This is a genomic window from Rhodothermales bacterium (genome assembly GCA_039944855.1).
GTDB lineage: Bacteria > Bacteroidota > Rhodothermia > Rhodothermales > JANQRZ01 > JBBSMX01.
Map to the genome: position 1 here is coordinate 1 of JBDUXZ010000041.1, position 44379 is coordinate 44379.

General features: G+C 69.0%; 40 protein-coding genes. 12 read left to right on the forward strand and 28 right to left on the reverse strand.

Going from position 1 to position 44379, the window contains the following annotated elements; genetic code table 11:
* The coding region (locus tag ABJF88_19520) for a HAMP domain-containing protein (protein MEP0549130.1) at positions 1–738 on the reverse strand (738 nt) is incomplete at its 3' end.
* A gap of 279 nt (positions 739–1017) precedes the next feature.
* Here ABJF88_19520 and ABJF88_19525 point away from each other — a divergent pair.
* Both ABJF88_19525 and ABJF88_19530 read left to right on the forward strand, forming a co-directional pair.
* Positions 1018–1476 (forward strand): hypothetical protein, encoded by a 459-nt coding sequence (locus ABJF88_19525; protein ID MEP0549131.1) that lies wholly within the window; start codon positions 1018–1020, stop codon positions 1474–1476.
* Positions 1477–1481: 5 nt separating this feature from the next.
* Complete coding sequence (locus ABJF88_19530) at positions 1482–1808, forward strand: hypothetical protein (GenBank protein ID MEP0549132.1); 327 nt, start codon at positions 1482–1484, stop codon at positions 1806–1808.
* A 4-nt stretch (positions 1809–1812) separates the two neighbouring features.
* Here the strand turns inward: ABJF88_19530 and ABJF88_19535 are convergent, their stop codons facing one another.
* Complete coding sequence (locus ABJF88_19535; GenBank protein MEP0549133.1) at positions 1813–2022, reverse strand: hypothetical protein; 210 nt, start codon at positions 2020–2022, stop codon at positions 1813–1815.
* 113 nt (positions 2023–2135) lie between these two features.
* Between ABJF88_19535 and gluQRS the strand changes: the two genes are divergently transcribed.
* Positions 2136–3125: a tRNA glutamyl-Q(34) synthetase GluQRS gene (gene gluQRS / locus ABJF88_19540; protein MEP0549134.1), complete on the forward strand. Its 990-nt coding sequence runs from the start codon at positions 2136–2138 to the stop codon at positions 3123–3125.
* An 87-nt stretch (positions 3126–3212) separates the two neighbouring features.
* Here the strand turns inward: gluQRS and ABJF88_19545 are convergent, their stop codons facing one another.
* From ABJF88_19545 to ABJF88_19560, 4 genes are all read right to left on the reverse strand, one after another.
* Positions 3213–4526 (reverse strand): hypothetical protein, encoded by a 1314-nt coding sequence (locus ABJF88_19545; GenBank protein MEP0549135.1) that lies wholly within the window; start codon positions 4524–4526, stop codon positions 3213–3215.
* A gap of 42 nt (positions 4527–4568) precedes the next feature.
* Positions 4569–5177, reverse strand: a complete 609-nt coding sequence (locus ABJF88_19550) for a YceI family protein (protein ID MEP0549136.1) — start codon at positions 5175–5177, stop codon at positions 4569–4571.
* A 252-nt stretch (positions 5178–5429) separates the two neighbouring features.
* Positions 5430–6002, reverse strand: coding sequence for a YceI family protein (locus ABJF88_19555; protein ID MEP0549137.1), 573 nt, complete (start codon positions 6000–6002; stop codon positions 5430–5432).
* Between the two features lie 230 nt (positions 6003–6232).
* The gene (locus ABJF88_19560) at positions 6233–8023 is read right to left on the reverse strand and encodes a DEAD/DEAH box helicase family protein (GenBank protein MEP0549138.1); all 1791 of its coding nucleotides are present in this window, start codon (positions 8021–8023) and stop codon (positions 6233–6235) included.
* Positions 8024–8255: 232 nt separating this feature from the next.
* Here ABJF88_19560 and ABJF88_19565 point away from each other — a divergent pair, with 232 nt between their 5' ends.
* The 3 genes from ABJF88_19565 to ABJF88_19575 are packed head-to-tail and all read left to right on the forward strand — an operon-like array spanning position 8256 to position 9405.
* Positions 8256–8441 (forward strand): hypothetical protein, encoded by a 186-nt coding sequence (locus ABJF88_19565; GenBank protein ID MEP0549139.1) that lies wholly within the window; start codon positions 8256–8258, stop codon positions 8439–8441.
* A 59-nt stretch (positions 8442–8500) separates the two neighbouring features.
* Positions 8501–8686 (forward strand): hypothetical protein, encoded by a 186-nt coding sequence (locus tag ABJF88_19570; GenBank protein ID MEP0549140.1) that lies wholly within the window; start codon positions 8501–8503, stop codon positions 8684–8686.
* 56 nt (positions 8687–8742) lie between these two features.
* Positions 8743–9405: an NAD(P)H-binding protein gene (locus ABJF88_19575; GenBank protein ID MEP0549141.1), complete on the forward strand. Its 663-nt coding sequence runs from the start codon at positions 8743–8745 to the stop codon at positions 9403–9405.
* A 2-nt stretch (positions 9406–9407) separates the two neighbouring features.
* Here the strand turns inward: ABJF88_19575 and ABJF88_19580 are convergent, their stop codons facing one another.
* Positions 9408–10331, reverse strand: a complete 924-nt coding sequence (locus ABJF88_19580) for a LysR substrate-binding domain-containing protein (GenBank protein ID MEP0549142.1) — start codon at positions 10329–10331, stop codon at positions 9408–9410.
* Between the two features lie 142 nt (positions 10332–10473).
* On the opposite strand from ABJF88_19580, the gene ABJF88_19585 reads away from it, so the two are divergent.
* Positions 10474–12024, forward strand: a complete 1551-nt coding sequence (locus tag ABJF88_19585; GenBank protein ID MEP0549143.1) for a catalase — start codon at positions 10474–10476, stop codon at positions 12022–12024.
* Between the two features lie 67 nt (positions 12025–12091).
* Entirely contained in the window at positions 12092–12586 is a 495-nt protein-coding gene (locus ABJF88_19590; GenBank protein MEP0549144.1) for an ankyrin repeat domain-containing protein, read from the forward strand.
* Between the two features lie 9 nt (positions 12587–12595).
* On the opposite strand, the gene ABJF88_19595 is transcribed toward ABJF88_19590, so the two are convergent.
* A complete protein-coding gene (locus ABJF88_19595; protein MEP0549145.1) occupies positions 12596–14353 on the reverse strand; it encodes an aldehyde dehydrogenase family protein in 1758 nt (585 codons plus the stop codon).
* Between the two features lie 802 nt (positions 14354–15155).
* Between ABJF88_19595 and ABJF88_19600 the strand changes: the two genes are divergently transcribed.
* Positions 15156–15977 (forward strand): hypothetical protein, encoded by an 822-nt coding sequence (locus ABJF88_19600; protein ID MEP0549146.1) that lies wholly within the window; start codon positions 15156–15158, stop codon positions 15975–15977.
* A gap of 209 nt (positions 15978–16186) precedes the next feature.
* Here the strand turns inward: ABJF88_19600 and bshB1 are convergent, their stop codons facing one another.
* From bshB1 to ABJF88_19635, 7 genes are all read right to left on the reverse strand, one after another.
* Positions 16187–16954 (reverse strand): bacillithiol biosynthesis deacetylase BshB1, encoded by a 768-nt coding sequence (gene bshB1 / locus ABJF88_19605; GenBank protein ID MEP0549147.1) that lies wholly within the window; start codon positions 16952–16954, stop codon positions 16187–16189.
* A 34-nt stretch (positions 16955–16988) separates the two neighbouring features.
* Positions 16989–18362, reverse strand: a complete 1374-nt coding sequence (locus ABJF88_19610; protein MEP0549148.1) for a cation:proton antiporter — start codon at positions 18360–18362, stop codon at positions 16989–16991.
* Between the two features lie 209 nt (positions 18363–18571).
* Positions 18572–19159 carry a TIGR00730 family Rossman fold protein gene (locus ABJF88_19615; GenBank protein ID MEP0549149.1) on the reverse strand — a complete coding sequence of 196 codons (588 nt, stop codon included), beginning with the start codon at positions 19157–19159 and terminating at the stop codon, positions 18572–18574.
* Positions 19160–19173: 14 nt separating this feature from the next.
* The gene (locus tag ABJF88_19620) at positions 19174–20019 is read right to left on the reverse strand and encodes an SDR family oxidoreductase (GenBank protein ID MEP0549150.1); all 846 of its coding nucleotides are present in this window, start codon (positions 20017–20019) and stop codon (positions 19174–19176) included.
* Positions 20020–20027: 8 nt separating this feature from the next.
* Positions 20028–22598 (reverse strand): leucine--tRNA ligase, encoded by a 2571-nt coding sequence (gene leuS / locus ABJF88_19625; GenBank protein MEP0549151.1) that lies wholly within the window; start codon positions 22596–22598, stop codon positions 20028–20030.
* Positions 22599–22862: 264 nt separating this feature from the next.
* Positions 22863–23738, reverse strand: a complete 876-nt coding sequence (locus tag ABJF88_19630) for a hypothetical protein (protein ID MEP0549152.1) — start codon at positions 23736–23738, stop codon at positions 22863–22865.
* A 70-nt stretch (positions 23739–23808) separates the two neighbouring features.
* Positions 23809–24417, reverse strand: a complete 609-nt coding sequence (locus ABJF88_19635) for a hypothetical protein (GenBank protein MEP0549153.1) — start codon at positions 24415–24417, stop codon at positions 23809–23811.
* Between the two features lie 114 nt (positions 24418–24531).
* Between ABJF88_19635 and ABJF88_19640 the strand changes: the two genes are divergently transcribed.
* The gene (locus tag ABJF88_19640; protein MEP0549154.1) at positions 24532–24942 is read left to right on the forward strand and encodes a CoA-binding protein; all 411 of its coding nucleotides are present in this window, start codon (positions 24532–24534) and stop codon (positions 24940–24942) included.
* A 23-nt stretch (positions 24943–24965) separates the two neighbouring features.
* Here ABJF88_19640 and ABJF88_19645 read toward each other — a convergent pair whose 3' ends face one another.
* The 10 genes from ABJF88_19645 to ABJF88_19690 all read right to left on the reverse strand — a co-directional run bounded on the left by ABJF88_19645 (position 24966) and on the right by ABJF88_19690 (position 37937).
* The gene (locus ABJF88_19645) at positions 24966–26081 is read right to left on the reverse strand and encodes an adenylate/guanylate cyclase domain-containing protein (protein ID MEP0549155.1); all 1116 of its coding nucleotides are present in this window, start codon (positions 26079–26081) and stop codon (positions 24966–24968) included.
* 94 nt (positions 26082–26175) lie between these two features.
* Entirely contained in the window at positions 26176–26799 is a 624-nt protein-coding gene (locus ABJF88_19650) for a hypothetical protein (GenBank protein MEP0549156.1), read from the reverse strand.
* A 94-nt stretch (positions 26800–26893) separates the two neighbouring features.
* Positions 26894–29659 carry a protein kinase gene (locus tag ABJF88_19655; protein ID MEP0549157.1) on the reverse strand — a complete coding sequence of 922 codons (2766 nt, stop codon included), beginning with the start codon at positions 29657–29659 and terminating at the stop codon, positions 26894–26896.
* 160 nt (positions 29660–29819) lie between these two features.
* Positions 29820–30485, reverse strand: coding sequence for an HD domain-containing protein (locus ABJF88_19660; GenBank protein ID MEP0549158.1), 666 nt, complete (start codon positions 30483–30485; stop codon positions 29820–29822).
* Positions 30482–32122 carry a bacillithiol biosynthesis cysteine-adding enzyme BshC gene (gene bshC, locus ABJF88_19665; protein MEP0549159.1) on the reverse strand — a complete coding sequence of 547 codons (1641 nt, stop codon included), beginning with the start codon at positions 32120–32122 and terminating at the stop codon, positions 30482–30484. Before bshC ends, ABJF88_19660 begins: the two co-directional genes overlap by 4 nt.
* A gap of 136 nt (positions 32123–32258) precedes the next feature.
* On the reverse strand, positions 32259–32846 hold the full coding sequence (locus ABJF88_19670; GenBank protein ID MEP0549160.1) for a bifunctional nuclease family protein: 588 nt from the start codon (positions 32844–32846) through the stop codon (positions 32259–32261).
* A gap of 38 nt (positions 32847–32884) precedes the next feature.
* Complete coding sequence (gene hisC, locus ABJF88_19675) at positions 32885–33991, reverse strand: histidinol-phosphate transaminase (GenBank protein MEP0549161.1); 1107 nt, start codon at positions 33989–33991, stop codon at positions 32885–32887.
* A gap of 56 nt (positions 33992–34047) precedes the next feature.
* A complete protein-coding gene (gene hisD, locus ABJF88_19680) occupies positions 34048–35367 on the reverse strand; it encodes a histidinol dehydrogenase (protein MEP0549162.1) in 1320 nt (439 codons plus the stop codon).
* A 449-nt stretch (positions 35368–35816) separates the two neighbouring features.
* Entirely contained in the window at positions 35817–36137 is a 321-nt protein-coding gene (locus tag ABJF88_19685; protein ID MEP0549163.1) for a DUF3276 family protein, read from the reverse strand.
* Between the two features lie 153 nt (positions 36138–36290).
* On the reverse strand, positions 36291–37937 hold the full coding sequence (locus ABJF88_19690) for a trypsin-like peptidase domain-containing protein (protein MEP0549164.1): 1647 nt from the start codon (positions 37935–37937) through the stop codon (positions 36291–36293).
* Positions 37938–38167: 230 nt separating this feature from the next.
* On the opposite strand from ABJF88_19690, the gene ABJF88_19695 reads away from it, so the two are divergent.
* Both ABJF88_19695 and ABJF88_19700 read left to right on the forward strand, forming a co-directional pair.
* Positions 38168–39115 (forward strand): mechanosensitive ion channel family protein, encoded by a 948-nt coding sequence (locus ABJF88_19695; GenBank protein MEP0549165.1) that lies wholly within the window; start codon positions 38168–38170, stop codon positions 39113–39115.
* Between the two features lie 190 nt (positions 39116–39305).
* On the forward strand, positions 39306–39731 hold the full coding sequence (locus ABJF88_19700; protein ID MEP0549166.1) for a hypothetical protein: 426 nt from the start codon (positions 39306–39308) through the stop codon (positions 39729–39731).
* A gap of 35 nt (positions 39732–39766) precedes the next feature.
* On the opposite strand, the gene ABJF88_19705 is transcribed toward ABJF88_19700, so the two are convergent.
* The 3 genes from ABJF88_19705 to ABJF88_19715 all read right to left on the reverse strand — a co-directional run bounded on the left by ABJF88_19705 (position 39767) and on the right by ABJF88_19715 (position 44117).
* Entirely contained in the window at positions 39767–40594 is an 828-nt protein-coding gene (locus tag ABJF88_19705; protein ID MEP0549167.1) for a purine-nucleoside phosphorylase, read from the reverse strand.
* Positions 40587–43328 (reverse strand): PP2C family protein-serine/threonine phosphatase, encoded by a 2742-nt coding sequence (locus tag ABJF88_19710; protein ID MEP0549168.1) that lies wholly within the window; start codon positions 43326–43328, stop codon positions 40587–40589. The genes ABJF88_19705 and ABJF88_19710 overlap by 8 nt, the downstream gene beginning before the upstream one ends.
* Positions 43329–43427: 99 nt before the next feature.
* The gene (locus tag ABJF88_19715) at positions 43428–44117 is read right to left on the reverse strand and encodes a RecX family transcriptional regulator (protein ID MEP0549169.1); all 690 of its coding nucleotides are present in this window, start codon (positions 44115–44117) and stop codon (positions 43428–43430) included.
* Positions 44118–44379 lie beyond the last annotated feature (262 nt).

Below are 44379 nucleotides of genomic sequence, written 5' to 3' on the forward strand. Positions count from 1 at the left end.
CAAGTCGCCGTTCGCCACGGCCGTCGTGACCTCGGCGATGTTGCGAACTTGGGCCGTGAGGTTCGACGCCATCGAGTTCACGTTGTCGGTGAGGTTCTTCCACGTCCCCGAGACGCCGGGCACCTCGGCCTGCCCGCCGAGCTTGCCCTCGGCGCCGACTTCGCGCGCCACGCGCGTCACTTCGCTCGCGAAAGCGGACAGCTGGTCCACCATCGTGTTCACGATTTTGCCGGTGCGCAGGAACTCCCCGCGCATCGCCCGGCCGTCGATCTCGAGGTCCATCTTCTGTGACAGGTCGCCTTTGGCGACGGCGCCGATCACGCGCTCGACCTCGTGGACGGGCTGCCCGAGGTCGAAGATGAGCTCGTTGACGGAGTCGACGATGGAGCGCCACCCGCCGGTTGCGCCGGAAATCGAGGCCCGCTCCGCGAGCCGTCCCTTTTTGCCGACGGCGTCGGCGACGCGGCCGAGCTCGGCCGTCATCTCCTCGTTCTGCGCAATCACGGTGTTGAGCGCGTCGGCAACGCGCGCCGCCGTCCCGTTTTCGTCCACGACGAGGCGGACTGAGAAGTCGCCCTTCTGAACGGCGGTGAGCACGTCGAGGAGGGCGCGCGGGGTGATGCCCCGGAGGCCGTCGACCTCGGCGGCAGGCGCCTCGGTGGAGCGGGGCGCTTTCGCACTGGACGCGGCCGGAGCGTTCGCGGGGGGAGTCGTCGTCGAGCTCTTTTTCGTAGCCATCGGAGAAGGTCTTGCGAGAAGAGAGAAGAGGGAGCGGACGTGCGTAACCGTCGCGGGGCTATCACGCCGAGCGCAGCAAAGCAATGACCACGCCAGCTACGGACGAGACGGAGCCGCAGCGGAACGCATGCTTTCGTAGGTGCCCGAACGAAGCGGAACGCCCGGTGCGAGTCCCTCGTCGCGGGGGAAGGATGTGTTAGCGCGGGGCGAGTTGGCTCTGTGCTGTTCCCTCCCTATCATTAAAAAGTTCCCCGTCCTCGCCCGTCGGCCCGGTTCGTCATGCGTCGTCTCCCGTCCCCTCTCCGGCACACCAGCGTGCTCGTCGTCGTGCTCGCCGCGACGCTCGCGATGGCCGCGGGATGCGCCCCTACGATCGCGCCGTTCAGCGAGCGGGCGTACGAGCAGGCCGTCTCGCTCAAGGTGGAGGCGCTCGCGCTGATGGGCGACGCCACGGAGCCGTTCGAGGTCCACCGCGCTGAGGTCGAGGCGCTGCGCCTCGACCTCGCCAAAGCCTACGAGTTCGCGCACGGCCGCCCGAAGAACGGCCTCTCGGCCCGGCAGTGGGCCGTCCTCGCCGACCCTGAGCGCAACCTCCTCGGCGGCTTCCTCGCGCGATGGGAATCCGCGGGTTCGCTCTCGCCCGTCTTCACGGCGGAAGCGCAGCGGCTCGTCGCCGACGCCTTCGACACCATCATTGGGCTGGAGAGCGGCAAGCTCCGCCCCACCGATGTGGAGTGACCGACATGCCTGACTTCGCCCTTTTTCGCGACACCCTCCTCGACCGCCTCCGCATGCTCGTCGAAGAGGAATGGGACGAGGTCGCGGCCGCCGCGCTCGACGACGGCCGCGCGTTCGTCGCCACGGCCGAGGCGGACCTCGCGCGGTGGACGGCCCTGCTCGAAGCGGGCGACCTCACGCCGGAGGACTTCACGTGGCTCGTGCAGGGCAAGCGCGACCTCGCCGAGTTGGAGGCGCTGAAGCAGGCCGGCCTCGGCCTCGCCCGGCTCGACCGCTTCCGCTCGTCGCTGCTCGACACCGTCGTCGGGACCGCGTTCGACGTGTTTCTCTAGCGGCTCAGCCCGGCTTCTTTCCACCGCCGCCGCCGGTGCTGCCGCCGCCGCCGCCCTGCACGGTCCGCTTCTGCTTGAGGCGGCCCTCCTTGAGGTTGTCGTCGCCGGTCTGGTCGCGGTCGGAATTGTCGGCGCTCGTGCCGGTCACAGAGTTCTCAGCCACGTCGTCGGCGGAGCGGGTCTGGAGATTGCGTTCGGGGGATTGGTCGGCCATGAGAGGAGAGAAGTGAAGTTGGAGAAGGGAGCGAGTGATACGGTCCCGCCTCGCCGGGGTTCGGCCGGGCGTCTGCTGGAACCGGGCGGCGTCCCGTTCGGTAGCGCGGTCCCATGACGGATTCCTCCCTCCCCCGTGGCCGCTTCGCCCCGAGCCCGACCGGGCTGCTCCACGTCGGCAGTGCGCGGACGGCGCTCGCGGCGTGGCTCTCCGTGCGGAGCCGGGGCGGCGCGTTCCTGTGGCGGATCGAAGACCTCGACCCGCCGCGCGCCATCGCCGGAACCGCCGAGGCAGCGCTGGAGGACTTGGGCTGGCTCGGGCTCGACTGGGACGAGGGGCCGGACGCGGGCGGGCCGCACGCGCCCTACGTGCAGTCCGAGCGCTACGCTCTGTACGAAGCGGCGCTCGACCGGCTCGCCGAGGCAGGGCGACTGTTCCCCTGCCGCGTCTCCCGCAGCGACCTCCGCGAGATCGCCTCCGCGCCCCACGGAGTGAGTGGGTTGCCGCCGTATCCGCCGTCGCTCCGCCCCGCATCGCTCCCCCTGGACTGGCTCGCCCGGCTCCGCGCGAAAGAGGACGCCGACGCCGCGCTCCGCTTCCGCGTTCATGACGCCGTCGTCCGGTTCGAGGATCGCGTGCAGGGTGTCGTCGAGGAGCGCGTGAGCGCGTCGACGGGCGACTTCGTCCTCAAGCGCCGCGACGAGCTCTTCGCGTACCAACTCGCCGTCGTCGTGGACGACCTCGCGATGGGCGTCACCGAGGTCGTGCGCGGCGCCGACCTGCTCGACTCGACGGCGCGGCAGGTCCAGCTGATCGAAGCGCTCGGCGGCACGCCGCCGGCCTACGCCCACCTCCCGCTCGTCGTGAACGCCGAGGGCGAGAAGCTCTCGAAGCGCGACGAGGGGCTGACGCTCCGCAGCCTTCGCGCCGCCGGGGTCGTGCCCGATTCCGTCGTCGGCGCGCTCGCCCACTCACTCGCACTCGCCGACGCGCCGACGCCGGTCTCGGCGCGGGCGCTCGTCCCCCGCTTCCGCTGGGGCGCCGTCCCGCGCGATCCGTGGCGGCTGCCCGACGACTTCGCGGAGCGGCTTCGACGCGGGTGAACGCAAGGCGGCCCCGACTCACTGGGAGCCGGGGCCGCGATCGCTCGGGCGGTCGGAGGAGGAGAGCCGCCCGAAGGGGCTGCGCGGTTAGAAGCTGATGGCCGCTTCGACGACGACGCCGTTGAACTCGGCCCCTTCGTATTTGGCGTTGCCAATGAAGCCGTCACCGCTGTAGGACTGGTTCACGTACTCCACCTTCGTGAGGACGTTCTCCGTGAGGAACCAGCCGCCGCCGACGTTGAAGCGCGAGATCTCCTGGTCGGGGCCGCCGTCCATGGTGCTTCCGTTGACGGCATTGTATCGGCCGCCGAGGTAGAAATCACGCTCCGAGCCGAACCGGAGGAGCAGTTCGCCGCCGAGCTGCGTGAAGGCGCCGCGGTTGGTCATGACGCCCGCCACCTCGGCCTCGCCGCCGCCCATGCTCCGCTCGAACACGCCGAAGAACTCGACGCCCAGGTTCTCGGCCACATCGTACTGCACGAACGGGTTGATCTGGACGGCCGTCTGGTGCGGGAAGCCGGGATTGAAGCGGGGCAGGAAGTCGCTGGGCCGCGCCTCGTCGATGACTTCGAGGACGTTGTAGTAGCGGGCACCGGCGCGGTCGCCGCCGTAGAGGTAGTCGCGCGTGCCGTCTTCCGTGCTGTGGTAGACGGACCCCGTGAGGCGGGCGCGGAGCGTTTCGTTGATCTGACTGTCGTAGCCCAGCTTGCCGTACACCGCGACGCCGTTGTCACCCGAGACCGGGCTCTGGTTGAGGCGGCCGTTCGTGATGCCGGCGACACCGATGAGCCCGTTGCTCAGCACGGTCGCTTCCGCGAACGGCTCCGTGGTGAAGGAGTCCATGAGGTAGTTGCCGACGAACGGGTTGAACATCACGTCGGCGTTGTCGGAGCGGCGGAAGTGGACGTCGCCGTAGTTGGGCTGGTCCATGCCGAAGCGGAGCCGCGCGACGTCCATCACGCCCGCGAGGAAGTCCTCCTGGATGAAGTTCAGGTTGTCCACCTGGAAGTAGCCACCCTTGACGTAGGCCTCGGTGTGGTGGCGCGACGAGAGGTAGGTGCGGAGGTGCATCCGCATCCCGTTCGCGATCTGGACGTCGACGTTGAGGTTCGCCGTCGGCAGCGCGAAGTTCGGCGCGAGGTCGACGAGGTTCGTGGAGTCGTTCGACTGGCTCAGGCCCTGGAACTGGATGGCGAAGTCGCCACCGACGTGGACTTTCAATCCGTCAAACGGCGTGATCTGGATGCCCTGTTGCTGCATGTGGGCTTGCTTGGGGATCTCGAACATGTTGACGCCCGCCTGGCCCGCAGGCCGGTAGTACTCCAGGCTGGTGGCTTGCTGCGCGAAGGCACTCCCGGTGAGGAGGAAAAGCGCGATGAGGAGGGTGAGATGGCGTTGCATGGTAGGAAGGGTTGAGGGTGGGTTGGTGCGGGGGTAAAGGGGCTAGTTGGCCCCTGCCGTCGAGGCCAGGAGGTCGAACCGCACCACGATGTCGTCGTGGGCGCGGACGAGTCCGAGGAGGCCGCTCGGGGGGTCGATGTCGAAGTCGGTCATGCGGAGGGCGTGGCGGCCCTGGATGCGGACGCGGCCGTCGGCGAGCCGCTGCCCGCGCGCCGTCACGACGACGGGGCGCTGCGCGCCGGCGAGCGTGAGCGTGCCCCACACCTTCACCGGCGTCCACTCCGAGGCGGCGGCCGAGGAAAGGACTTCGGCGTGGCGGAGCGCGAAGCGGACGGCGGGGTACGCCTGGCCCTTGAGGGCTTCGTAGAAGTCGCGGTTCATCTGGCGGACGCCGCAGTCGAAGGCGCGCACGGGGATGACGACTTCGGCGCGGAGGTCGGCCTGCCGCGCCGCGTTCATCGCCACCTCGTCGACGGACCCGGACCCGGCGACTTCAGAGGCGGCGCACGTGAACGCGCTCACCGTCGAGGTCCCGTCGATCCAGAACCGGCTGGCGTCGCGGACGGTGTACTGCGCCTGCGCCGTCGCCGCCGCGCCGAGGAGGGCGAGGGCGAGGAGGAGCAGGAAGGCGGTGGCGATGCGGGGAGTCATGGTGCGGTCCGCCGAGGCGGGGTAGAGCGCGGTGAGCAATCGCGAGCGAGGGGGTCGTCATCGCTCGTACCCAAGAAACGGAGCCTGGAGCGCACCCTTTGCCGGTCCATCCCTACCCGGCGGTGCATCCCTTCGCTACCCCCCGCGTCGGCCCTTTCCCCAGGTCCGTGTGGGGCGTTCCCCCGCAACGCAGCAGGGCCCCCGGTCGAAACCGGGGGCCCTGCCACGGGCAAGCCAGAGGATGGCGACGTGTTAGCGGCTGACGGTGGCGTCGAAGTGGACGGTCACCTGGTCGCCGGTCTTGAGCGTGCCGAGGAGCGCGGTCGGCGGGTCGACGCCGAAGTCGGTCATCTTGAGCGCGTGCTGGCCGGTGAAGCGGAAGCGGTTGCCGTCGATCGCCTTGCCCTTCACCTCCATCTGCGCGGGCCGCGTGGTCCCGGCGATCGTGAGCTGGCCCGTCGTGCGGATCGTGATCCAGCCCTCGGCGGCGGGCGCGCCGAGCGTGGCGCTCGTGAGGGTGTAGCGGATGGGCGTCGAGCCGAGCGCGTCGCGGAGCTTCCCGTTCATCGTGCCGTTGTCGCAGTCGATGCCGCGGACGGGGACGGCGAGGGTCGTGCCGCTGAGTTTGGCCAAGCCGTTCTCGCCCGCCTCCGCATCGACGGCACCGGCGAACTGCGCGACCTGGCATTCCCAGTCGTGGACGCTGGAGGTGCCCTCGACCCAGATCTTGCTGCTGGACTCGAAGGTGTACGATTGGACGGCCCAGCCGGCCACGCCGAGGGCGAGGAAGGCGAGGGCGACGGTCAGGAGGAGGGAGCGTTTCATGGCAGTGCGGTGGAGATGGAAGGAAGTCGGCGGACGCCGGAGTCCATCGCAGCGTCCGATCCAAAGCAACGAATCCCCAGGGCCGCCCACTGCCGGTGCATCCCTAAGCCACGGTGCAGCACTTCACCACGCCCTGCGCGGGACCGATCCTCAGGGCCCCGTAGGGGAAATCCTCGCACGGGCCTACCCCGACCGGCGCCCGGCCCTTACGGCATGCCCCCGCCCTTCGCTCAGAGCAGCCGCCCCGACCGCAGGCAGCGCTCCAGCCACTCCTGTTTCTTCTCGAGTTCGCCGAGGCTGAGATCGCCCTGCGACTTCGCGAGGCGGAGCTTGGCGCGGGCGTGGATCTCCCGGACGTCCACGCTGAGGCCGCGCCCCTGCAGGAAGAACGACAGCTCCGACGCGAGCCGGGCGCACTCCTGCCGCAGCTCCCGCTCCCGCTTGTTCACGTCGATCACCTGCTCCGCCTCCGGCTCCGGCGCGGGGATCTCGCGGTGAAAGGTGCTCGACGAGCGGACGTAGCCGGGGAAGAGCTCGAGGGAGTGCGTGCGGATGTCGCGGTGCTGCACGCTCGTGAGTTCCCACGGGGACTGCTCGCTCGGCGCGGCGGCCGGGGCCTCGCGCGCGGCCTGCTGCTTCCGCATCTTCACGCCGATCTGCTCCTCGGCCGTGATCCACTCCAGCGTGTGCACCACGTCGGAGTCGTTCGCGGCGTAGATGTCGCAGCGGTTCTGATCGTCGGAGAACCCGTCGAAGTAGCGCATGCCGCGGAAGACCTGCTGCATCGTCTTCGAGTAGGCGCGGACGAGGTCGGCTTTGACGATGACGGAGATCGGCTTGATGTCGGTGCCCTCACCGATCATGTCCACCTGCACCATCACGTCGAGCCGGCCGTCGCGGTACTGCTGCAGCAGGTCCTCGCGCTCGGGCGCCGGCACGTCCTGCCCGATGCGGGCGCTCGCGAACGCGGGGAAGCGGGCGCGGACGAAGTCGAGGATCGCGGCGGCGTGGCGGTTGCTCATCCCGATGACGAGCATCTGGTGGTTGCGGAACGGGCCCTTCGCCGCGTGCCCGGAGCGGACCATCTCCTGCTGCAGCGTCTTCCGCTTCTCGGCGAAGCGCTCGAACGCCGGCCCGAGGAGCGTCTCGAGGTAGACGTCGTGAAAGCGGAGCTTGCGCCGGGCGAGGTAGACGTCGACCTCCTTGCTCGTCCGCCCGAGTTCCGCCATCGCCGAGAGCGACATCTCGACCTCCTCGCCGGTGTCGCCGCGCACGAGCTTCAGCCGGTAGTCGACGACGTGGGCGTCGACGCGCTTGAGGATCTTTCCCTCCTCGTGCGCATCGCGCATCGTGACTTCGTGGAGCGCCTCGTAATACTGGTCGCCGTCGTCGCCGACGTGGAAGGGGACGCCGAAGAGGGTCTTGTTGTCGCTCCGCATCGGCGTGCCGGAGAGGGCGACACTCGCCGTGTGGGGGAACTGCTCGATCTTCTGCGCCCACAGCCCGTCCTCGGAGAGGTGGTGGACTTCGTCGAACACGAAGAGGCAGCGCCCGCGCCGCGTGTATTCGAGGAGGGCCCGGTGCCCGCCCTCGCCACTCGCGTACTGGTACGTCGTGATGATGATGTCCGTGCTCAGGTTCTTGAGGAAGACGCGCTCGGAGTCGGCGATGCAGAACGAGAGGGGCGGCGCGCCGAGGTGGCGGAAGACCTCGGCGAGTTCGTCGGGGTCGGCGTACTGGTCGCGGAGGTTGCCACGGGGGACGAAGACGACGAGCTTGTCCGCCACGCCGAGCGCGCGTGCGACGAGAAACGAGGCGAGCGCGGTGATCGTTTTCCCGTAGCCGGGGACGAATACGCCGAGGTGGTTCGTCTCGCCGCGCTCGAACGCCTCGGCGAGCTTCGTCAGGAATGCGGCCTGCCCGCGCCGGAAGCGGAATCCGTGGGAGAGCGTGATGCCGGGGAGGCCGTCGGTCGGGGCGTGCGCGGGGGGGACGGGCGGGAGGCGACGGGCAGTGGACATGCAGGCGGGAACGCAGGGCGGGGCGGGCGGGGACGCAACATACCACACCGCGACGGGGTGCGGAAGCGGGGCGACGGCGAAGCTTTTCGCAACACGAAACCGGACCGGAAGCGGTCCCGGAAGCGCTTCAAGATTAACTCTGTGTTCAGGAAGCGCTTCGATTGCCGCCGTGCGGCAACACCCGTCGATACCCCTCGTTGATGCGCTTCCCCACTACGAAACTCCCGTTGTTATGAACATCATCCGCTATATCGACCGCGTCCTCTGGGCGACCCGCATGGGCTCGATCACGACCCCGACCCACTGGGGCCGCTGCTCGCACTGCGACGAGACCCTGCCCTGGGTCACCCCCACGCAGAACGGCGACCTCTGCTGCACCCGCTGCGGCCACGACCAGTCCCACCCCTCGAACGGCTGACAGCGAGACGGGCGCTCCTCTCTCCCCGTTCTTGCCGCCCTTCACGAACCCGCACCGAGATGAACCTGCTCCGCGACTTCCGCCGCGCGCTCCGCGCCGGCCGTGCCACCGCCTTCCACGCCCATGCCTACTGGGGCCGCTGCTCGCACTGCGAGACGACCGCGCCGTGGGTCACGAACGTGTGGACGGGCGAGTACCGCTGCACCCAGTGCGGCCACGACCAACTCAGCTCGAACGACGCCTGAACCGCTGAACTTCCCGAGCGTTGGCGCGTGTCCACGGCCCACCCACGCCGCCGCCTATGTCCGCTCGCATCGCCCTCGTCGCCGGAGCCACGGGGCTCGTCGGTAGCCACCTCGTCCGCCGCCTGCTCGACGCCGAGACGTGGGGCCGCGTCGTCACCGTCGGCCGCCGCCCGCTCGACCTCGCGCACCCGAAGCTGGAGCAGCGGACGCTCGACTTCGACCGGCTCCCGCACGTCGAGGACTTCCCGGCGTCGCACACCGCGTTCTGCTGCCTCGGGACGACGATCAACGACGCCGGCTCGCAAGAGGCCTTCTGGCGCGTCGACCACGACTACGTCGTCGCCTTCGCGCGCGCGGCGGTGGCACACGGAGCCGGGCAGTTCCTCGTCGTCAGCGCGATGGGCGCGGACGCGGGCTCGCGGATCTTCTACAACCGGACGAAGGGCGCGATGGAAGAGGCCATCGCCCGGCTGCCGTTCGAGGCCGTGCAGATCCTCCGCCCTGCCCTCCTCCTCGGCGAGCGCGACGAGAACCGGCCGGGCGAAAAGTTGTCGCAGCGGCTCATGCAGCCCGTCGCCTCGCTCATGGCCGGGCCACTGCGGAAGTACCGCCCCATCAGCGCCGACGCCGTCGCCGCGGCCCTCGTCGCGGCGGCGCAGATCCGCGCGCTCGGCGTCCACGTCTACGAGTCCGACGAGTTACAGCGGGCCGCCGGTTAACCTCAGAGGTCCGACCGTATCGCTTCGAGCCACGGCTCGACCGTTTCGGTGACGACCTCGACGTAGGCGTCGATGAGCGCGCGCTTGAGGTACGCCCGACCGTAGACCACCCGCACGTCACGCTTCGGCATGGGCTTGACGAAGGGGCGGACGTGACGCCGCTCCGCATCCCCCATCGGCAAGGTCCCGAGGTAGGGTAGAAGCGTGACGCCACCCGCCCGGTCGACCATCATCCGAAGCGTCTCCAGATTCCCACTCTCGAACCGGATCGGCCGCGCACTGCCGCTCCCCGTCGCCTGCGCGCAGAGGTCGCGCACCTGTTCGCGGAAGCAGTGGCCCTCGCCGAGCAGCCACATATCGTCTAGCGAGAGGGCGTGCGGATCCGCCGTATCGGCGGCGGCGAGCGGGTGGTCCAGTCCGACGTAGGCCACGAAGGGCTCCGTGAACAGCGTCCGCACGACCACCCCCGGCCGCTCCTCCGCCGTCGCGATGAGGCCCGCATCGAGACGGTCCGTCGCGAGGTGGTCGAGGATGGAGTCCGTCAGGAGTTCGCGGACGACGACGGTGACCTGCGGGTAGCGCGCGGCGAACGGGCCCGTCACGAGCGGGAGGAGGTAGGGCGCGAGCGTCGGGATCACACCGAGGCGGAGCTCGCCGGCGACCTCCCCCCGCGCCTCGGCCACGAGTTCGCCGACGCGCTCGCTCTCGCGCAGCACGACGCGGGCCTGCGCGATCACACGCGCCCCCACGTCGGTCGGGAGCACGGGCTTCCGGCTCCGATCGAAGAGCTGGAGGCCGAGTTCGGCTTCGAGCTTGTGAATCTGCGCGCTCAGCGTCGGCTGGGAGATGAAGCAGTGCCGGGCGGCCCGTCCGAAGTGGCGGTGCGTGTCGACGGCGACGACATAGCGAAGCTGGGTGAGCGTCATGGGCGCGCGGGCGGGATCGGGATAGGGTGGAGATAAAGGATAGGCGCACTCTATCTAATCATACACATAGTCGATTTGACCTATGCGCGATCTGTTCCTACTCTCCTTTCCTCTTTCCCCTCGCCCCAGCTCACGACCGCCCATGGCTACCGACCCGACCAAGAAAGACGGCCCCCTCCTCACCACCGCCGATGGCGCCCCCATCGCCGACCAGGAGAACGCGCTCACTGCCGGCCCACGCGGCCCGCTCCTCATGCAGGACGTGGTCCTCCAAGAGCAGATGCAGCGGTTCAACCGCGAGCGCGTGCCCGAGCGCGTGGTCCACGCCAAGGGCTCTGGCGCCTACGGCACGTTCACCGTCACGAACGACATCACGAAGTACACGCGCGCCGCGCTGTTCTCGGAGGTCGGCAAGGAGACCGAGATCTCGATCCGGTTCTCGACCGTCGCCGGTGAGCGCGGTGCAGCCGACGCTGAGCGCGACCCGCGCGGCTTCGCCCTCAAGTTCTACACCGAGGAGGGCAACTGGGACCTCGTCGGCAACAACACGCCGGTGTTCTTCGTGCGCGACCCGTACAAGTTCGCCATGTTCATCCACTCGCAGAAGCGGCACCCGCACACGAACCTCCGCGACGCCGACATGCAGTGGGACTTCTGGAGCCTCTGCCCCGAGAGCCTCCACCAGGTGACGTGGCTCTTCGGCGACCGCGGCATCCCGAAGACGTACCGCCACATGAACGGGTACGGCTCGCATACCTACTCCCTTATCAACGCCGAGGGCGAGCGCGTCTGGGTCAAGTTCCACTTCAAGACCGACCAGGGCATCGAGTGCCTCACCAATGAGGCGGCCGCCGACCTCATCGCGCAGGACCGCGAAAGCCACCAGCGCGATCTGTGGGAGGCCATCGACAACGGCGACTTCCCGACGTGGACGGCCTACATCCAGGTGATGACGCAGGCCCAGGCCGCGGAGGTCGACTACAACCCGTTCGACCTCACCAAGGTGTGGCCGCACGGCGACTTCCCGCTCATCGAGGTCGGCACGCTGGAACTCAACCGGAACCCGCAGAACTACCACCACGAGGTGGAGCAGGCGGCCTACAACCCGAGCTCCCTCGTGCCCGGCATCGGGCCGAGCCCGGACAAGATGCTCCAGGGCCGGCTGATGAGCTACCAGGACGCCCACCTCTACCGCATCGGCGTTAACTACCGTGACCTGCGCGTCAACCGCCCTCGCGTGCCCGTCCGCAGCTACATGCGCGACGGCCAGTTCGGCGGCCAGCTCGACGAGGGCACCGGCCACCCGAACTACTACCCGAACTCGGTCGAAGGCGCCCCGCGCCCGGACCCGAGCTACGCGGAGCCCGCGTGGCACCTCGGCGACGTGACCGTCGAGCGCTACAACTCCCGCGCGGACCACGACGACTTCTCGCAGGCCGCCGCCCTCTACCACCTCATGAGCGATGAGGAGAAGGAGCGGCTCGTGCAGAGCCTCGCCGGCTCCCTCGCGGGCTGCAAGCGCCAAGAGATCGTCGACCGCCAGTTCGCTCATTTCGACAACGTCGACGAGGCGTACGGCCGGCGCGTCCGCGAGGCCGTCGCGGCCGTCCGCAGCGGCGGCGACGGGCAGTCGGCCGAGGCCGCGATGGCCGTGCGCGACGCCGTCCCCGAGGGCCAGGCCCAGCGCGACTGAGCCGTCCCCTCCGTCTGAACCCGTGGGGGCGATGCGCACGCGTCGCCCCCACCTGTTTGCATGTCCTATGCCCGAGCCCATCGACCTCCAGAACGTCGACTACCACGAAATCGCCCGGCGGGGCGATACCGAGGTGCTCGGCGTCTTCCTCGACGCCGGCCTCAACCCCGAGCTGCGGAACGAGAAAGGCTATACGCTGCTCATGATCGCGGCCTACAACGACCAGGCGGACATGGTGCGCCTCCTGCTCAATCACGGCGCCGACCCCGACGCGCCCGACGCCGGCGGCAACACGCCACTGATGGGGATGGGCTTCAAAGGCTACACCGACCGTGCCCGCCAACTCCTCGACGGCGGCGCGAACCCCGACGCTCGCAACGGCGCGAGCGCGACCGCGCTCCACTTCGCCGCCCTCTTCAATCAGCCCGACCTCGTCGCCCTCCTGCTCGCGCGCGGCGCCGACCCGGCGCTCACCGACGCCCAGGGCCGGACCGCCGCCGATTACGCGCGCGGCAACGGCTTCGACGCCATCGCCGAGCAGGTCGAAGCGGAGCGGCCGTGATCGAAGCCGCTACTTCTTGAAGCGCTGGACCAGCTTGTCGATCTGCGCGTCGGGCATGGGGAGGACAGAGGCCGACGGCTTCTCCGGCGGTTTAGCCGGGCTGCCATCGCCACCGGCGGATGCGCTCGAAACGGGGCTGCTGCCCGCGCGGTCGCGGAGGCGCGCTTCGATCTCGTCCATCCAACTCTTGCCGCCGTTCGATGCGATCTGCGAGGCCGGACGCCGGGCGCTCGGCGTAGGACGCGGGGCCGAGCGACCGGACGGCTTCGACGCGGCGAGCGGCTCGCCCTGCGGCGAGTTCAGCGGGGCCGTCTCGAAGGCGAGGCGCTTCACGTTGAGCAGGTGCATCGGCGAGATGTTGTCGCTCGTGATCGAGCCGCCGATCGTGCCGGGGCCGAGCGTCATCGCCGGGAACAGCGCCGTCGTCAGCCCGACCGAGCCGAGCGCGGCGACGGTGTTGACGACGATGCGCATCGACGGCTTTTCGAGGGCGAACCGCTCGATCACGTGCTGGCTCTCGGCGTGGACGGCGAGCGTGTGGCCTATCCCGCCGAAGTGGAGGATCTCGATGCACGTCTCGCACCCCGCCTGCCACCCGTCGGCGACGTAGAACGAGAGCACCGGCGCGAGCGTCTCCATCGAGAGCGGCTCCTCGCGCCCCACGGCGTCGACCTCGGCGATGAGCGCTTTCGTGCCGTCGGGGACGGAGAACCCGGCCATCTCGGCGATCCGCTTCGGGCTCTGCCCGACGATGTCCACGTTGAGGTGGCGGCCGTCGGGCGCGACGGTCTTCCGCAGCTTCGCCGTCTCAGCGTCGGAGCAGAAGTGGCCGCCGCGCTGCTGCAATTCCTTCTTCAGCTTGTCGCGGATCGGGAGGTCGGCGACGACGGAGCGCTCGGTCGAGCAGAGCGTGCCCCAATCGAACGAGGTGCCCGTGAGAATGTCGGCGGCGGCCTTCGCGAGGTTCGCCGAGCGGTCGACGTAGGCCGGGACGTTCCCACTGCCGACACCGTAGGCAGGCTTCCCCTTCGAGTACGCGGCACGGACCATCGCCCCGCCGCCCGTAGCGAGGATGACGTCGGTGTGTTTGTGTTCGAGGATTTCGTTCGTCCCTTCGAGCGTGACCTCGGTCATGCAGCCGAAGAGGCCCTCGGGCGCGCCCGCCGCATACGCCGCCTCGGCGACGACGCGGAGCGCCTCGGCCGTGCAATTCTTCGCGCGGGGGTGCGGGCTCATCACGATCCCGCACCGCGCCTTCGCCGAGATGATGGCTTTGTACATCGCCGTCGCCGTCGGATTCGTGCTCGGGATCAGCGCGGCGACAACGCCCATCGGCGTGGCGACCTTCCAGATTTTGCCGTCCTCGGACTTCTCGATGACGCCGGCGGTCTTCATCCCGCGCATCCGTTCGTGGAGCGTGCGCGTGGCGAAGAGGTTCTTCTCGCGCTTGCTCTCGGGCTTGCCGAAGCCGGTCTCGTCGTGGGCTAGCTGCCCGAGCCGCATCGCCTCGCCCGCGCCCGCCTCGCACATCGCATCGACGATGCGGTCGACCTGCTCCTGGCTGGCGGTGGCAAACTGTTTCTGCGCGGCGTGCGCCCGCTGCAAGAGGTCGCGGGCTTGTTGGATCGAGCGGAGGTCGGCGTCCATCGGGATACGGAGTGGCGAGTCAGGAACGAGGGGCTCCGAAGATAGCCACGGCCGGGCGACGTGGGCGGCACCGGGCGCAGCGGTCTTCGCGGAGCCGCCGAGCGGGTCGGCGGCACTCAAAATATGGGGAGGACCCCCCGCCCCACCACAGGCAGAGGGTCCTCCCACCCCACCACAGACGCTGGCCCAAATCAGCGCCTGTGCTTTTAGACATGTTCCCACCCAATCATCAGGGACCCGGATCGCTGATCGCTGCTGTCCCTGTCTGCTCTCCTCCTATCAAGGCCCGTTCCAACCCTGCCTACCCCCCTTCAGCCTCCCGAAGCGTCGTCCACCGTTTCCCTCCGCCGCAGCCGAGGGGGTTACGCCCGGCGGGTGTCTCGGACCGCGTGTCGAAGTGATACGGCTTCGCTGGCTCGTGGGCCGTTTCGTCTCACTGACGGGTAGGCGAGTCCCCCGTGCCGAAGGGGTCGAGGTACGGGCGCCATAGCCAAGCGCTCAGAGTCTTAGCTCCAATCTCACGGGAGCGCGCGCGGGCGTGCTCGCATCGGCGCGCAGGCTCCGGGACCGCGAGGCAACGGGATTCCGGTTTCAGCCGAGTTTTACCGACGCGATCGCGTTGCAATCCCTGTGGGTAAATACCTGTGGTGCACCCTTTGATAAAGTGCTGCCCGGACGCGAACTTCGGCCTTCGCTCTGTCCTCACTCCCACGCCCCGGCGTGCGTTATGAGAACAGGTCTGGTCCCGTCAAGGGGAGACGGACCACGACGTGAGGTCAGGCGGCGTCCTCGGATACGTCCATCGCCCGGTGCCCACCTGCATCGGGACCTACGATCTAACATGAGCAATCGGCTGCGGCACGTTTCTCCCCGACCCACCGCTCGCCCTCCAGCTGCGCGGAAACCCTACGCCCTCCTCCCCATGGACATCGCCGGACCGGAAGACGAACGACCCGGCGACGAGGTAGAAGGCATCCGCTACTTCGACTTCAGCGCACCACGCCCGCCGAGTGCGAACGACGCCGGACCCGACCCGTTCGCACAGGAGGGCCTCCCCGATTCCCACGAGAGCGCTACCCCGGATGCATCCCCTCGCGACGCAGAAGGAGGCCCGACGCGAGACATGGAACAGGAGGCGGTACCGACCGACCCGTTCGAGTTCGCCCTCACCGGCCCTCCCCCTGAGCATCCCACGCCGCGACGGAGGCGGGACAGGCTAGGGCTCGATCCGCTCGGCCGTGAGCCCATTGAGCCCGCCGCCGAACCGAGAGCCGAACGGGCTGCCGGATCGGCGAACGAGCCCCCGCCTCTCGTCCGCTTCTTCGAGCTCGCATCGCTGTTCGAGCCGAGCGATGCTGAGGCCGCCTCCCGCGAGCGCTTCGCCGCCGCCTTCGACGCGGCACGTGCCGAGCCCGAGGAGGGCTTCCTCGCGATCGCGCTCCGCATGCCCCCGCACGTCCCCGCCTCCGTACACTTCCCGATCGTCGCCGATGGGATCCGCGCCGCGCTCCACCCCGGCGACGCCCTCCTCTCCGACGACGACCGGCTCCGCCTCGTGGCTGTGCTACGTGGGCGTCAAGCCACGGACGCGCACGCCCTCTTCGCCCGTCTCAAGGACCACCTCCGGGCGTGGGTCGACGAGGCGGACGACGTGCTGCGCGCCATCTCCGCCCTCGCCGCTCCGGACGGGCGCCCCTTCGAAGACGCCTCCGCTTTCCTTGCGAGCGCCTTCGACGCCGGCTGACCTTTTGCAAGAGAGCTTCACGTTTGAGGAATACGCAACGCTGCCGATACTCGTTGAAGGTATTCTCCCCAAACGTCTTACGCTCATGGCTCCCTACGTCTCCTTCGCGCTCGGCACCGCACTCCTCGTTGGCGTGAGCTTGCTCGTGCGCCGTCGCCCGGCCCCCCGATTCTCCGTCGAAAACGACGACATCGCCTGGCTGTAGCGCTTCACCGGAAGCGCTTTTCACCGCCGAGCGTGCGCATCAAGTCCTGCACACCCACCGGGCCGTGCCGGTAGAGCAGCGGCTCCCCGAAGGTGGCGCCGGTGCGGTAGCCGTAGACCCGCGCCCGCGCCTCGACCCACCGGAAGAAGTCGGGGTTGGAAATAAACGTCTCGGGCTCGTCGTCCCCGGTGACATAATCCGGGTTGAAAAACTGGCTTTTGAACGCCTGCAGCGCCGCGGTCCGCTGCTCCCACACGTCCGTCACGTCCACGACGAACGTCGGCTCGAACTCCACGGTCTGCATGTAGTGGAGGACGTGGCTCGGCCGCCACGGCTCCTGCGGGCTCCCGTCGACCTCGAACGTGGCGAGCTTGCTCAGCCCGCTGTAAAAGAGCGCATCGGTGGAGAGGCGCGCGGCGGCTTCGTGGTCCGGGTGCCGTTCTTCGAGGGCGTTGACGATGACGATGTGCGGGCGGTAGCGGCGGACGAGACGGACGAGCGCGTGCTGGTTCTCCTTCGTGTTCTGGATGTCGCCATCGGGGAGGCCGAGGTTGTCGCGGGCCGCGAGGCCGAGGATCTCGGCGGCGGCGGCGGCCTCCTCCATCCGCCCCTCCGGCGTGCCCCGGCTGCCGAGCTCGCCGCGCGTGAAGTCGACGACGCCGGTCGCGTAGCCGTCGCGGGCGAGGACGCACATCGTGCCGCCCGCGCAGAGCTCCACGTCGTCGGGGTGGGCAGCGAGGGCCAGGACGTCGAGGGTAGGAAAATCGCTCATCGGAGATGGGGATTCGGAGAGGCCGGCGAGCGGGTCACACGCGGCGCTCGCTCCGGGGTTCGCTCCGGGGTTCGGGGTCGTCCTCCATCTCGTGGGCCTCTTCCTCTTCACGGTCGGAGCGTCCGGCATACCAGTTCATGATCGGCGTCACGGACGTCCCGTGGAGCACGACGCTCGCCGTGATCGTGAGGAGGACGACGCCGAGGATGCTGCCGGAGAAGAGGTCGTAGACGCCGTGGTTCTCGGCGTACATCAGGTAGTAGATCGAGCCGATCCCCCGGATGCCGAACCACGCGATGAGTTCGCGCTGGAGCCCCGTCGTCGGCGAGCCGAGGAGGCCGAGCCACACCGAGACCGGACGGATCACGAACAGGAGCGCGGCGACGAAAAGAAAGGCGTTCCACGAGAAGTCGGCATACGTGAGGAGCGTCCCGACGAGGATGACGAGGGCGACGCCGCCGATCCGTTCGAGCTGCTCGGCGAACCCGAGCACGGCCGACGCCATGTACGCCGGGACGACATCGCCGTCGGCGCCGACGCCCTCCTTCTCCCCCTCGCGCGCGAGGGCCTCGATCTCCTCGGCCGGCTTGTCGCCCGTGTGGCGGCGCTCCTCGAACCGGAGGGCGAGCCCGGCCGCGAACACGGCGAGGAAGGCGTAGGTGTGGGCGAAGATGGCCACGCCATAGCTCAGCGCGACGAGCCCGAGCGCGAGGAAGTCGTCGAGCCCCACGGCCTCCTCCTGCTCCCGCCGGAGGTGGACGACGAGCCGCCCCACGGCCATCCCGAGGAGCGCGCCGATCCCGATCCCGCCCGCGATCCTCCACCCCAGGTCCACCACGACCCACTTCCAGCCCCAGTCGCCGAGCTCGTGGAGGCCAAGTAGACCGAGGCCGAGCATCACGAAGGGGAACGCCGCGCCGTCGTTGAACCCGGCCTCGCCGGTGAGGCTGAAGCGGAGGCGGTCCCGGTCGTCGGGGTCCTCGATCTGCACGTCGGAGGCAAGGACGGGGTCGGTCGGCGCGAGGACGGCGCCGAGGAGGACGGCGGCCCCGATGGGGAGCCCGAGCAAGAAGACACCCGCGAGGGCGACGAGCCCGACGGTGAGCGTCATCGAGATCGTCGCGAGGCGGAGCGGGAGCTTCCAGCGGCCGTCGTGGAGCGGCGTGCGGAGCTTGAGCCCGGCCGCGAAGAGCGAGAGGATGACGGCGACCTCGGCCAGCCGCTCCAGCACCGACGCCCGCTCGATGGGGTCGATCGCGAGGAGCCCGATGCCGAGCGGCCCGATCGCCACGCCAACGAGGAGGTAGAGCTGCGCCGTCGAGAGTGGGAGCCGCTTCAGGAGGGTGTTCGCGAGCGCCATCAGCGTCAGCACGAGCCCGGCGACGAGGAACCAGTAGTTAAAATCCATGCGGCCGAGCGAGGAGAGATGGGAGCGACAGCGCGTGCTCTCTCACGACGCACCGCCCGTTCGGTTCGGTCCACGAACCTATCTATCCCACATAGTATGCTGTCATCCTGAGCGTAGCGAAGGATCTCTCCCACCCAGGCAACCAAGTTGGCATTCAGCAGATTCTTCGCTTCGCTCAGAATGACATATCTGGCGTCTTCGGATGTCCTCTAAATCTCGTCGGGGTCGAGCCAGCGGGGCACGTCGGGCGGTGTCCACGCCGCGAGCGCGTCGAGGAGCGCGGCGGGCGTCTCGGCCACGAGCAGCAAGTCGCGGTGGGCAGGGCGCACGAAGCCCTCGGCGACCGCGTGGTCGACGAACGCGAGGAGGCCGTCGAAGTAGCCCGCCACGTTGAGCAGGCCGACGGGTTGCCGGTGGATGCCGAGCTGCACCCACGTCCACACCTCCATCAACTCCTCCAGCGTCCCGATCCCGCCGGGGAGCGCGACGAAGCCGTCGGCGAGCTCCGCCATCAGCGCCTTCCGCTCGTGCATCGTGTCGACTTTGTGCAGCGCGGTGAGACCGGTGTGGTCCACCTCGCGGGCCGCGAGCGCGTGCGGAATCACGCCGATCACCTCCCCGCCCGCGTCGAGCGCAGCGTCGGCGACGAGGCCCATCATCCCCACGCTCCCGCCGCCGAACACGACGCGGATCCCGCGCTCGGCGAGGAGCGTGCCGGTGGCCCGCGCCGCCTCCGCATAGTCCGAGCGGACGCCGGCGCGGGAGCCGCAGTAGATACAGAGGGAACGGAGCGGCATGGGACGAGAGCGGTTTAGGCCCACGCGGCGCGGTAGTCGGCCGCGAAGGTGGCGAAGGAGGTAGCGGGCCGGCCGAGGAGGGCGGCGAGGTCGTCAGTGACGCGGGCGGCGAGGCCGAGGCGGGCGACGGTGTAGATCCCCGTCATCACGAGCACGAACGGCAGCGGTTCGCCCTCGCCGAGCTTCCGCCACGCGAACGCGAGAGCGCCGGGCCGGGCGTAGTCGATCCGCCGGCCGAGCACGTCCGAGAGCACATGTGCGACTTCGAAATGGTCGATGGCCGTCGGCCCCGTGAGGTCGAGCGCGCGCTGTGCCGGGCCGCCCGCGCCGAGCACGAGCGCCGCCGCCTCGCCCACGTCGCGGGCGTCGACGTAGCTCACGCGGCCGTCTCCGGCGGGGACGAAGACGGTGTCGCGCTCACGGATCTCGGCCGCGTTCTGCTCGGCGAGGTTCTGCATGAAGTTGCTCGCCCGGAGGAGGGTGTACCCGAGCGGCGAGGCTTCGAGCCGCTTCTCCGTAGCCCGGTGCGGGAGGAGCGGGTTCCGCTCGGCCCCGAGCACGGAGAGGAACGCGACGTGCCCCACCCCCGCCGCCTCGGCCGCGTCGACGACGGGGTTGACGAAGCGCGCGGCGTCGGAGATCGCGGGCGGTCGCAGGAGGAACAGCCCGTCGGCCCCGGCGAGCGCGGGCGCGAACGTCTCCGGCCGCGTGAAGTCGAAGGCGACGGCTCTCGCGCCGTCCGGCAGGTCGGCCTCCACGTTGCGGACGGCCGCGACGACCTCGTGCCCGTCCGCCACCGCACGCTCGGCGACGGCGCGGCCGACAGTGCCGGTTGCTCCCGTTACGACGATGCGCGCCACGCCACCCCTCAGCTCACGACGAAGTTGACGAGGCGGCCGGGCACGTAGATCTCCTTCCGCACCGTACCCTCGGCGAGGTAGCGCGCGACGTTCTCCTCGGCGCGCGCCGCGTCGAGCACGGCGTCCTTCGAGGCGTCGGCGGCGACGCGGACGGTCCCGCGCAGCTTGCCCATCACCTGCACGGCGATCTCGACCTCGTCCTCTTTGAGGTACTGCTCGTCGAGCTGCGGCCACGGGGCATACGTCAGGCTGTCGCCGTGGCCGAGCCGGTCCCACAGCTCCTCGCCGATGTGCGGCGCGAACGGGGCGAGGAGGAGCACGAAGTCGTCGAGGAGCGCTTTCGGCGTCGCATCCCACTTCGTGGCTTCGTTGACAAACTCGATCATCGCCGCAATCGCCGTGTTGAAGCGGAGGCCGTCGATGTCGTCGGTGACGCGCTGGATCGTCCGGTGGAGCAGGCGGAGCTGCTCTCGCTGGGGCTCGGCGTCGGAGATCTCCTGCTCGGTGACGAGCCGCCACGCCCGCGCGAGGAAGCGGTGGACGCCCTTCACGTCGTCGGTCCGCCACGGCTTCGTCTGCTCGAGGGGCCCCATGTACATCTCGTAGAGCCGCAGCGAGTCGGCCCCGTACTCCGCGATGATGTCGTCGGGGTTGACGACGTTGCCGCGGCTCTTCGACATCTTGTGCGCCCGCGACTCGACCTCGACGTTCGGGTCGGCCTTCAGCACAAACCGGTCGCCGCGCTTCTCGACTTCGTCCTCCTCGACCGTGCTCGCCACGCCGTCGCGGACGACGGTGTACTCGACTTCGCCTAGGATCATGCCCTGGTTGACGAGCCGCTCGAACGGCTCCTTCGTCGAGACGACGCCCGCGTCGTAGAGGACTTTGTGCCAGAACCGGGCGTAGAGCAGGTGCAGCACGGCGTGCTCGGCTCCGCCGACATAGAGGTCGACCGGCATCCAGTACTGCTCTTTCGCCGGGTCGACGAGGGCGCGGTCGTTGTCGGGGTCGAGGTAGCGGAGGTAGTACCAGCACGAGCCGGCCCACTGCGGCATCGTGTTCGTCTCGCGCCGCGCCGACTCGCCCTCGAACGTGGTCTCGACCCACTCGGGGATCGTCGCGAGCGGGCTCTCACCGGTGCCACTCGGCTCGTAGCGCTCGACCTCCGGTAGCATCACGGGGAGGTCGGATTCGGGGAGCGGCTGCGGCTCATCGTCGACGAAGACGATGGGGAACGGCTCGCCCCAGTAGCGCTGCCGGCTGAAGAGCCAGTCGCGGAGCTTGTAGTTGATCTTCCGCCGACCGACGCCCTCGCTCTCCAACCACTCGGTGATTTTGGCCTTCGCCTCCGCCACGCCGAGCCCGTCGAGCTTTACGCCGCGCTGGGCGATGTTCGCAATCGCGCGGTCCGACGAGTCGGAGTTGATGAGGGTGCCGTCGCCGGTGTACGCCGCCTCGTCCACGTTGCCACCCGAGACGACCTCGCGGATCGGTAGGCCGTATTGCGTGGCGAAGGCGTAGTCGCGCTCGTCGTGGGCGGGCACGGCCATGATCGCGCCGGTGCCGTAGCTCGCAAGGACGTAGTCGGCGACCCAGATCGGGATGTGGAAGCCGGTGACGGGGTTGACGGCGTGTGCCCCCGTGAAGACGCCGGACTTCTCTTTCTGCAGCTCGGTCCGTTCGAGCTCGGATTTCCGCGCGGCGGCGTCGCGGTAGGCGTCCACGGCACCGCGCTGCTCGGCCGTCGTGATCTCCTCGACGAGCGGGTGCTCGGGCGCGAGGACCATGTATGTCGCGCCAAAAAGGGTGTCGGGCCGCGTCGTGAACACGCGGATGTCGGTCTCGGCGTGGCCGAAGACGGGGAAGTCCACCTCGGCCCCTTCGCTCCGCCCGATCCAGTTCCGCTGCATCTCCTTCAGCGAGTCCGGCCAGCCGAGATCGTCGAGCCCGTCGAGGAGGCGTTCGGCGTAGGCCGTGATTTTGAGCATCCACTGCCGCATCGGCCGGCGGACGACGGGGTGCCCGCCGCGCTCGCTCCGCCCGTCGATCACCTCTTCATTCGCGAGGACGGTGCCGAGCGCCGGGCACCAGTTCACCGCCACCTCGGCCTGATACGCGAGACCCTTTTTGTAGAGTTGCAGGAAGATCCACTGCGTCCAGCGGTAGTACTTCGGGTCCGTCGTGTCGACCTCGCGGCTCCAGTCGTACGAGAAGCCGAGCATCTTGAGCTGCTCGCGGAAGCGCGTGATGTTGCGCTGCGTCGTCTCGCGCGGGTGCGTCCCTGTCTCGACGGCGTACTGCTCGGCCGGCAGCCCGAAGGCGTCCCACCCGATCGGGTGGAGCACGTTGAAGCCCTGCATCCGCCGCGCCCGCGCGATGATGTCGGTGGCGGTGTAGCCCTCGGGGTGGCCGACGTGGAGCCCGGCGCCGGACGGGTAGGGAAACATGTCGAGGACGTAGTACTTCGGGCGGGCAGCGTCGAAGCCGGCGTCGCCGGGGCCGGGCGTCTTGAACGTCTCGTGCGCGTCCCAGTGGCGCTGCCACTTGGGTTCGATCTCGTCGAAGGGATAGCCTGCCATGTCGGGTCGGGAATAGGGCGGTCGAGAGGGGGCGGAAAGCTACGGTGCGGCGCGCTCGATGTTCGTGCGGGCACGGTGAAGGAACGGCCCACCCCCCGCTTCTCGATCCATCGCTGCGGGACTGCGTCCCTGCGCTCAGAGATAGAAAAGCTGTCCCCCTCATTGAGAGGGACAGCCGCGTGAAGCCGAAAGTGGAGGCTCACAGAGCCGGGGCGAGCGCGAGCGCGGCGGGGGTCAAACCCGATGCCGCCGCGCGAGGAGGAATCACCCGCCGCTGCCGCGCATCTCCTCGCCCTGCCGCCGCATCTCGTCGAGGCTGATCTCGCCGGCGGCGTCGAGCGCCGTGAGCGTCTCGACGAAGCGGCTCCCGGCCTCGGTGATGGCGCCGACGAGGGCGGCATTCATCGCGGCCGTGCCGAGGTCGCTGGCGTACTGCGCGTCCGGCGTGTCGAGCTGCGCGATGTAGGCGTCGAACTCGGCGTCGGGGATGTCGCGGAAGGCGTAGAGCGTGCTGCCGCGGATCATCCCGCCGATCATCCCTTCGAGCTGCGGCCGCATCTGCGCGCGGAGCGAGTCGGCCGACAGCCGCTCCTTCCCTTCGGGCGTGAGCGCCCGCATCGACTCCGAGGAAGCGACGATGAGGTTGAGGTAGAGGTCGACGCCCTTGTCGGCGGCGTCGGTGGCGGCGAGGTAGCGGTCCATCTGCTCCTCGCGCTCGGGCGTGACCGGGGCCGCAAAGCTCCCCGTCATCGCGTACATCTGCACGGCGACCTGCGCGTTCGCGTCGTTCGACGCCGAGTCCTCCACCGCATGCATCCGCTCCACGAGCGGCTGGTCCATCCACGCGAGCGATTCGCGGATGCGGTCGGCATCGCCCTCGGCGGTGACGTAGCTCACGAGGCGCGCGGTGAGGGCATCGGCGTTCATCTCCTCGGCGTAGATCGCACGGAACGGCGCCCGTGCGGGCTCAGGCATCTGCGCCGCCTGCCCCTGAATCTGCTGGAGGATCTGCGCCCCCACCGACTCGATCTCGGAGGCCAGGCCCATCTCTTCGAGGTACGTCTCGGCGAGGTCGCCGGGGACTTGGGCGGCCACCGGAACGGTGAACAGGAGGACGAGGACGGGCAGCAGCAGGCGCATAGATCGTGGTGGTGAAGGGAGAGGAAACGCCAAGATACGTCGCCCACGGCCTTCCGCCGACGTGGCGGCGCTACAGCACGAGCGCGACGAGCACCGCCACGACGGCCGCCGCGATCACGACGAAGTCGAGCGCGAACGCGGCCACGAGCGCGAGCACGAACGGCAGGCTCGCCAGCCGCGCCGCCCGCGCGAGCGCGACCGTCCGCGCGAATGTCCCGCGCGAGTCGCCCATCACCCCGCGCAGCCGCCACAGCACGCCGACGAACCCGAACAGCCGCCGCGACCGCTTCGACTCGCCGGGACGAACGACGTCGGCCGCGCCCGTCGCCGCCTCCGCCGCCGAGTCGCGGACCTGCCCCGGCAGCGCCCGGAGCCGGTTCGGGAGGTCGAGCACCTCGTTGAGGGTGAGCACGGCGAGGAGCGTCCCCGCAGCCGGGACGAGCAAGATGCCGAGCGCCACGACTGCCGCCGCCGTCCGCACCGTGAGCGGCCACAGCACGCCGCCGAAGAGCACGAGCCACAGCACGACGGCCGCCACGGCCGAGACGATCCCGACGCCTCGAACCTTCCCGATCACCCCGCGCACGAGCGGAAGCACGCCGCGCAGCCGATCCGTGATGCCGGCCGGGGATTCCGGTAGGACGGGCGGAGACGGAGACGAAGTGGGCACGGGTTTCATCACAGCAAGGTCAAAGCGCCGAACGGCAAGGGTCGCGCATCACGCATCACGCATCGGGAATCTAATCTCCGCCGCGACGTACAATCGGCCCATCTCCCACACGCCGCCCCTCTCATGGATTTCCAGACCCTCTTCGCCGCCGCCCGCACGATCGCCGTCGTCGGCTGCTCGCCGCGCGCAACGCGGACGAGCCACCGCATCGCCCGCTACCTGCAGGACGCCGGCTACACCGTCGTCCCGATCAACCCTCACCACGACGAGCTCCTCGGCGTCCCGTGCTACCCTGATTTGCTCTCCATCCCGGAGGACACCCACATCGACATCGTCAACGTGTACCGGCAGCCGCGCTTCACCGAAGGCGTCGTGCAAGACGCCGTGGACCGGAACGAACGCACGCAGGAGAACCCGGTGATCTGGACTCAGCTCGGCGTCTCGTCGCAGGAGGCAAAAGGGCTCGCCGCCGCCCACGACCTGCCCTACGTCACGAACCGCTGCATCATGGTCGAGCACGCCCGCTTCTTCTGAACTGGCCTCGGCGCTCCGCTGCGTCACGCCAGCCGGTACAGCACGACCGGCTCCTGCCGCCCCCGCACCTCGACCGCGCCGAGCGCTTCGGCCTCCAGCGCCTCATCCCCGGCCGCGCGCCACACCGCCTCGGACGCCAGCACCGCCGAGTCGAAGTCTTTGTTCAGCCCTTCGATCCGCGCTGCGAGGTTCACCACGTCGCCGGTGACTTTGTACTCCCGGTGAACCTTCGACCCCACGAGCCCGGCGACCACCTCGCCCGCGTGCAGCCCGATCCCAACCCGCGTCGGTGCGACGGCTCCGCTCTCGACGGCGGACCGCAGCCGCTCGACGATCTCGAGCGCCGCGTGGACGGCGTTGCGGCAGTCGTTCCCGCGCGAGACGGGCGCGCCGAAGATCGCCATGAACCCGTCGCCGAGGAGCTGGTGCACGATCCCGTGGTGCCGGGTCACCGCCTCGATCATGAACCAGAGCAGGCCGTTGAGGTAGTCCACCACGGCCTCCGGCTCGGCCTGCTCGGCGAACGCCGTGAAGTCGCGTACGTCGAGAAACATCACGCATACGGACTGCCGCTGCGGGACCACGTCGGCCTCGCCCCCCATCAGCGCGTCCACGACGGCTGGGTCCGTGTGCTGCCCGAACACCCGCCGCACCCGCTCCCCCTCCTCCCGCACGCGGGCGTTCTCGATCACCTGCGCCGACTGCGCCGCGAGGATCGCCAGCAGCCGCTCGTCCTCGGCGCTGAAGCCCTCGTCGCCGCGCTTGTTGAACACCGTCAGCACGCCGATGAGCCCAGCGCGAACGAGGAGCGGGACGCTGAGGACGGTGCGGACGGCCGGGGCCCAGTCCTGCGGGCTGAAGCGGTCGTCCGTCGCGGGGTCGTCCACGCGGATGGGCTTCTTGTACCAGTGCATCCAGCCGAGGAGAACCGCGCTCGGCCGGAACGCCTCGCCCTCGCTGGAGCGGACCGACGTGCGCACGACCGTCCGGTTGTCGTCCGACCGCGCGGCATCGACGAGCGTAACCGTCCCCTGCCCGGCCCCAACGGCTCCCATCCCCTCACGCACGATGCGGCGCAGGATCGTGCCCAGATCCCGCGCCGCCCCCAGCGCCGCCGCGACCTCGTTTAGCAGCGCCAACTCCTGGACAGAGCGGCGGAGACTTTTATTCTCTCGTCGGATTGCTTCAGGATCGACCTCCACGATTGCTTCCTCACTGTTTCCGATATTCGTGTCATCGCTCCAACTCATCACGCTCGTCATTGAATGCGCGATCGATATCGAAGAGTGATGTCGACCCCACGGACAGAATTTTTGCCGTTGAACTACCCTGAATGACGAGGGTTATTTCGTACAAACCAGGCGGCAGTTCGACATCTGTAGGCAAGCCCACAATATCGTCCGAGACGAAATCACTAGTAGACAGAGGCCTTATCACCAACTCCGCACTTCCCTTTTCATAGCTATCAGTATCGAAGGTGATAGAAGCGTATTCTTGGCGAGCCTCAATGTTACTCATCGCTATTATCTCTTCGAATCGTATGCGCGGCCTTGCATCTTGCCCATTATCACCACAATTCGAACAGAATACCTCAGCCTCCTCTCCATCGCAATCGGCTAATATTTGATACTCAAACTCCTCCTCGTCGTAACCTGTTGTCACGTTGAAATCATAAGACTTATTCCGACCTTTTATTACCTCAAAACGCGAATCCATTCCTTTGAAATACTTCTCTTCCCCATTCAGCATCACGACTGTAGCGGTCTCTGCGTCACATTCATCTGCAATCCTCCACGTTATTCCATCTATCTTATTTGTTCCACGCTGTCTTCGATCATAAGCTGTGGTACCGACCAAGTTCGCTGTCAGATTGGGGCATGAGCCTGTGATGGTGACTATCCGTTTGGGCACGACTTCAACCTCCTTCTAGGTGTGGGGATGTATCATGAGTCTAAGATTCAGAGCGTATGGCCGCACGGTACCTCGGATCGGTTATCAGGTCACGAAGCGCAGGTTCCTGCTCAAGCTCCGTATCGGGATACCCTCGGGATAACGCCTCGGCTACCCACCGAAGCGCTTGGTCACGCCGACCAAGTCGCTCGTAGAGGACAGCGACGCGCTGCGCGAGGTACATGTCGCTCGACACGTTGACATTCACTTCGTCCAGCAAGGAACTAGCCCGCGCATTCTCTCCTATTTCAAGGTGATACATGGCGAGATCCGAGAGCACTTCGGGGTTCGACGGAGCGACGCGTCTCACTTCCTCTGCTGTTTCAATAGCGTGGCGGTACGCTCTCTCTGCTTCAGTGGAATGCCCTCTCATCAAGCTGTACACATCGCCGAGGTTACCCCACACGGTGTACTCGCTGTCATTGTGTTGCAAGGCCCGCTCGTAGGCCTGAGCGGCCATTGCATAGTCTTCTTCGTAATAACTGGCATCTCCCAATCGAGCGTAAGCCCTGTAACTCGGCCTGACATCCAAGCTTCGCTGTGCCCACAAGCGGGCATTCTCGAAATCTCCCCTATAGAGGTAGCTTGTAGCGAGGCCCTCGTAACCTCGAACGTCGTCCGGTGCAAGGTCAATCACTTGCTCGAACTGGTGAATTGCCTCCTCCAAGCGACCAGATTCTATGTAGAGGTACCCGAGGTCATTGCGAGGTTGCCACCTGCTTGGTTGCAAGTCAATGGCTGTCTGGTAGAACCTCTCTGCTTCCTCTGTGCGCTGAAGCTTTCTGTACGAAGATGCAAGACCGTGGTACATCCTGGCATCGTCTGGTTCCAACTCCACTCCAATTCTAAACTGGTTAACCGCAGCCGAATAGTCGCCTGTAATGTTGTAGAGCAACCCCAGCGTGATTCGCACAGCCGCAAGGCGGTTGGAAAGCCTGAGGGCGTGGCGGCTGTGTTGCTCAGCCAGACGAATCACCTCCGGATCCTGGGTGGACTGGTACTTCCGCACATAGGCCTCTCCCAGACCTGCGTGGGCGAGGGCGTAGAGCGAGTCGTCTTCGAGTGCCCATAGAAAAGCCTGAATAGCAGTCCTTATGTTCTCTGGTCGGTCGAACCGCTCCAATGCTGCTGTTCCTTTCAGGTACCACTCATACGCTTCGCTATCCGCCGTACCGCCAGCGGTGAGCATGCTCTGCCGCTCCTCAGAGAGCGGGACCCCGAGCATATCAGCGAGCGTGGCGAGCGCGCGTTGATGAAGAACGGGTAAGCGGTTCGCCGACTCCGAAAGACGCTCGGTGTGGAGTTGGCGGAGGGTGCGTGCATCGATCATGTTGAGCGTAAGGTGAGCCTGCTCGCCCTCTCGCTGGAAGTCCCCGCTGACGACGACGCCCACGCCGAACCGTTCGCGAGCCTCGGCGGCGGTCTTGATCTCCCGCATTTCGCTGGCCGGAACGACGGTGATGGGCCGCTCGGCGTGAGAGCCGAGTTGGGTCAACAGGCTCGTCAGTGTGAGCGTCAGGCCCTCACCCACCGAGGCTTCGGCTGCGGGGCTCATGAGCGGGAGCACGGCGAGGTGCTGCACGTCCGGCCCGCTGCCACCTAGCCAGGCTGTCGCGGCGGTGCGGAGGGGCGAGAGGGCGAGGACGAGCAGGAGCGCGAGGCCCCCGAGCCCGAACGCGAGGCGGCGGGTGCGGCGCGACACGCGGCGCGACGGGTGCGCGGCGGGTGCGCCCAGCCGCAGCCGTTCGAGGTCCACTTCGACCTCCTCAGCCGAGGGGTAGCGGAGGTCGGGGTCTTTCTCGAGGCATCGCCGGACGATCTCGGCGAGCGGGTCCGGCACGTCGTCGCGGTCGAGCGGGGCGGGCGCTTCGTGGAGGACGGCGTAGAGCAGTGCGGCCTCGTAGTCGCCGCGGAAGGGGCGCCGGCCGGTGAGCATCTCGTAGAGCACGACGCCGAGCGCCCACACGTCGGAGCGGGCCTCCGGGGCGCCGCGCAGGTGCTCGGGGCTCATGTACGCGGCGGTCCCGAGCGTGTCGCCGGTGCCGGTGAGGTCGGAGTCGGCGACGCGGGCGATGCCGAAGTCGAGGATCTTGACCTCCTCGTCTTCGGTGACGAGGACGTTCGAGGGCTTCACGTCGCGGTGGACGATGCCGTGGCGGTGGGCAGCGGCGAGGCCACGCGCCATGCGGACGGCGATGCGGACGGCGTCGTCCACGGCGAGGGGGCCGCGCTCGATCCGGTTCTCGAGTGTCTCGCCGTCGTAGCAGGCGAGGGCGAGGTAGAGCCGGCCGTCGTCGGTCTCGCCGATCTCGTAGACCGTGCAGATGTTGGGGTGGTCGAGCGCGCTGGCCGCCTGCGCTTCCCGCTCTAGCCGCGCCCGCGCCCGCTTGTCGGCGCTGAGTTGGGGCGAGAGAAACTTCAGCGCGACCGGCCGCTTGAGCCGGGTGTCCTGCGCGCGGTAGACGATCCCCATCGCCCCGCGCCCTAGCTCTTCGAGCAGGCAGTACGGCCCGACGATCTCGCCGAGGATCAGGCTATCGCCCGAGCCGAGCCCGCCCGAGCCTACTCGGGACGGCGGCGGCGATCCGGTGAGCGGCTCGCCGCGTTCGTGGCGATCGAGGAGGGCCTGGAGCTGCTCCCGCAGCCGTGGGTCTTCCCGGCCGACCCGTTCGAGCCGGGCCGTGCGCCGTTCGGGGTCGAGCCCGACGACTTCGGCGAAGAGGCGCTGGACGTGCCGCCAGCGTTTATGGGACGCGGAGACTTCCATCGGTGCCGGGAGCGCGCACGAGGGGAACCCGATGCGCAGTCACAATCCTGTGAGAAGAGCCGCCACAAGTAACGGATAACACACCCGTTACGCAAGGGCACCGGCAACCTCACCCGCGGAACACCTTGCTGGCTCGTCGGCTACTCCCCTCTGCCGTACGCTACCCCTCGTCGCTCGTCAGCCGCTCAAAGCGCTCGATCTCCTGCCGCAGCCGCTCGCGCATCGGATCGAGCCGCGGATCGATGAAAGCCTCGGACGTATCGAGGACCGTGCGGAAGAACCACCGCTGCTCGTCGGGGCCGGCCGAGAGCTTTCGGTTCGTGGGCCCATCGGCGAAGATGTTCACCCCGGACTGGATGCCCTGGTTCATCGTCCACGCGTTGTGGAGCTTGTCGGCGAGCGAGATCGCAGCCACCTCGGGCGTGGCCGCACGTAGGGTTTCGACGTAGGCATCCTTCCGCACACGCCACGGGAGATGCTTGCCGTCTGGCCCGCGCTGCGGCTCGGTGACGCCGAGCACGCGCTCGGCCACGCCCTCGCCCACGAGGTCGGCGAGCCGCTCGAACGTGAGGGTGTGCCGGAACTGGTTGCCGTCTTCGAGCGCGTCGTGGAGAAAGGCGGCGGCGACGGTCTCGTCGTCCCATCCCGCCCGCTGGACCGTGAGGGCGACGGCAGTCAGGTGGGCCATCACGGGGATGCGCAGCGCGACCTCCGGCGGCGGGTCGAACGGGTGCGCGCGCCAGCGGCTCTTGCGGTACGTCCGGTCGTGCCACTCGGCGGCGAGTTCGATGGCGCGCTCGACGAGGGGCGAGAAGAGCGGCGTCATAGTTCGATCACTTGGTGCGCGGTCGTGTCGAGGTCGAGCCCGTCGAGCCAGCGGGCGACGAGATCGGGGCCGTACTTGTTGACGAAGTAGAGCGCCGAGAGCGACCGTTCCTGCAACTTCCCCGTCGGGTAGAGCCCGGCCTGCGCTTTGTCGAGTTGGTCGCGGACGACGTCGTGGTTCCGCTTCTCGGCACGGACGACGCGGTCCTGAAACGCGGCGAGTTCTTTTTGCAGCGCGGCCCGCGTCGCGTCAGCCGACTTCGCGAGCGTCGCATCCACGTTTGCGGCGACGGGCTTGAGCGCGTTCATCGCTTCGTGCAGCGCCCGCGTCGCAGCGCCGAACGCACCCTCCACGTCGTGCTCGGAGAGGGCGAGGACGAGGCGGCGGTGGAGCCCTTCGAGGTCGCCGTCGAGGTCGGCGACGGTGAGGTCGTAGCGGTCGAGCACCTTCTGCACCTTGCTCTCGATGAGCGTGACGCTCGCGCGCGGATACACGACGGGCATCGGCACACCGAAGGCGTCGTAGACGCCGCGCAGTTGGGCGTAGTACGAGGTCTCCCCCGGCCCGGCGACGTAGGCCGCCGTCGGGAGCAGCCGGTCTTCGAGGACCGGCCGGAGGACGACGTTGGGGCTGAACCGCTCGGGCTCGGCGTCCAGCAATTTCAGTAGCTCGGCTTTGGAATACCGCCGGTCGAGCCCGCGCAGCGTGAACCCGCCGTCGTCGGGGTCGAGCGTGTAGCGGCCCTCGTCCTCCATCAGGAAGAGGTTGACTGGGAGGGGCGTCACCTGCGTGTGGAAGGCCGCGCCGACCTCGTCGCTCGTGGCCTTCAGCCGCTCGAACGTCTCGGCGTGGCGCTCGATCTCCTGCCGGAAGACGGGCGCGGCGAGCCGCTTGAGCCGGGCGTCGTCGGAGGAGATGAACACGAGCCCACTGCTGGCGAAGAGCGTCCGCATCAGCCCGGCGAAGGCGTCGCGCATCGTCGCACCGGGGCGGTACGCGGCGCGGACGGCGTCGAGGAGGGCAGGTGTGAACTCGGTCGGGCGGAGCGCTTCTTCGAGCGCGGCGACAGCCTCCATGATCTCATCGCCGAGCACGCGGCGGCCGACGGGCGTGCGGTCTTCGGAGGGCGGGAGCGCGATGCGCAGCGGGTCGTTGCCGCTGAGGACGAGCGTGCTGCGGACCTCGTCGAAGTCGTGGTCCTCGCCCGCGAGCCAGAACACGGGGATGACGGGGCGGCCGGTCTCCTCGGCCGTCTGCCGGGCGAGTTGGACGGCGGTGACGGCTTTGTACACCGTGTAGAGCGGGCCGCCGAAGAGCCCGAGCTGCTGCCCCGTCACGACGACGGCGCTCTCGGGGTCACGGAGCGCGTCGATGTTCGCACGGACGGCCCCGTCGAGGTTCCCCCACGCCTCGTTCTGCTCGGTCAAAACGTCGGCGAGCGTCGCGCGGTCGCGGTCGAGCGCGGCAGCGTCGCGTGCCGCCTCCGCGCGTGCCGACGTGTCGCGAAAGTCGTGGCCGAAGAAGCGGAGCGCGGCCTCGTCCCCCTCGGCGTAGCGGCGGAAGAGCTCGGGAAACCCGTCGAGCCGCTCGAAGGGAAGGCGGCGGGCGGCGAGCGACGGTTCGGCGGAGACGGACATGGAGGAGGGGATGAATCGATGAATGGACGAGACGGTGAGCCTGAGTCGTCGTCTCCTCGACCCTTCCACTCTCAACGCCGAAGCCCCGCACGGGCGCGCGAGGCTTCAGGGGGAGGCTGGGCAGCAGGCGCGCAACTCAGTTCTCTTTCTTCATCTGCTCGATCTCGTCGCGGAGCTTGGCGGCACGCTCGTAGTCCTCAGATTCGATGGCTTTGTCGAGCTGCGCCTGTACGCGCTCGATGGGCGAGCGGGCCGTCGTGACCTCGCGGGGCTCTTCTTCCTCGGTAGCGCGGGCGAGGGGCGTCGCGCTCTCGTCCTCGGCGGGGATCCCGGCCTCTTCGAGCACGGCGGGGACGACGTAGATCGGCGCGTCGCTGCGGACGGCGAGGGCGACGGCGTCAGAGGGCCGCGCGTCGAGCTGGTTCTCCTTCCCGCCGTAGACGTAGCGGATCTTGGCGAAGAACGTGCCCTCGCGGAGGTCGTCGATCACGATGTCCGTGATGTCGGCGTCGATGGCGTCGAAGAGGTCGCGGAGGAGGTCGTGCGTGAGCGGGCGCGGCGGCTGGATCTTCTCCAGCTCGAGCGCGATCGCCTGGGCTTCGAACGCGCCGATGATGATGGGCAGGCGGCGGTTGCCGTCCACCTCGCCGAGCACGAGGGCGTAGGCTCCACCGCTGGAGGGGCTCGTCGAAAGTCCGATGATGTCTACTTGGATGTAATCCATGTCCAGCGGTTACTCAGAATTATTGGGAACGCGACCGGTTACGCGAGCACCTCGTTCAACGCGTCGAGAAAGGCCCTGTTCTCGGCCGGGAGCCCGACAGAAACGCGGACCCAACCGGCGAGGGCGGGGTAGCCGCTGACGTTGCGGATGCGGGCCCCCTCGCGGAGGAGGGCCGCCAGCAGCGCGGCCGGCGCGAGCGGCGTCCGCATGATAAAGAAATTCGCGCTGGAAGGCACGGTCTCGACCCCGTCGATCTTCGCCACCGCCGCCAGCAGCTTCGCGCGCTCCGCCGTCATCACGGCGACGCGCTCGCGCACGAGGTCCTGGTGCTCCAGCATCGTCAGCCCGACCGCTTCGCTGAGGCGGTCGACGAGGAAGGGCAGGCGCGGCTTCTCGAGTTCGGCCGCGACGTCGGGGTGCGCCATGAGGTAGCCGAGCCGCAGCCCGGCCAGCCCCATCGCCTTCGAGAACGTCCGCATCACGATCACGTTCGGGTAGCGCCGCAGCAGCTCGCCCGCGTTCGGCCCCTCGACGAACTCGACGTAGGCCTCGTCGATGAGGAGGAAGCCGGGCGCGGCCTGGGCCATTCGCTCCAGTTCCTCGAAGGGGAACGCGTAGCCCGTCGGGTTATTCGGCGAGCAGACGACGGCGAGCGGCGCCTGCGAGGCCTCCATCGTGGCGATGATGGCGTCGGCGCTGTGCGAGAAGTCGGCGTTCGGATCGACGGGCACCACCTCGCCGCCGTGCACCTTCACGACGCTCTCGTAGAGCGCGAACATCGGGTGCGGGAGGACGACCGGCGTCCCGGCGCTGATGAGCGCGAGCGCGAGCGTGTGCGTCAGCTCGTTCGAGCCGCGCCCGACGACGATCCCCTCCGCCGGCCAGTCGAGGTGCGCGGCGAGCGCGGCGACGAGTTCGTGCGGGCGGTCCTGCGGATACCGGTTCCAGTCCTGCGCGAGGAAGTGCTCGACGGCGGCCCGCTTCATCTTCGGCGGTAGGTCGTACGGGCTCTCGTTCTGGTCGAGCTTGGCCGCGCGGTCCACCTGCGTGGCGACGCGGTAGGCGTGCTGCGCGCGCACCTCGGGCCGGATAAGGTCGAGGAGGCGATCTAGCTGGTCCGTCGTGGGCGGAGCGGTCGAGGGCATAAAGCGGGAGGAGTCGGAAGGGAGTTCAGGCGCACGCGGCGCGACGGCGGCGGTTCCTATTCGGCGTCGAGGCGGACGCGGATGGCGAGGGCATGGGCGTCGAGCCCTTCGGCGTCGGCGAAGCGGGCGATGCGCTCCCCGGCCTCGGCGAGCCGGGATTCCGAGTACGCGATCACCGACTGCCGACGGACGAAGTCGTGCACGCCGAGCGCCGAGGCGTAGCGCGCCGTGCCGCCCGTCGGGAGGACGTGGTTCGGCCCGGCGAAGTAGTCGCCGACGGGCTCGGCGGAGGCAGAGCCGAGGAAGATGGCACCGGCGTGGCAGACACCGCCCATCGTCGCCCATGGGTCGGCCGTGATGATTTCGAGGTGCTCCGGCGCGAGCTCGTTGACGAAGTCCACGGCTTCGCCCATCGTCCCGGTGACGACGCACGCGGAGTAGTCGGCGAGCGCCCGCTCGATGATGGCGCGGCGGCTCAAGGTCGGCACGAGCTGCTCGACCGCGTCCTGCACGGCCTCGGCGAGCGCGGCGCTCGGGGTGACGAGGATCGCCGAGGCGCGGACGTCGTGCTCAGCCTGCGAGAGGAGGTCGGCCGCGACGAAGCGGGCATCGGCCGTGTCGTCGGCGAGGACGACGATCTCGCTCGGCCCCGCGATGGAGTCGATGTCGACGGTGCCGTAGACGAGCTTTTTGGCGGCGGCGACGTACGCGTTCCCCGGCCCCACGATCTTGTCGACGCGGGGGATCGTGTCGGTGCCGAAGGCGAGGGCGGCCACAGCCTGCGCCCCGCCGACGGCGTAGACGTGCTCCACGCCTAGGAGGCGCGCCGTCGCGAGCACGAGCGGGTGCGGGAGCCCGGCGTCGGCGCTGCCGTCGGCGCGCGGCGGCGAGACGAGGTGGAGCGCGTCGACGCCCGCCACCTGCGCCGGGATCACGTTCATCAGCACGCTCGACGGGTACGCCGCCGTCCCGCCCGGCACGTAGAGCCCGACGCGCTCCATCGGCACGATCCGCTGCCCGAGCACGACGCCGTCGCCGTCCTCGGTGAACCACGACCGCTCGCGCTGCTGCTCGTGGAAGCGGCGGACGTTCGCCGCCGCCTCTTCGATGATCGCGCGGAGGTCGGGGTCCGTCGCGTCGAGCGCGGCATCGAGCGCCTCGGCGGGCACGCGCAGCGCGGCGGGCCGCACGCCGTCGAACCGCTCGGTGAGGGCGGCGAGCGCGGCGTCCCCGTCGCGCCGAACCTCCTCGATGATGCGGCGCGCCGCGTCCTCCACGCTCGCGTCGAACGACGCGCCGCGATCGAGGACGGCGCGCAGCCGCTCGGCGCGCTCGGCGTACGGGATGACGGGAATCAGGCGGGTGGCGACGGGCATGGAACGCGAGGGCTGGCGGGAGCCAGCAAAAATAGACTTCCCGCCGCGCCGCCGGTGTCGATACGGCGTGAAAGCGCAAGGCGAGCGAGCGCCAGTTCCCGTTCGCCGCCCGACGGTGAACCATCGGGCTCACGAGCGGAAGGAACGATTCCCGAAGGACGCTGAAGCGCCCTGTGATCGGCTGAAGGATGGTCGCTCTGTTGAGAAGTTTTCCTCTGTGTCATCCTGAGCTTGTCGAAGAACCCGAAGGCTCGGCGAAGCCCATCTTTCCTCGGCACCGCGTTGCTCCCCAGAGATCCTTCGCAAGCTCAGGATGACACGTCCGGGGAGAATGCGCTCGCCCTGCCGGCGGTGATGCGGCGACGGAGCAGGCGCTCGCCCACCGCTGTTCACCAAAAAAGCCCGCCGCTCTCGGAGAACGGCGGGCTCGAAGGCGCGAGGCGGAGGGCTCAGCCCTCGTCGTCGTCGTAGCTCATCTCGACTTCGGGGAGGTCGCGGAAGTCGTAGTCCGGGAGGTGGTTCTCGCGGATGTACCCGATGGCCTCGTGGAGCGCGGCGGCGAACTTGCCGAAGTCCTCTTTATAGAGGAAGACCTTGTGCTTCTCGTACCGTCCTTCGTCGACGCGCTTACTCTCGGTGATCGTGATGAAGAAGTCCTCGCCGGAGCGGGTCGTCTTTACGTCGAAGAAGTAGGTCCGGCGCCCGGCCGGCACCCGCTTGGAGTAGATCTCGTCGCGGCTGTCGCGCCCGGTGTCGTCGTAATCGGCCATGCCTGTGCGTGTGCTTCGTCCCTGAAACGGAGGCACGGCGCGTGGAGCGATCCCCCGGCGGCGCGTGCAGGGGGGAATATGCGGATCGCTGCGGACAAAAACAACCGTGCCCAGACCAAGTGCGCCCAGCCCAGCCCTCGCCTTTCCAACCCGTTACGGCTGCCGAATCGCGGCCGGCGGCAGCGAGGCGAGCGCGACGGGGTGCAGGATGGGCTGGCGCAGGTGGAGCCGGAGCCGCTCCGCCCACGCCCGGTCGATGCCTTCGAGCCGGACGGCGAGGGCGATGGCCTCGGCCGTGCGGCCCTGCGCGAGCTGGCAGTAGCCGAGGAGGTACAGCGCCGGGGCGAAGCGGTGATCGCGGCGGAGCACGGCCCGCAGCGCGTGCTCGGCCTCGGCGTAGCGGAGGTCGGCGGCGTAGATGCGGGCGAGGCCGAGCGCGGCGAGCGTCGCGTACGGCGTGCCCTCCGCCATCCGCGCGAACAACACCTCGGCCGCCTCGAAGTCGCCCTGCCGGAAGTAGTGGTGGCCGAGGGCGTAGGCGGCGGGGAAGTAGTCAGCGTCGGCGTGGAGCGCGAGGCGGTAGGCGGCGAGCGCACGCGGCGCATCGCCGACCTGGTCGAGCGTGGCGCCGAGGAGGAACTGGAGCGCGGGATCGCGCGGCGCCTCCCCCGCGATGAGTTGCAGTGCCTGAACGTGGCGATCGCGCTCGCCGCTCCGCCACCCCGTCGGCTGCGTGAGCGAGGTGGCGAGTTCGAGCACGCGGGCGTGGCCGTGGGCTCCGGCGCGGGCGTGGACGGCGAGGACCTCGCGGAGCCCGTACGGCTTCGCGTGCAGGCGTTGCTGCGCGAGCGCCGGCCGGAGATCGGTCGTGAGGCAGACGTCTTCGACGAGGAAATCGGTCCCAGAGGACGCCGTGCGACCCGACGTGACGACGCCGATCACACGGCCCTGCCGGTCGAGCAGCGGCCCCCCGCTGTCGCCGGGGCGCACGCGGTTCGAGGACACCCAGATCGTCTCGCCGGACACGGGATGCAGGTCGTCGTACCGGACGCCGACGCTGGTCTGCTGGACGCCTTCGGGCCAGCCGGCGGTGAAGGCGGGGGTCCCGGCGGCGCCGCGCTCGTGCGGCGGCGCGAGCGGGAGCGGCGTCAGCCCCGAGCGCCGCACGTCGTCCGCGTCGAGGTGGAGCACGGCGATGTCGCGCACCGGATCGACAGCCCAGACCTTCCGCGTCGTCACGCGCTTCCCGTTCGGAAGCTGGACGCGGACGCGGTCGGTCCCGACGACGACGTGGTATGCCGTCACGAGCACGTCTTCGGCCACCAGGAACGCCGACCCGATCCGCACGAACGCGTCCCCTTCGGCGACGATCGGCAGGACGGAACGGGAGGCGCGGTAGAACGCCTGCGCGTCGTCGTACGCGCGGACCTGCTGCGTCGGGAAGGTCGTGCGCGTCCCGTTCACCTCCACCGTCACCGTCGGCACGGCGAGCACGCCGGCGCGGAGGGGCCGGAGGACGAAGCGTTGCGTCTGCACCGTCACCGGCGTCTCGCCGAAGCGACCGCGCTCTGTCCGCAGCGGCTCCGCCCGGACGACCTCTACGCTCCCGTCCCCGACTTCGATCTCGACGGTCGCCTCTCCGTACCCCGCGACGACGAGCGCCTCGACGTCGAGGAAGAACGTCTCGCCGACGGCGGCCACGTCGCGGCTCAGCGAGGAGAACGCCTGCACGGGCGGGGGGCTGCCCGGGTGGAGGCCGGGTACGAGCGCGAGTAGGACGATCCCGATCGCTGCATGCATGGTTGTTTCCCCCTCCCGCGCTCCGTCTGTTAATCATTTGGTAACATGGACCCCGGCAGTATACCCTTTTTACGCAGCGGCGTTCTCCGCGCCTTCACACATTTTCGCGCCGGGCGACGCCCCACGCTTCGCCCCTGCCCGCCGTCGGGACCCTGAGGCGGCTCCGCTCGGTACGCCGGTCTTGGTTTCTCCCTCGGTTTCCCCCGCCCCCTTCCCGAACCTCCCCTCCGATGAACCTGAACGAGACGTTTGACGACCTAGTAGGCAAGCTCCAGGGCTGGATCGAAGCTCTGATCCTACTGCTCCCGAACTTCATCGCGGCCGTCCTCATCGTCGTCGTTACGGTGTTTGTGGCGCGGTTGGTGCGACGCGGGGTGAAAGGCGTACTCAGCCGGACCTCGTCGTACGAACAGGTCAACAACCTGCTCGCGACGATCGTCTACGTGATCGTCTTCGCGGTCGGGACCTTCATCGCGCTCGGCGTCATCGGGGCGGACAAGGCGGTGACCTCCCTCCTCGCGGGTGCCGGCATCCTCGGCCTCGCCCTCGGCTTCGCGTTCCAGGACCTCGCGGCCAATTTCATCGCCGGCATCCTCCTCTCGATCCGCCGCCCGTTCGTCGTGGGCGACATCATCGAGACAGGCGATTACATGGGGACCGTCGTGGACGTGAATCTCCGCTCGACGCGGGTGCGCACGTTCCAGGGCCAGATCGCCATCATCCCGAACTCGAACGTCTTCCAGAACCCCGTCGAGAACTACAGCACCGGGCAGCGCCGCGTGGACGTGAGCTGCGGCGTGGCCTACGGCGACGACCTCGAAGAGGCTCGCGCACTCGCGCTCGGCGCCGTGCAGAGCCTCGGCTTCGTGGATCAGAACCGGCCCGTCGACCTCTACTTCAACGAGTTCGGCGACAGCTCGATCAACTTCTCGCTCCGCTTCTGGGTCGACTTCCACAAGCAGACCGACTTCCTCGCGGCGCAGAGCGAGGCCATCATCGCCATCAAGAAGGCGTTCGACGACGGCGGCATCACGATCCCCTTCCCCATCCGCACGCTCGACTTCGGCGTCGTCGGCGGCGAGCGGCTCGACGAGATCCTGCCGAAACGGTTCTACGAGGGCGACGGTGCAAACGGCCAGCCCTCGCCCGTCGGGACACCGCCTGATGCAGCGTCATAGGAATAGATCAGATGCACCGTGGGCCTCTATTGAGCCACCTTTGAGCGCACACTCCCGATCCGACATAGAGGCGGGAGCTCATCGCCTGCTCGTTGCTCTCCATGCCGGACGAGCGACTGGTGCGCCGGACTGGGCCACCCTTGCGCTCGCCGCTGGCCGCGATGGTCCTCACCTTCGTATGCTCGCGAGCATGGAACGCTCAGCCAACTGGTTCGAAGTCCGCGATTACATCCGTCCTGCGTTGGAAGAGGCGGACATCCCCTTCCTCTCCGCCGACGATGCTCTCCGCGAACACGCGAGAGACATCGCGTGCGCAATGCTCCACGGCGAGATCGCCCCCCGAACAGGTTGTCATACGCTTAGCCGCCTTGCAATCGAGTTGGGGTACCCGTCAGAGTTGATGACGTGGTATGCGCTCGACGACGAGTACGATCTCGCTGCTGAGGGATACGTGTCCGGTCACGGGCTGAACGACCGAGCACGGCGTGCCGCCGCTGCACTGGCACCCGAATGCGTAGCCGATAGGGCATCTAGCTCGCCCTCTCAGTTTGACGGAAAGCGCGGGCGTCTCGCTTCGTTCCTGCGCTTTATCCGCCTTCCGTGGCTGAAGCGCTAACCTGCTGTCCTGTTGGCGAACTCCAGAGCGACGTGCTATGAATCGTCCGCGACGATGGCGCGGACGAGGGCGGCGAAGCGCTGCTGCACCTGCCGCCCGGCCTCCATCACCTCCTCGTGGTTCAGCGGTTCGGCGTTGAGGCCTGCCGCCGCATTGGTAATGGCCGAGATGCCGAGGACGGGCATGCCGAGCGCGGTGGCCTGGATCACCTCGGGCACGGTGCTCATCCCCACGGCGTCGGCGCCGATGCGGCGGAAGAAGCGGATCTCGGCGGGCGTCTCGTAGCTCGGCCCGGTCGTCCAGAGGTAGACGCCGCGCCGCGTCGGGATGCCGCGGTCGAGGGCGAGGCGCTCGGCGCGGTCGAGCCACGCGGGGTCGTAGGGCGCCGCCATGTCGGGCCAGCGCGGCTCGCCGGGGCGGACGGGGCCGGACATCGGCGACGCAAAGGCGAGGTTGAGGTGGTCGGCGATGAACATCAGCGTGCCCGGGCCCATCGTCGGGTCGATGCCGCCGGCGGCGTTCGTGACGAGCATCCGCCGCGCGCCGAGGGCGTGGGCGAGGCGGACGGGGAAGCCGAGCACGCTCGCCGCGTGCCCCTCGTAGAGGTGGACGCGCCCCTGCACGAAGAGCACGCTCCGTCCCTCGAACTGTCCGAAGACGAGCCGCCCGGCGTGGCCCTGCACCGTCGAACGCGGGTAGCCCGGCACCTCCGACGTCGGGATGACGACGGCGTCCTCCGCCTCGTCGGCGAGCGCGCCGAGGCCGGAGCCGAGGATGAGCACGAGATCGGGTCGGGCGTCGGTACGCGCACGCACGGCGGCGACGGCGGCGTCGAGGGTGTCGGTCGTTTCGGTATCAGGCATCGGCGAGAGGCGGTGGGGCGGTCATAGAAGCGAGAGCGGCGAGGGCGGGGTCGGGATCGGGCGCGGCGACCCTCACGATCATCATCGTCATGTCGTCGTGCTGGCCCGCATCGCCCGCGTGGCGCAGCACGTCTTCGACGATGGCTTGGAGGAGGGCAGCGGCGCCGGTGTGGACGCTCGCGGCAGCGACGAGGTCGGCGAGGCGCTCGTCGGTGTAGAGCGCTTTGGCACGGTCCATCGCCTCGGAGAACCCGTCGGTGTAGAATACGAGCGTGTCGCCGCGGCGGAGGTCGAGGGTTTCCTCCTGGATCGTCTCGTCGAAGACGGCGCGCGAGGTGAGGCCGATCGCGAGGCCGGCGGGCTGGACGAAATCGGCCGTCTGATTTGGGGAGCGCTTGAGGATGACGGGGTTGTGGCCGGCGCGGGCGAACGTGAACGTCCGCGCGTCGAGGTCGAACACGCCGTAGATGAGGGAGATGAAGGTGCCGCGCGGGGCGTTCGCGAAGAAGAGCCGGTTCGCGCGGCGGAGGACTTCGGCCGGGCTGTCGGTTTCGTGCGCGAGCGTCTGGAGGAACCCCTTCGCGAGCGTCATGAAGAAGGCGGCCTGGATCCCCTTCCCGCTCACGTCGCCGATGACGAGGGCGAGCCGGCGGTCGTCGAGCGGGATGACGTCGTAGTAGTCGCCGCCGACCTCTTCGGCGGCGAGGCAGCGGGCGGCGATGTCGAGCCCTTCGATGCGGGGCATCTGGGCGGGGAGGAACGAGCGCTGGACCTCGCGGGCGATCTCGAGCTCGCGCTGGAGCCGCCCCCGCTCGCGCTGCTCCACGACGTAGTCCGGCTCGTAATTCGGCAGCCGCTCGCCCGTCCGGTCGCTCCGCACGCCGGCCACGCCGAGGCCGACGACGCCGACGAACACGGCCCACCCCACGACGGCGTCGACGAGGTCGGGCGAGGCCGCCACGAGCCAGCCCTCGGCCGTGTCCCACAGCACGCCCGTCAGCACGACGGCGGCGAGGAGCGTGAGCGCGTCGTACCGAACGAACGCCGCCGCGAGCACGAGGCCGAGCACGAGCGGGATCCCGAAGACCACCCAGAGCGAGCCTTCGACCAGGTCTACCCCGTCGAAGCCGACCACGGCGACGGCGACGGCGAGCGCCGGTACGACGACCCACGGCCACCGCCGTTGCAGCATCGACCCGAGCCCGACGTATACGGCGAGGACGAGGAGGAGTGCGTACCACGTGCTCTGCGCGAGGGCCGTCGCCGCAATCGAGAACGAGCCCTCCGCGCCAAACACTTGCTCGTCGTGGACGAGGCCGTGCGGGACGAGCGCCATCGCCAGCACCGTAGCGCCGAGCACGATGCCCGCGAGCGCCGCGCCCCGGACGAGGGCGACGCCGACGGGCTGGTTCACCCACGCGTGCTGCCGCGCGAGGCTGAGCGTCGCGATCTTCTCCGGCCACGCCGCCCGCGCGAGCGCGTCTGACGCCCCCGACGCGACGAACACGAGGAGCCCGAGTCCGGCCCCGACGAAGAGCATCCCGAGCCCGATGACGATCGCGAGCTGCCATCCGTAGCCCGCTTCTACCGCGAGCGTCGGCGTCGAGAGCGCCATCGCAACGGCGGCCAGCGCGGCGGCGAGCACGGCGTCCTTGAGCGCGGCCTGCGCGTCGAGCGCGCGCCCGGACACCCGTCGGAACAGCACGCCGAGGAGGACGAGGACGAGCACGAAGTACGCCGCCCACTTCAGCGCCCCGCGCGCGCCCCGGTCCGACCCAAGCCGGAACTGGATCTCCGGCCGATCGCCGTCGCCCGGATCGACCTTCTCGTTGAACCGGGTGCGGAGGCTGAGGAGCGCGCCCGCCGCCGTCACGTCGGCCTCGACGCTCACGCGCTGGCCGTGGACGGGCTCGGCCGTCTCGAACCGAACGCGGGCCGCCGCACGCCCTCGCTCCGGCAGCGCCTCGACCGTTTTCACGTCGAGGGCGAACGCCCCGAGCGCCGTCGCGGCAATGTGTCGGCGGGCGATCGCGGTCGCGGCGGCCTCGCCCAATCCCTGCGGCTGCCCCGTCGCGGCGGCCTCGTGGAGCCGGTTCCAATCCGCCTCGAACAGGGCGAGGGAGTCGGCGGGACGGGCGGCACTGGAGAGGTCGAAGTAGAAGAGCGCACCGAGGACGGAGTCGGCCGGGGCGAGCAGCGCGGACTGCACCTCGGGGTCCTCGTCGAGGAGGTACTGGAGCACGTCGCGGTCCACGCCGTCGTGGGGGACGACGGCCGCCGGGTTGCGGAGCTGCCACGCCTCGCCGTGCTGCGTGAGGTCCACCTCGAACGCGAGCCAGTCGGACGACGGACCGCCCGCCGCCTCGGGCGGCCCGAACGGCGTCGGCGCGTCCTCGCGGTGCCACCGGACGTTCCAGTAGTGCGCCGGGAGCCGCCGGTCCTCGCCCCCCTCGAGCAGGCGGATCGTCTCCGGCCGACCTTGCGACGCCTGGAGCGAATCGAGCAACCTGGGCTGACGCCCGAGCCGGGCAACGGGCGCGAGCCCTTCGGTCGCGTACCCCTGCCGTTCGAGGAACGTCCGCGCTGCCTCAGCCGCCTCCTCGCGCCCGAATGCGTACGACGCGGCACTGTCCGGGTGCTGGCTCGGCAGCAGTCCCACGAACAGGGCGAGCCCCACCACGCCCAGCGCGAACAGGGCGTAGTCCACAACGTCGAAGCGCGAGCGCGGAGTCATGCGGGGCAGAAGCGGAGAGCGGTGGAGTGCCTACGAGCGAAGCCGGCCAAAGTTAACCACGGCTCACCGGCCACGCCCTCTGGCAAACCGCGCAGGCCATCATCCTCCCTCCTCCGCCTCCAGCGTCTCGACGACGCTGCGGATGAGGTCGAAGTCGTAGCCCCGGCGCATGAGGAAGTCGGAAAGCTTTTTCCGGCGCTTGTACGGGTCGTCTTCGCGCTGGAGGCGGATCCAGCGCTTGCGGCCGTGGTGGAGCGCCGTCTCGCGGAGGTCGTCGGTTTCCACGAGGTCGTCGAGCACGGCGTCGATGGTCGGGCGAGCGATGCCGCGGCGCATCAGGTCGGCGCGGATACGCTGGGGACCGTGACCACGTCCGCTGAGCCGGCCGCGCGCGTAGGCTCGGGCGTAGGCCACGTCGTCGAGGTAGCCCAGCTCCCGCATCCGGGCGACGGCCTCCTCGGCGATGGGTTCGGCGAAGCCTTTCCGCGTGAGCTTCTGCCGGACCTCCTGCTCGGTCCGCGCCTGATAGGCGATGTAGTCGAGCGCGGCGGCCTTCGCCTTCAGCCGCTCCTCCTGGTCGAGGAGGGCCTGCTGCTCCTCGACGGTGAGCGCCTGCCCCTTCCGCAGCACCATCGCGAGGTCGATGGCGAGCCCGAAGGCAAACGTACCGTCGATGAAGACCGAGACGCGGTCGGCGTCGCGTTTCTGCTGCGCGAGGCGGGTGATCGTGCCCGGCCGCAGGTCGCGAGGCGACTCGTCGGAGTCGGGATGGGGCTGCGAAAAACTCATGGCCGAAGAATACGCACGGGTCCCGCCACCCCTGCGTCACCCCGACCCGAAACGCCGCCGCCCATCGCACCCCTCCGCTGTGGGCGGGCGCGACGGGCGGCTCGGGCGTCGACGATTCAAACGCTAGAGCGCAGATCATGTTGATGTAAGCGAGTAGCCACAGTGCCTGATCCACGCCCCCACCTCCTCCACGCTCACCGCTTCCAGCGCCTCGGCCACCGCCGCGCGCAGGGCCTCCCGCGTACGGGCTCCGACGGCCCGC

What these genes read in the sequence shown, in the direction of transcription:
- ABJF88_19525 (MEP0549131.1), top strand. Translation starts at nt 1,018, where the DNA reads ATGCGTCGTCTCCCGTCCCCTCTCCGGCACACCAGCGTGCTCGTCGTC.
- ABJF88_19530 (MEP0549132.1), top strand. Translation starts at nt 1,482, where the DNA reads ATGCCTGACTTCGCCCTTTTTCGCGACACCCTCCTCGACCGCCTCCGC.
- ABJF88_19535 (MEP0549133.1), bottom strand. Translation starts at nt 2,022, where the DNA reads ATGGCCGACCAATCCCCCGAACGCAATCTCCAGACCCGCTCCGCCGAC.
- gluQRS (MEP0549134.1), top strand. Translation starts at nt 2,136, where the DNA reads ATGACGGATTCCTCCCTCCCCCGTGGCCGCTTCGCCCCGAGCCCGACC.
- ABJF88_19545 (MEP0549135.1), bottom strand. Translation starts at nt 4,526, where the DNA reads ATGCAACGCCATCTCACCCTCCTCATCGCGCTTTTCCTCCTCACCGGG.
- ABJF88_19550 (MEP0549136.1), bottom strand. Translation starts at nt 5,177, where the DNA reads ATGACTCCCCGCATCGCCACCGCCTTCCTGCTCCTCCTCGCCCTCGCC.
- ABJF88_19555 (MEP0549137.1), bottom strand. Translation starts at nt 6,002, where the DNA reads ATGAAACGCTCCCTCCTCCTGACCGTCGCCCTCGCCTTCCTCGCCCTC.
- ABJF88_19560 (MEP0549138.1), bottom strand. Translation starts at nt 8,023, where the DNA reads ATGTCCACTGCCCGTCGCCTCCCGCCCGTCCCCCCCGCGCACGCCCCG.
- ABJF88_19565 (MEP0549139.1), top strand. Translation starts at nt 8,256, where the DNA reads ATGAACATCATCCGCTATATCGACCGCGTCCTCTGGGCGACCCGCATG.
- ABJF88_19570 (MEP0549140.1), top strand. Translation starts at nt 8,501, where the DNA reads ATGAACCTGCTCCGCGACTTCCGCCGCGCGCTCCGCGCCGGCCGTGCC.
- ABJF88_19575 (MEP0549141.1), top strand. Translation starts at nt 8,743, where the DNA reads ATGTCCGCTCGCATCGCCCTCGTCGCCGGAGCCACGGGGCTCGTCGGT.
- ABJF88_19580 (MEP0549142.1), bottom strand. Translation starts at nt 10,331, where the DNA reads ATGACGCTCACCCAGCTTCGCTATGTCGTCGCCGTCGACACGCACCGC.
- ABJF88_19585 (MEP0549143.1), top strand. Translation starts at nt 10,474, where the DNA reads ATGGCTACCGACCCGACCAAGAAAGACGGCCCCCTCCTCACCACCGCC.
- ABJF88_19590 (MEP0549144.1), top strand. Translation starts at nt 12,092, where the DNA reads ATGCCCGAGCCCATCGACCTCCAGAACGTCGACTACCACGAAATCGCC.
- ABJF88_19600 (MEP0549146.1), top strand. Translation starts at nt 15,156, where the DNA reads ATGGACATCGCCGGACCGGAAGACGAACGACCCGGCGACGAGGTAGAA.
- bshB1 (MEP0549147.1), bottom strand. Translation starts at nt 16,954, where the DNA reads ATGAGCGATTTTCCTACCCTCGACGTCCTGGCCCTCGCTGCCCACCCC.
- ABJF88_19610 (MEP0549148.1), bottom strand. Translation starts at nt 18,362, where the DNA reads ATGGATTTTAACTACTGGTTCCTCGTCGCCGGGCTCGTGCTGACGCTG.
- ABJF88_19615 (MEP0549149.1), bottom strand. Translation starts at nt 19,159, where the DNA reads ATGCCGCTCCGTTCCCTCTGTATCTACTGCGGCTCCCGCGCCGGCGTC.
- leuS (MEP0549151.1), bottom strand. Translation starts at nt 22,598, where the DNA reads ATGGCAGGCTATCCCTTCGACGAGATCGAACCCAAGTGGCAGCGCCAC.
- ABJF88_19630 (MEP0549152.1), bottom strand. Translation starts at nt 23,738, where the DNA reads ATGCGCCTGCTGCTGCCCGTCCTCGTCCTCCTGTTCACCGTTCCGGTG.
- ABJF88_19635 (MEP0549153.1), bottom strand. Translation starts at nt 24,417, where the DNA reads ATGAAACCCGTGCCCACTTCGTCTCCGTCTCCGCCCGTCCTACCGGAA.
- ABJF88_19640 (MEP0549154.1), top strand. Translation starts at nt 24,532, where the DNA reads ATGGATTTCCAGACCCTCTTCGCCGCCGCCCGCACGATCGCCGTCGTC.
- ABJF88_19655 (MEP0549157.1), bottom strand. Translation starts at nt 29,659, where the DNA reads ATGGAAGTCTCCGCGTCCCATAAACGCTGGCGGCACGTCCAGCGCCTC.
- ABJF88_19660 (MEP0549158.1), bottom strand. Translation starts at nt 30,485, where the DNA reads ATGACGCCGCTCTTCTCGCCCCTCGTCGAGCGCGCCATCGAACTCGCC.
- bshC (MEP0549159.1), bottom strand. Translation starts at nt 32,122, where the DNA reads ATGTCCGTCTCCGCCGAACCGTCGCTCGCCGCCCGCCGCCTTCCCTTC.
- ABJF88_19670 (MEP0549160.1), bottom strand. Translation starts at nt 32,846, where the DNA reads ATGGATTACATCCAAGTAGACATCATCGGACTTTCGACGAGCCCCTCC.
- hisC (MEP0549161.1), bottom strand. Translation starts at nt 33,991, where the DNA reads ATGCCCTCGACCGCTCCGCCCACGACGGACCAGCTAGATCGCCTCCTC.
- hisD (MEP0549162.1), bottom strand. Translation starts at nt 35,367, where the DNA reads ATGCCCGTCGCCACCCGCCTGATTCCCGTCATCCCGTACGCCGAGCGC.
- ABJF88_19685 (MEP0549163.1), bottom strand. Translation starts at nt 36,137, where the DNA reads ATGGCCGATTACGACGACACCGGGCGCGACAGCCGCGACGAGATCTAC.
- ABJF88_19690 (MEP0549164.1), bottom strand. Translation starts at nt 37,937, where the DNA reads ATGCATGCAGCGATCGGGATCGTCCTACTCGCGCTCGTACCCGGCCTC.
- ABJF88_19695 (MEP0549165.1), top strand. Translation starts at nt 38,168, where the DNA reads ATGAACCTGAACGAGACGTTTGACGACCTAGTAGGCAAGCTCCAGGGC.
- ABJF88_19700 (MEP0549166.1), top strand. Translation starts at nt 39,306, where the DNA reads ATGGAACGCTCAGCCAACTGGTTCGAAGTCCGCGATTACATCCGTCCT.
- ABJF88_19705 (MEP0549167.1), bottom strand. Translation starts at nt 40,594, where the DNA reads ATGCCTGATACCGAAACGACCGACACCCTCGACGCCGCCGTCGCCGCC.
- ABJF88_19710 (MEP0549168.1), bottom strand. Translation starts at nt 43,328, where the DNA reads ATGACTCCGCGCTCGCGCTTCGACGTTGTGGACTACGCCCTGTTCGCG.
- ABJF88_19715 (MEP0549169.1), bottom strand. Translation starts at nt 44,117, where the DNA reads ATGAGTTTTTCGCAGCCCCATCCCGACTCCGACGAGTCGCCTCGCGAC.